Annotated in this window: 56 protein-coding genes (1 of these 56 running past the window's edge); 34 read left to right on the plus strand and 22 right to left on the minus strand. The window is 70.6% G+C overall.

Annotated elements, in window-relative coordinates; translation table 11 throughout:
* Window positions 1–250: 250 nt before the first annotated feature.
* Entirely contained in the window at window positions 251–652 is a 402-nt protein-coding gene (locus KBB57_RS12520; RefSeq protein WP_290750595.1) for a hypothetical protein, read from the minus strand.
* A gap of 92 nt (window positions 653–744) precedes the next feature.
* Window positions 745–1,500 (minus strand): LuxR family transcriptional regulator, encoded by a 756-nt coding sequence (locus tag KBB57_RS12525; protein ID WP_290750598.1) that lies wholly within the window; start codon window positions 1,498–1,500, stop codon window positions 745–747.
* 147 nt (window positions 1,501–1,647) lie between these two features.
* On the opposite strand from KBB57_RS12525, the gene moaA reads away from it, so the two are divergent.
* Window positions 1,648–2,679 (plus strand): GTP 3',8-cyclase MoaA, encoded by a 1,032-nt coding sequence (gene moaA, locus KBB57_RS12530; RefSeq protein WP_290750601.1) that lies wholly within the window; start codon window positions 1,648–1,650, stop codon window positions 2,677–2,679.
* A gap of 250 nt (window positions 2,680–2,929) precedes the next feature.
* Here the strand turns inward: moaA and KBB57_RS12535 are convergent, their stop codons facing one another.
* Entirely contained in the window at window positions 2,930–3,346 is a 417-nt protein-coding gene (locus tag KBB57_RS12535) for a hypothetical protein (RefSeq protein WP_290750604.1), read from the minus strand.
* Window positions 3,346–4,062, minus strand: a complete 717-nt coding sequence (locus tag KBB57_RS12540) for a hypothetical protein (RefSeq protein ID WP_290750607.1) — start codon at window positions 4,060–4,062, stop codon at window positions 3,346–3,348. The genes KBB57_RS12535 and KBB57_RS12540 overlap by 1 nt, the downstream gene beginning before the upstream one ends.
* A gap of 451 nt (window positions 4,063–4,513) precedes the next feature.
* Between KBB57_RS12540 and KBB57_RS12545 the strand changes: the two genes are divergently transcribed.
* Window positions 4,514–4,936, plus strand: a complete 423-nt coding sequence (locus tag KBB57_RS12545) for an OsmC family protein (RefSeq protein ID WP_290750610.1) — start codon at window positions 4,514–4,516, stop codon at window positions 4,934–4,936.
* Window positions 4,937–4,945: 9 nt separating this feature from the next.
* A complete protein-coding gene (ligA, locus tag KBB57_RS12550) occupies window positions 4,946–7,060 on the plus strand; it encodes an NAD-dependent DNA ligase LigA (RefSeq protein WP_290750613.1) in 2,115 nt (704 codons plus the stop codon).
* A 210-nt stretch (window positions 7,061–7,270) separates the two neighbouring features.
* Here ligA and KBB57_RS12555 read toward each other — a convergent pair whose 3' ends face one another.
* Both KBB57_RS12555 and KBB57_RS12560 read right to left on the minus strand, forming a co-directional pair.
* Entirely contained in the window at window positions 7,271–8,218 is a 948-nt protein-coding gene (locus KBB57_RS12555) for a hypothetical protein (protein WP_290750616.1), read from the minus strand.
* A gap of 109 nt (window positions 8,219–8,327) precedes the next feature.
* Window positions 8,328–8,879, minus strand: a complete 552-nt coding sequence (locus KBB57_RS12560) for a methylated-DNA--[protein]-cysteine S-methyltransferase (protein ID WP_290750619.1) — start codon at window positions 8,877–8,879, stop codon at window positions 8,328–8,330.
* An 80-nt stretch (window positions 8,880–8,959) separates the two neighbouring features.
* Between KBB57_RS12560 and KBB57_RS12565 the strand changes: the two genes are divergently transcribed.
* From KBB57_RS12565 to KBB57_RS20130, 5 genes are all read left to right on the plus strand, one after another.
* The gene (locus KBB57_RS12565; protein WP_290750623.1) at window positions 8,960–9,526 is read left to right on the plus strand and encodes a helix-turn-helix domain-containing protein; all 567 of its coding nucleotides are present in this window, start codon (window positions 8,960–8,962) and stop codon (window positions 9,524–9,526) included.
* A 281-nt stretch (window positions 9,527–9,807) separates the two neighbouring features.
* Window positions 9,808–10,329 (plus strand): GNAT family N-acetyltransferase, encoded by a 522-nt coding sequence (locus KBB57_RS12570; protein WP_290750626.1) that lies wholly within the window; start codon window positions 9,808–9,810, stop codon window positions 10,327–10,329.
* 132 nt (window positions 10,330–10,461) lie between these two features.
* Entirely contained in the window at window positions 10,462–11,856 is a 1,395-nt protein-coding gene (gene trmFO, locus KBB57_RS12575) for a methylenetetrahydrofolate--tRNA-(uracil(54)-C(5))-methyltransferase (FADH(2)-oxidizing) TrmFO (protein WP_290750629.1), read from the plus strand.
* A 66-nt stretch (window positions 11,857–11,922) separates the two neighbouring features.
* Complete coding sequence (locus KBB57_RS12580) at window positions 11,923–13,020, plus strand: DUF262 domain-containing protein (protein WP_290750632.1); 1,098 nt, start codon at window positions 11,923–11,925, stop codon at window positions 13,018–13,020.
* Window positions 13,017–13,673 (plus strand): MAE_28990/MAE_18760 family HEPN-like nuclease, encoded by a 657-nt coding sequence (locus KBB57_RS20130; RefSeq protein ID WP_367272692.1) that lies wholly within the window; start codon window positions 13,017–13,019, stop codon window positions 13,671–13,673. The genes KBB57_RS12580 and KBB57_RS20130 overlap by 4 nt, the downstream gene beginning before the upstream one ends.
* Window positions 13,674–13,754: 81 nt before the next feature.
* Here the strand turns inward: KBB57_RS20130 and KBB57_RS12585 are convergent, their stop codons facing one another.
* Entirely contained in the window at window positions 13,755–14,120 is a 366-nt protein-coding gene (locus KBB57_RS12585; protein WP_290750635.1) for a BrnA antitoxin family protein, read from the minus strand.
* A 189-nt stretch (window positions 14,121–14,309) separates the two neighbouring features.
* Here KBB57_RS12585 and KBB57_RS12590 point away from each other — a divergent pair, with 189 nt between their 5' ends.
* Window positions 14,310–14,510, plus strand: a complete 201-nt coding sequence (locus tag KBB57_RS12590) for a hypothetical protein (protein ID WP_290750637.1) — start codon at window positions 14,310–14,312, stop codon at window positions 14,508–14,510.
* Window positions 14,511–14,525: 15 nt separating this feature from the next.
* Complete coding sequence (gluQRS, locus tag KBB57_RS12595; protein ID WP_290750741.1) at window positions 14,526–15,326, plus strand: tRNA glutamyl-Q(34) synthetase GluQRS; 801 nt, start codon at window positions 14,526–14,528, stop codon at window positions 15,324–15,326.
* On the opposite strand, the gene hisI is transcribed toward gluQRS, so the two are convergent.
* Window positions 15,321–15,692 (minus strand): phosphoribosyl-AMP cyclohydrolase, encoded by a 372-nt coding sequence (hisI, locus tag KBB57_RS12600; RefSeq protein ID WP_290750640.1) that lies wholly within the window; start codon window positions 15,690–15,692, stop codon window positions 15,321–15,323. The genes gluQRS and hisI overlap by 6 nt on opposite strands.
* Before the next feature lie 70 nt (window positions 15,693–15,762).
* Here hisI and KBB57_RS12605 point away from each other — a divergent pair, with 70 nt between their 5' ends.
* A complete protein-coding gene (locus KBB57_RS12605) occupies window positions 15,763–16,221 on the plus strand; it encodes an iron-sulfur cluster assembly scaffold protein (RefSeq protein ID WP_290750642.1) in 459 nt (152 codons plus the stop codon).
* Window positions 16,222–16,223: 2 nt separating this feature from the next.
* Here KBB57_RS12605 and KBB57_RS12610 read toward each other — a convergent pair whose 3' ends face one another.
* Window positions 16,224–17,162 (minus strand): cation diffusion facilitator family transporter, encoded by a 939-nt coding sequence (locus KBB57_RS12610; RefSeq protein WP_290750644.1) that lies wholly within the window; start codon window positions 17,160–17,162, stop codon window positions 16,224–16,226.
* Between the two features lie 148 nt (window positions 17,163–17,310).
* On the opposite strand from KBB57_RS12610, the gene rlmJ reads away from it, so the two are divergent.
* Window positions 17,311–18,033 (plus strand): 23S rRNA (adenine(2030)-N(6))-methyltransferase RlmJ, encoded by a 723-nt coding sequence (rlmJ, locus tag KBB57_RS12615; RefSeq protein WP_367272693.1) that lies wholly within the window; start codon window positions 17,311–17,313, stop codon window positions 18,031–18,033.
* 14 nt (window positions 18,034–18,047) lie between these two features.
* Window positions 18,048–18,305 (plus strand): hypothetical protein, encoded by a 258-nt coding sequence (locus KBB57_RS12620; protein ID WP_290750648.1) that lies wholly within the window; start codon window positions 18,048–18,050, stop codon window positions 18,303–18,305.
* Window positions 18,306–18,412: 107 nt separating this feature from the next.
* Here KBB57_RS12620 and mnmA read toward each other — a convergent pair whose 3' ends face one another.
* A complete protein-coding gene (gene mnmA, locus KBB57_RS12625) occupies window positions 18,413–19,540 on the minus strand; it encodes a tRNA 2-thiouridine(34) synthase MnmA (RefSeq protein WP_290750650.1) in 1,128 nt (375 codons plus the stop codon).
* Between the two features lie 129 nt (window positions 19,541–19,669).
* On the opposite strand from mnmA, the gene KBB57_RS12630 reads away from it, so the two are divergent.
* From KBB57_RS12630 to KBB57_RS12650, 5 genes are all read left to right on the plus strand, one after another.
* Window positions 19,670–19,948 carry a DUF1153 domain-containing protein gene (locus KBB57_RS12630; protein ID WP_290750651.1) on the plus strand — a complete coding sequence of 93 codons (279 nt, stop codon included), beginning with the start codon at window positions 19,670–19,672 and terminating at the stop codon, window positions 19,946–19,948.
* A gap of 101 nt (window positions 19,949–20,049) precedes the next feature.
* Window positions 20,050–20,763, plus strand: a complete 714-nt coding sequence (gene ctrA, locus KBB57_RS12635) for a response regulator transcription factor CtrA (RefSeq protein ID WP_290750652.1) — start codon at window positions 20,050–20,052, stop codon at window positions 20,761–20,763.
* A gap of 186 nt (window positions 20,764–20,949) precedes the next feature.
* The gene (locus tag KBB57_RS12640; protein ID WP_290750654.1) at window positions 20,950–21,915 is read left to right on the plus strand and encodes a tripartite tricarboxylate transporter substrate-binding protein; all 966 of its coding nucleotides are present in this window, start codon (window positions 20,950–20,952) and stop codon (window positions 21,913–21,915) included.
* 4 nt (window positions 21,916–21,919) lie between these two features.
* Window positions 21,920–22,378 carry a tripartite tricarboxylate transporter TctB family protein gene (locus KBB57_RS12645; RefSeq protein ID WP_290750656.1) on the plus strand — a complete coding sequence of 153 codons (459 nt, stop codon included), beginning with the start codon at window positions 21,920–21,922 and terminating at the stop codon, window positions 22,376–22,378.
* On the plus strand, window positions 22,378–23,883 hold the full coding sequence (locus KBB57_RS12650) for a tripartite tricarboxylate transporter permease (protein ID WP_290750657.1): 1,506 nt from the start codon (window positions 22,378–22,380) through the stop codon (window positions 23,881–23,883). Before KBB57_RS12645 ends, KBB57_RS12650 begins: the two co-directional genes overlap by 1 nt.
* 71 nt (window positions 23,884–23,954) lie before the next feature.
* Here the strand turns inward: KBB57_RS12650 and KBB57_RS12655 are convergent, their stop codons facing one another.
* The 4 genes from KBB57_RS12655 to KBB57_RS12670 form a co-directional block, all read right to left on the minus strand.
* Window positions 23,955–24,665, minus strand: a complete 711-nt coding sequence (locus KBB57_RS12655) for a hypothetical protein (RefSeq protein ID WP_290750658.1) — start codon at window positions 24,663–24,665, stop codon at window positions 23,955–23,957.
* Window positions 24,666–24,907: 242 nt separating this feature from the next.
* Entirely contained in the window at window positions 24,908–25,675 is a 768-nt protein-coding gene (locus KBB57_RS12660) for a hypothetical protein (RefSeq protein ID WP_290750660.1), read from the minus strand.
* A gap of 73 nt (window positions 25,676–25,748) precedes the next feature.
* Window positions 25,749–27,245, minus strand: a complete 1,497-nt coding sequence (locus KBB57_RS12665; RefSeq protein ID WP_290750662.1) for a GMC oxidoreductase — start codon at window positions 27,243–27,245, stop codon at window positions 25,749–25,751.
* Window positions 27,235–27,444: a hypothetical protein gene (locus KBB57_RS12670; RefSeq protein WP_290750663.1), complete on the minus strand. Its 210-nt coding sequence runs from the start codon at window positions 27,442–27,444 to the stop codon at window positions 27,235–27,237. The genes KBB57_RS12665 and KBB57_RS12670 overlap by 11 nt, the downstream gene beginning before the upstream one ends.
* A 374-nt stretch (window positions 27,445–27,818) precedes the next feature.
* On the opposite strand from KBB57_RS12670, the gene KBB57_RS12675 reads away from it, so the two are divergent.
* Complete coding sequence (locus KBB57_RS12675) at window positions 27,819–28,130, plus strand: SnoaL-like domain-containing protein (RefSeq protein WP_290750665.1); 312 nt, start codon at window positions 27,819–27,821, stop codon at window positions 28,128–28,130.
* Window positions 28,131–28,155: 25 nt separating this feature from the next.
* Here KBB57_RS12675 and KBB57_RS12680 read toward each other — a convergent pair whose 3' ends face one another.
* A complete protein-coding gene (locus KBB57_RS12680; RefSeq protein WP_290750667.1) occupies window positions 28,156–29,472 on the minus strand; it encodes a CCA tRNA nucleotidyltransferase in 1,317 nt (438 codons plus the stop codon).
* The gene (locus KBB57_RS12685) at window positions 29,469–30,074 is read right to left on the minus strand and encodes a CoA pyrophosphatase (RefSeq protein ID WP_290750670.1); all 606 of its coding nucleotides are present in this window, start codon (window positions 30,072–30,074) and stop codon (window positions 29,469–29,471) included. Before KBB57_RS12685 ends, KBB57_RS12680 begins: the two co-directional genes overlap by 4 nt.
* Window positions 30,075–30,190: 116 nt before the next feature.
* Between KBB57_RS12685 and KBB57_RS12690 the strand changes: the two genes are divergently transcribed.
* The 5 genes from KBB57_RS12690 (at window position 30,191) to KBB57_RS12710 (ending at window position 35,553) form a co-directional block, all read left to right on the plus strand.
* Entirely contained in the window at window positions 30,191–30,415 is a 225-nt protein-coding gene (locus KBB57_RS12690) for a monovalent cation/H+ antiporter complex subunit F (protein WP_290750673.1), read from the plus strand.
* Window positions 30,412–30,756: a monovalent cation/H(+) antiporter subunit G gene (gene mnhG, locus KBB57_RS12695; protein WP_290750676.1), complete on the plus strand. Its 345-nt coding sequence runs from the start codon at window positions 30,412–30,414 to the stop codon at window positions 30,754–30,756. Before KBB57_RS12690 ends, mnhG begins: the two co-directional genes overlap by 4 nt.
* Before the next feature lie 74 nt (window positions 30,757–30,830).
* A complete protein-coding gene (locus KBB57_RS12700) occupies window positions 30,831–32,306 on the plus strand; it encodes an NAD-dependent succinate-semialdehyde dehydrogenase (RefSeq protein WP_290750678.1) in 1,476 nt (491 codons plus the stop codon).
* 128 nt (window positions 32,307–32,434) lie between these two features.
* Window positions 32,435–33,580, plus strand: coding sequence for a YcaO-like family protein (locus KBB57_RS12705; RefSeq protein WP_290750680.1), 1,146 nt, complete (start codon window positions 32,435–32,437; stop codon window positions 33,578–33,580).
* Complete coding sequence (locus KBB57_RS12710; RefSeq protein WP_290750683.1) at window positions 33,580–35,553, plus strand: BTAD domain-containing putative transcriptional regulator; 1,974 nt, start codon at window positions 33,580–33,582, stop codon at window positions 35,551–35,553. Before KBB57_RS12705 ends, KBB57_RS12710 begins: the two co-directional genes overlap by 1 nt.
* Before the next feature lie 116 nt (window positions 35,554–35,669).
* Here the strand turns inward: KBB57_RS12710 and KBB57_RS12715 are convergent, their stop codons facing one another.
* From KBB57_RS12715 to hisC, 3 genes are all read right to left on the minus strand, one after another.
* Complete coding sequence (locus KBB57_RS12715; RefSeq protein ID WP_290750686.1) at window positions 35,670–37,628, minus strand: hypothetical protein; 1,959 nt, start codon at window positions 37,626–37,628, stop codon at window positions 35,670–35,672.
* Between the two features lie 170 nt (window positions 37,629–37,798).
* Window positions 37,799–38,716: a prephenate/arogenate dehydrogenase family protein gene (locus tag KBB57_RS12720; RefSeq protein WP_290750688.1), complete on the minus strand. Its 918-nt coding sequence runs from the start codon at window positions 38,714–38,716 to the stop codon at window positions 37,799–37,801.
* Window positions 38,716–39,813: a histidinol-phosphate transaminase gene (gene hisC, locus KBB57_RS12725; RefSeq protein ID WP_290750691.1), complete on the minus strand. Its 1,098-nt coding sequence runs from the start codon at window positions 39,811–39,813 to the stop codon at window positions 38,716–38,718. The genes KBB57_RS12720 and hisC overlap by 1 nt, the downstream gene beginning before the upstream one ends.
* A gap of 115 nt (window positions 39,814–39,928) precedes the next feature.
* On the opposite strand from hisC, the gene KBB57_RS12730 reads away from it, so the two are divergent.
* The 7 genes from KBB57_RS12730 (at window position 39,929) to betC (ending at window position 47,304) form a co-directional block, all read left to right on the plus strand.
* The gene (locus tag KBB57_RS12730) at window positions 39,929–40,705 is read left to right on the plus strand and encodes a D-alanyl-D-alanine carboxypeptidase family protein (RefSeq protein ID WP_290750694.1); all 777 of its coding nucleotides are present in this window, start codon (window positions 39,929–39,931) and stop codon (window positions 40,703–40,705) included.
* Window positions 40,706–40,811: 106 nt separating this feature from the next.
* On the plus strand, window positions 40,812–41,417 hold the full coding sequence (locus tag KBB57_RS12735; RefSeq protein WP_290750696.1) for a hypothetical protein: 606 nt from the start codon (window positions 40,812–40,814) through the stop codon (window positions 41,415–41,417).
* A gap of 79 nt (window positions 41,418–41,496) precedes the next feature.
* Window positions 41,497–42,615: a hypothetical protein gene (locus KBB57_RS12740; RefSeq protein ID WP_290750698.1), complete on the plus strand. Its 1,119-nt coding sequence runs from the start codon at window positions 41,497–41,499 to the stop codon at window positions 42,613–42,615.
* Window positions 42,616–42,695: 80 nt separating this feature from the next.
* The gene (locus KBB57_RS12745) at window positions 42,696–43,133 is read left to right on the plus strand and encodes an Rrf2 family transcriptional regulator (RefSeq protein ID WP_290750701.1); all 438 of its coding nucleotides are present in this window, start codon (window positions 42,696–42,698) and stop codon (window positions 43,131–43,133) included.
* A 16-nt stretch (window positions 43,134–43,149) separates the two neighbouring features.
* On the plus strand, window positions 43,150–44,514 hold the full coding sequence (locus KBB57_RS12750; protein ID WP_290750704.1) for an FAD/NAD(P)-binding protein: 1,365 nt from the start codon (window positions 43,150–43,152) through the stop codon (window positions 44,512–44,514).
* Between the two features lie 322 nt (window positions 44,515–44,836).
* On the plus strand, window positions 44,837–45,778 hold the full coding sequence (choX, locus tag KBB57_RS12755) for a choline ABC transporter substrate-binding protein (protein WP_290750706.1): 942 nt from the start codon (window positions 44,837–44,839) through the stop codon (window positions 45,776–45,778).
* Window positions 45,779–45,786: 8 nt separating this feature from the next.
* Window positions 45,787–47,304: a choline-sulfatase gene (betC, locus tag KBB57_RS12760; protein WP_290750709.1), complete on the plus strand. Its 1,518-nt coding sequence runs from the start codon at window positions 45,787–45,789 to the stop codon at window positions 47,302–47,304.
* Between the two features lie 242 nt (window positions 47,305–47,546).
* Here betC and ilvN read toward each other — a convergent pair whose 3' ends face one another.
* The 3 genes from ilvN to KBB57_RS12775 all read right to left on the minus strand — a co-directional run bounded on the left by ilvN (window position 47,547) and on the right by KBB57_RS12775 (window position 50,353).
* Window positions 47,547–48,107, minus strand: coding sequence for an acetolactate synthase small subunit (ilvN, locus tag KBB57_RS12765; protein ID WP_290750711.1), 561 nt, complete (start codon window positions 48,105–48,107; stop codon window positions 47,547–47,549).
* A gap of 78 nt (window positions 48,108–48,185) precedes the next feature.
* The gene (locus KBB57_RS12770; protein WP_290750713.1) at window positions 48,186–48,602 is read right to left on the minus strand and encodes an OsmC family protein; all 417 of its coding nucleotides are present in this window, start codon (window positions 48,600–48,602) and stop codon (window positions 48,186–48,188) included.
* Window positions 48,602–50,353 (minus strand): acetolactate synthase 3 large subunit, encoded by a 1,752-nt coding sequence (locus tag KBB57_RS12775; RefSeq protein ID WP_290750716.1) that lies wholly within the window; start codon window positions 50,351–50,353, stop codon window positions 48,602–48,604. Before KBB57_RS12775 ends, KBB57_RS12770 begins: the two co-directional genes overlap by 1 nt.
* Before the next feature lie 328 nt (window positions 50,354–50,681).
* Between KBB57_RS12775 and KBB57_RS12780 the strand changes: the two genes are divergently transcribed.
* The 3 genes from KBB57_RS12780 to KBB57_RS12790 all read left to right on the plus strand — a co-directional run.
* Entirely contained in the window at window positions 50,682–51,977 is a 1,296-nt protein-coding gene (locus tag KBB57_RS12780) for a hemolysin family protein (protein ID WP_290750719.1), read from the plus strand.
* Between the two features lie 120 nt (window positions 51,978–52,097).
* Window positions 52,098–53,480, plus strand: coding sequence for a Trk system potassium transporter TrkA (gene trkA / locus KBB57_RS12785; protein WP_290750722.1), 1,383 nt, complete (start codon window positions 52,098–52,100; stop codon window positions 53,478–53,480).
* 9 nt (window positions 53,481–53,489) lie between these two features.
* Window positions 53,490–54,623 carry the 5' portion of a TrkH family potassium uptake protein gene (locus tag KBB57_RS12790; protein ID WP_290750724.1) on the plus strand. The gene runs 366 nt beyond the window's last position, so the window shows 1,134 of its 1,500 coding nt (coding positions 1–1,134); the start codon lies at window positions 53,490–53,492; its stop codon lies beyond the right edge, outside the window.

A 54,623-nucleotide genomic window follows, 5' to 3' on the forward strand; every position in this document is an offset into this window, starting at 1 on the left:
GCTCCAGCCGTCGGCGCGGCGAAAGCCTTGCTTTCGCTTGTCGCGCCGCAGCATCGCGGGCAGAGCCCGCTTCGGTCGGGGGGAGCGACGCGGCCTCGGGCGGCGACCGGCTCCTGTCGTGCAGTGTGCCGAACGGTTGACGGGCTTGGGATTGTCTTTCGATTACAGTCCGTCGATCACAGTCGCGCGGGCGACCGTGGGGTCGGCGCAGCCTGGGCGCGTCCCGACCGCTGGGGCGGCCGCGCGCGCCTCAGACCCCCGGCGCCGCCCGCGGCGTTCGCCCGATCCGGCCGAGGTCGGCCTCGATCGACAACACCAGCCGATCGCGCGGCGAGGACATGTCGCACTCCGACGCCCCCGCCGCGAGCGCCCGCCAGATCTCCAGCTTCGCCCGCACGTCCTCGAGGTTCCGCGCCCGGACCCCGATCGCCTTCTCCGTCACCGCCGCCTCGAGCGCCATCAGCGTCTCGACCTCGGCCGCGGCCTCGCAGGCCTGCGACCAGCTCGGCTCCAGCTCCGTCGCCTTCTCGGCGAGGAGCGCGTCGATCATGCGCAGGTAGGCGCGCAGCAGCGTCAGGTCCTCGGGAAGGGCGGCCGCGCCCTGGCGCATCGCGCGCAGCAGCCTGTCGTCGATCTTGGTTATCGTCTCCATCCCTGCCTGCCCCGCTTTCAGGAGGGTCGGTTAACCGTTTGCATCGGTTTTGCGCAATCCCTTCCGCGGACTAACGCGATCACGTGACAGCGTCATGCGTCGAGCCGAATCAGGCCGAAGCCGAGGCCGCGCAGCGCCGCCGACAGGCGATCGACCACGCCGAGCTTCAGGTAGATGCGCCGCAGGTGGGCGTCGACCGTGTGGCTCGATATCCCGAGGATCTCGCCGATCGAGGCGTTCGACTTGCCGCGCGCCACCCAGGCCAGCACCTCCGCCTCGCGGTCCGACAGGCTCGGCGGCCGGCCGAGCTGCGGCACGATCAGGTCGCAGTAGCGCAGGTGCATCGCCTGCCCGGCCCAGCGCAGCGCGCCGATGTCCTCGGCCGGCAGGCGCCGCACGGGCAGCTCGGCCGCGAAGAGCCCGTTCCGCCCGTTCGGCCCGTAGACCGAGAAGGCGACCCCGTGCGTCACCCCGGCGGCGCGATAGCGCGCGAGATGGCTGCGCTCGCGCTCCGTCAGCTCGGGCTGCCGCTCCAACTCGTCGAGATAGACCGGCTGCACGCAGTTGAGCGCATTGGTCGCCAGCACCGCGACCCCCGCCTGCCGCGCCGCCAGGTATTGCGCGAGCAGCGCCTCGCCGAACCCGTCGTTCTCGACCCGCAGGCAGCCCGCGTCGGTCGCGCCGGGCGGCGGCAGGTGGTGGTAGCCGATCCGGCGCACCCCGCGGCTGCGCGCGAAGGCCACCGTCGCCGCCCAGACATCCTCGATGCGTTCGAGCCGCTCTATCTCGGTCTCGAACGTGATCGGGTCGGTCCGGACGATCCCGGTCAGCGCGGGCGACTCAGCCATGGATCGGATCATAACACCACTGCGAGCATTTCAACTGCCAAGCTCTCGAATTTGGCGAGAAGTGCGAATCCATTGTGCAAACGTGACGGGCCACGGCTTGAACCGGCCCCCCGGCGGCCGTAACTTGCAGGAAAGGAGAGGAGCCCCGTGCCAGCGACGCCAGCGCCAGCGACGACCGCGCCGCGCCTGATCGACCCGTTCGCCCGGGCGATCAGCTACCTGCGCGTCTCCGTCACCGACCGCTGCGACTTCCGCTGCGTCTACTGCATGTCCGAGCACATGGAGTTCCTGCCGAAGGCCGAGCTCCTGAGCCTCGAGGAGCTCGATCGCCTCTGCTCCGCCTTCGTCGGGCTCGGCGTCCAGAAGCTGCGCATCACCGGCGGCGAGCCGCTGGTGCGCAAGAACGTCATGGCCTTCTTCCGCGCCATGTCCCGCCACCTCGCCTCCGGGAAGCTCCGCGAGCTGACCCTGACGACGAACGGCAGCCAGCTCGCCCGCTTCGCGTCCGAGCTCGCCGATTGCGGGGTGCGCCGCGTCAACGTCTCGCTCGACACCCTCGACGAGGCGAAGTTCGCCCGCGTCACCCGCTGGGGCCGCCTGCCGCAGGTCCTCGCCGGCATCGACGCGGCCGAGCGGGCGGGGCTCGCGGTCAAGATCAACGTCGTCGCCCTCAAGGGCGTCAACGACGACGAGCTGCACGACATCGTCGCCTGGTGCGGCGCCCGCGGCTTCGACCTCACCTTCATCGAGGTCATGCCGATGGGCGACCTCGGCAAGGAGGACCGGCTCGACCAGTACTGGCCGCTGCGCGACCTCCGCGCCGAGCTGGCCGCGCGCTGGACGCTCCGCGACACCGCCGAGCGCACCGGCGGCCCGGCCCGCTACGTCCGCGTCGAGGAGACCGGCCAGCGCATCGGCTTCATCACGCCGCTCACCCACAATTTCTGCGAGAGCTGCAACCGCGTCCGCCTCACCTGCACCGGCCAGCTCTTCATGTGCCTCGGCCAGGAGGACGAGGCCGACCTCCGCGCGCCGCTGCGCGCCAACGCCGACGACGCCGCGCTGGAGGCCGCCATCCGCGCCGCCATCGCCCGCAAGCCCCGGGGCCACGACTTCGACTATTCCCGCCGCACCGTCTCCGGCCAGATGACCCGCCACATGAGCCACACCGGCGGGTAGTCAGTCTGCATCGCGCCCGCGGCCTCGATGAGGGCGCGGATTATCAGTCCCTTGCGGCTCGGGAGATTATCCATGCGGCGACATCGCCAGACCTGAGCATCGCAACTACCACCTGCGCGACAAACGCCCTCAAACGGCGTCCCGGTTGATCGACCCTTTGGCTGTGTTGGTCTTCGCCTAGCTCTCGTCGATAGAATCAGTCGGTCGAGGTTGAGCTGTTTTATGTGACAGGCCTCACATCGCCCCATAATTACACAGATTTTATTGCTTGGATCATTGCAATCGTCTTCGTAATTGCTTCCGATACTGGTGCGGCCGTCAACCCAAGCGCCTTGATTGCATCAAGAACTCCAGCAGCTGATACGTTCAGCCATTTTTTCTGCTTGACCGCGTCTGAGGCGGTTGAAGCGAACGCCTCAGTCGCAACTGAAAGCTGTCGCGCCAGCCCATCGTTCGGGGCCATCGCTGCGATCCTGCGCGCCTCCGTGCGAGCACGTTCAAGTCCTCGAAGAATCTCCGATCTATCTCGCTCGACGAGCTCTATCTGTCGAAGTGACATCTCTGAACCATCGCCCACCTCGATCTCAAATTCGGAACGGTGAGCAAGGCTCGCTGACAATAACAACCGGGCCTCTCCGCTTGTTTTTCCGATTTTTAACTTAGCCATTATTTGCTCCTTGGCGTGTGTTTAAGGGAGTTGAATCGATTATGATCTGACTTATTGTTGCGTGAATTCCCAAAGATATATTCATTATATTCTGTAAGCTTGCGCTCGTATCTTGCCAAATCATCTGGTGTCGGATCTAGTTCTAAGATGTTGATGCTCAACTCGGCGTTCCCAGCCACTCCATCAAACGTTACATTGGAAATGCCATCAATGAAGTAAATCACCTTCTGTATCGTATTCACCAATGGCGCGCCGGCTTTGGGAATATTAAAAGAAAAATCTGCCTTGATGAAATTATTCGAATTTAATACTATATCTGATTTACCACGATTAGATCCACTAAAACTTCCAGTGGTCAAGCTTATATTCCCAGATAAAATCCATATATTTGAATTTAAATCTCCACTAAACTCTTTAGTGACAAAATTTGCTCGGAATACTGGACCGGCATGCAGGAGTGCGTTGGGTGCATCGATTTTTTCGTACTTGAGGATGTAGGAGCCTCCCGTAACTGAGAGAACTAGAGGGTTTTCTCCGAGATCACTAGAATAGAATGTCGCTTGCTTATAATGTGGAGGATCTGGACGTATTGGATCTGATAAATGAGACATAAACGCCAATAAAATTATGATTGCAAAAATCATTATAGTGCTTAGGCAGCCGATCTCTTCATTTTCTTTTGGCCCAGAGATCTTGTGTTCGCCGCGCCCAGTCACTCTTTAAATCCAATACTTAAATTAGTACCTTGTAGAGCGTCAAGAGGTAACGCAGATTTTATATTTATACCATCCTACCCTAGACAATTCTAGTCGAGATTTCTCGACCAGCAGCGCAGACTAACGCGTCGCTGGTGTAGGCCAGATCGCGGCATGCAAAGCTCCGGCCCGCCTCGGGTCGCCATGGACTCATGTCTAGATTAACCAGCGGCGTGGCACAGTTCCGCGCGATAAATCACTAATCTATAGACTATATAAAGATTTATTAATTGGGCAAATTCATAGTAAGCGACATTTTTTGCGGATGCCTTTCGGGGTCGTGTGAAGGCCGGGATCCGGCCAGTCACAGCCCCGCCTCCCGCCTTGCACGCCCCGGCCCAGCCGCTAGATCTTGCCCCGCGACGAATCCGGGCGCGGCCGCCGGCCCCGCCCAGCCACAGGGAGGAACGACATGAAGCGCACCGGCTCCGCCGTCTGGACGGGCGGCCTCAAGGACGGCAAGGGCACGGTCTCGACCGAGTCCGGCGTGCTGGCGGACGTCCCCTACAGCTTCGCCAAGCGGTTCGGCGAGGAGAAGGGCACCAACCCTGAGGAGCTGCTCGGCGCCGCCCACGCCGCCTGCTTCTCCATGGCGCTCTCCGCCGTCCTCGGCGAGGCCGGCATGACCGCCGAGGAGCTCTCCACCTCCGCCGCCGTCACCGTCGTCCCCGCCGACGGCGGCTTCGAGATCACCAGGGTCGACCTCACGCTCCGCGCGAGGATCCCCGGCGCGAGCGACGAGGCCTTCCAGAAGGCCGCCGCCGGCGCCAAGGCCGGATGCCCGGTCTCCAAGCTCTTCAAGGCCGAGATCACCCTCGACGCCAAGCTCGTCTGAGCCCAGGCGATGGACGGCCGTCCGGTCGCCGACCTGACGCCGGAGGAGGCGCGCGCCGAGCTCGCGCGCCTCGCCGAGGCCCTCGCCGCCGCCGACCGCGCCTACCACCAGGCCGACGCCCCCACGATCTCCGACGCCGACTACGACGCGCTCAAGCGCCGCAACGCCGAGATCGAGCTCGCCTGGCCCGGGCTGAAGCGCCCCGACAGCCCCTCCGGGCAGGTCGGCGCCGCGCCGTCCGAGACCTTCGCCAAGGTCCGCCACGCTGTCCGGATGCTCAGCCTCGAGAACGCCTTCGCCGAGGCCGAGATCGCCGATTTCGTCGACCGCGTCCGCCGCTTCCTCGGGCTGCCCGACGACGCGCCCCTCGCCTTCACCGCCGAGCCGAAGATCGACGGCCTCTCCCTCTCGCTCCGCTACGAGAAGGGCCGCCTCAAGCAGGCCGCCACCCGCGGCGACGGCGAGACCGGCGAGAACGTCACCGCCAACGCCCGCGTCGTCCCCGACATCCCCGCCGACCTCGCCGCCGGCGCCCCCGACGTGCTGGAGGTCCGCGGCGAGGTCTACATGAGCCACCCCGACTTCGCCGCCCTCAACGCCCGCCAGCTCGCCGCCGGCGCCCGCACCTTCGCCAACCCCCGCAACGCCGCCGCCGGCTCCCTCCGCCAGCTCGACCCGGCCATCACCGCTAGCCGCCCGCTCCGCTTCTTCGCCTACGCCTGGGGCGAGACCTCCGCGCCGCTCGCCGACACCCAGTTCGGCGCGCTCGCCCGCCTTGCGGTGCTCGGCTTCCCCACCAACCCGCTCACCGCCCGCTGCGACGGGCTCGACGCCATGCTCGAAGCCTACCGCGCCATCGAGGCCCAGCGCGCCACGCTCGGCTACGACATCGACGGCGTCGTCTACAAGGTCGACCGCCTCGACCTGCAAGCCCGCCTCGGCTTCCGCTCGACCACGCCCCGCTGGGCGATCGCCCACAAGTTCTCCGCCCAGCGCGCCACCACCCGTCTCGAGGCGATCGACGTGCAGGTCGGCCGCACCGGCGCCCTGTCTCCGGTCGCCCGCCTCCTTCCGGTCACCGTCGGCGGCGTCGTCGTGCAGAACGCCACCCTCCACAACGAGGACTACATCTCGGGGCGCGACTCGCGCGGCGCGCCGATCCGCGACGGCCGCGACATCCGCGTCGGCGACTGGGTGCAGGTCTACCGCGCCGGCGACGTCATCCCCAAGATCGAGGACATCGACCTCAGCCACCCCCGCGGCCCGGAGCCCTACGTCTTCCCCAAGACCTGCCCGGTCTGCGGCTCCGACGTGGTCCGCGAGCCGGGCGAGGCCGCCTCCTACTGCACCGGCGCGCTGATCTGCCCGGCCCAGCAGGTCGAGAAGCTCAAGCACTTCGTCTCCCGCGGCGCCTTCGACATCGAGGGCCTCGGGTCGAAGGCCGTCGAGGCCCTCCACGCCGACGGCTGGATCTCCGAGCCGGCCGACATCTTCACCCTGGCCGCCCGCCACGGCCCCGGCTGCGCCACCCAGATGCGGAACCGCGACGGCTGGGGCGAGAAATCCGCAGAGAACCTGTTCGCCGCGATCGACGAGCGCCGCCACATCCCGCTCGACCGGCTGATCTTCGCCCTCGGCATCCGCCACGTCGGCGAGACCGCCGCCCGCCTCCTCGCCCGCCGCTACGGCTCCTGGTCGCGCTTCGCCGCGGCGATGGCGGCGGCGCACGAGCACGAGGGCCCGGCCTGGGAGGAGCTGAACGACATCGACGGCGTCGGCCCCGTGCTCGCCGCGAGCGTCGTCGACTTCTTCCACGAGCCCGCGAACCGCGCCGCCCTCGACCGCCTCGTCTCCCGGCTCGACATCGGCGACGTCGCCGCCCCCTCGACCGAGGGCTCGCCCCTCGTGGGCAAGACCGTGGTCTTCACCGGCACGCTGGAGCGCATGACCCGCGCCGAGGCCAAGGCCCGCGCCGAAGCCCTCGGCGCCAAGGTCGCCGGCTCCGTCTCCGCCCGCACCGACTACGTCGTCGCCGGCCCGGGCGCGGGGTCGAAGGAGAAGAAGGCGCGGGAGCTGGGGCTGGCGGTTCTGACGGAGGACGAGTGGCTGGAGTTGGTGGGGTGAGCAAGCCGCAAGCGCCACCGGTTTGAAGCTGACAGAAAAACGCGGTTGACGCATGCTTCACTGTGAAAATCTAGAGCGTTTTTAAGCTTGCAGCGGACCCACCAATTAAGCCTATCAACCGGTGCAAACTAGAGATCCAAAGTATAGAAGGTTGCTGTGGCCAGTGATTAGGCAATGATGAGTAGAAGGCGGCCGCCACGGGTTGCAGAATTAGCGCTCGTTCCGCACACAAAAATAAAGGGCGACGTATGGGGGCATGGTGTTGTGGGCCGCCGTTTTACCATCGCCCTTGCCTCCTTGCGCAGAAATGCTCCCTTTGGGCGTATAAGCTCCGTTGTCTGCCACTTGGCTGCCGCCGCCGGCCACCGGGTTTGTCATTTGACCGCCCCAACCGCCCCTGGGAACGCTATTCCCCTTGAAGGTGTGTGTGTGCCTCGGCATTTCTTCCGGGAGAAGGACGTGGGATTCTTCTCCGCCAACTTCGCGCCACGCTCGGGCGGATAACCCGGGACCCTCTCCTACGCCGACTACAAAGCGGCCCGCCCCCTGCTGGAAGGGGCTCCAGCCGGCCGGGCATCCACTCTCGCGATCAAAGGCGACGACTAGGCCGAACAGATCTTTGAAAGCAATCTGGCCAATAACTTGCTGAAAATTCTCGTTTCCTGCAAGTGAATCGGCAATGGAATTGGTTTGTGTAAAGGCTTTCTGAACCTCTTCGGCTGCAGCGATAGTTGTTCTGAGCTTTCCAAGTTCTTGCTCAGCTTCGAGCGCTCTCTGCCCCGCCTCATAGGCGCGGCTACTTAGTGAATTTGAGGCTTCCTCTGCGCGACCACTGAACTCGTGAAGGTTCAGCAGGGTCATTTGAGATTTATCTGCAAGATCAGTTATCTGTGTCTCCAAGCTGTCGATCCTTGCCGTTAGCTCATTGACTTTTGCCTCTGCCCGTCTTTCCGCTGCAGTTACAGTTGTTCTTTCTAGTAAAGTCCACAGCGCGGCACCAAAAACCCCCGTAGCAACAGCGACGGGCAGACCTATCCATCTACACATCTGCTTGATTTGATCAAAATTAAGAAGCTTTGAGCTATCCTTTAGAATCTGAATTTCCTTCTCAATTTGCTCTATTCGATAGCTTTCGACAGACGTCGCGGGGTCGATCATGTTACCGTCCTTGCGCGTAAAGTGAGTTTGCCGCGCTACAATATTTTTGCGAAGTCAAGTTGGCAAGATTACTTGGAAGAATAAGTTCTCCTATTCTCCAATCGGTTCGCTACCCGAACAACCCCGGGAGATCCGGCGTCCCGCCCGGGTGCACGCCCTCCAGCGCCAGTAGCCGCCGCTTCGTCTCCGCGCCCCCCGGCGCGGAGAAGCCGCCGAGCCGGCCCTCCGCCGCCAGCACCCGATGGCAGGGCACCACGATCGGCCACGGGTTGCGCCCCATCGCCGCCCCGACCTCCCGCGCCGCGCCCGGCGCGCCGACCGCCGCGGCCAGCGCGCCATAGGTGGTCGTCTCGCCCCGCGCCACGCGGCGCAGCGCCGCGTAGACCTGCCGCTCGAACGGCTCCACGCCGGCCTCGTCGAGGCTCAGCCCGTCGAAATCCGCCGGCGCGCCGGCGACATGCGCGACGATTCCCGCGATGGCCGCGGCGGCGTCCGGCGGCGGCGGGGCAGGGCGGGCGCCCATCCGCTCCAGCCGCCGCTCCGCGCCTCCGGGCAGCAGCACCCGCCGCAGCCCCGCGCCGGTCCACGCGACCGCGCAGCGCCCCAACGCCGTGTCGAACGCCTGCCCGCCGATCGCCACGCTGACATCCGCAATGGTCATGCCCGGAATCTACCGCCGTCCCGCCGCCCGGTCGACGGCCTTCTTGACGTGAATCCCATATCAGAGAAATAATCCCCGATATGGACGACCTCAGCGGCCCCGACGCGGCCCTCGACCGCCAGCTCGCCGAGCGCCTGCGCGCGCTCCGCACGGCGCGCGGCTGGTCCCTCGACGCGCTCGCCCGCCGCTCCGGCGTCAGCCGCGCCACGCTCTCGCGGCTGGAGAACGCCGACACCAGCCCCACCGCCGCCGTCCTCGGCCGCCTTGGCGCCGCCCACGGCCTGACCCTCTCCGCGCTGATGCGTCTCGTCGAGGACGGCTTCGCGCCCCTCGTCCGCCCTCCCGATCAGCCGGTGTTCCGCGACCCCGCCGCCGGCTTCACCCGCCGCGCCGTCTCGCCCCCCGCCCGCGACCTCGCCGGCGAGGCGCTCGACGTCACCCTCGCCCCCGGCGCCCGCATCGTCTACGACGCCCCGCCGCGCCCCGGGCTCGAGCACCACCTCTACCTCCTCGACGGCGCCCTCGACGTCACCATCGAAGGCCGCCGCCACAGCCTCGCCCCCGGCGACTGCCTCCGCTACCGCCTCCACGGCCCCTCCGCCTTCGCCAGCCCCGCGGGCGCCCGCTACGTCCTCTTCCTCGTCTGACGCCCCGATGACCGCCGCCCCCCACCTACGCCTGCGGCTTTCCGGACAACGGCGCCCGCCACGCCCCCTCTGTCCGAACGCCCCGGAGATCGCCGCCGACGGCCTCACCCCCCACGACTTCCCCCGCCGCGTCCCCTGCCGCGCCGCACGCGGCGGCGCCCCCTACCTCCGCTTCCTCGCCGGAACGCCCCGATGATCGCCTTCAGCCGCCTCGACCTTCACGACCTCCCCGCCGGGTCTCCGCCTCCTGCGTCCTCCTCCCCGCCTGAAAGCTCCCCGCAATGATCGCCATCCGCCGCCTGGACGCCGACGGCCTCGCCCGGCGCCTGCCCGAGTTCGCCGCCATCCTCCACGCCTGCGTCGCCCAGGGCGCCAGCGTCGGCTTCGTCCTGCCCTTCACCCCCGCCGACGCCGCCGCCTTCTGGCGCGAGGCCGTCCTCCCCCCGCTCGCCGCCAACCGCCGCGTCCTCCTCGCCGCGAGCCTCGACGGCCGCCTCGCCGGCACGGCCCAGCTCCTCCACGACACCCCCCCGAACCAGCCCCACCGCGCCGAGGTCGCCAAGCTCCTCGTCCACCCCGACGCCCGCCGCCGGGGCGTCGCCCGCGCGCTGATGGCCGCCCTCGAGGCCGAGGCCCACGCCCTCGGCCGCTCCCTCCTCACCCTCGACACCCGCACCGGCGACGCCGCCGAGCCGCTCTACGCGTCCCTCGGCTACCGCACCGCCGGCGTCCTCCCCGGCTGGTGCCGCGACGCCGCCACCGACCGCCTCGACGCCACCACCTTCATGTACAAGCCCCTCTGATCGCCCCCCCCTGGAATCCAGCCCCTGAAATACAAGGCAATAACAATAGGATAACCCTGCTATCACGCGTGTTACCCGTTCCGCGCCGCCGCCGCTTCCCTTCCGCCGGGCTTTCCCCTACCTCTGCCGCCCATGACCAGACCCGACCCGATCCACGTCATAGGCGGCGGCCTAGCCGGCTCCGAGGCCGCCTTCCAGGCCGCCGAGATGGGCGTCCCCGTCATCCTCCACGAGATGCGGCCGCACCAGCCCACCTTCGCCCACAAGACCGACGCGCTCGCCGAGCTCGTCTGCTCCAACTCCTTCCGCTCCGACGACGACGAGCAGAACGCCGTCGGCCTCCTCCACTGGGAGATGCGCGCCGCCGGCGGCCTCGTCATCGCCACGGCCGATGCCTGCCGCCTCCCCGCCGGCAGCGCGCTGGCCATCGACCGCGAGCCCTTCGCCGCCGCCATCACCGCCCGCCTCGAAGCTCACCCCCTCGTCACCATCGAGCGCGGCGAGGTCACGGGCCTCCCCCCCGAGGACTGGACCAGCGTCATCGTCGCCACCGGCCCGCTGACCTCGCCCGCCCTCGCCGCCGCCATCCGCGACCTGACCGACGCCGACGCCCTCGCCTTCTTCGACGCCATCGCCCCCATCGTCCACTTCGAGACGATCGACCTCTCCCGCGCCTGGTTCCAGTCGCGCTACGACAAGGGCGACACCGAGGCCGAGCGCCGCGCCTACCTCAACTGCCCGATGACCCGCCCGCAGTACGAGGCCTTCATCGACGCCCTCCTCGCCGCCGAGAAGACCGAGTTCAAGGACTGGGAGCGCGACACCCCCTATTTCGAGGGCTGCCTCCCCATCGAGGTCATGGCCGAGCGCGGCCGCGACACCCTCCGCTTCGGCCCGCTGAAGCCCGTCGGCCTCACCAACCCCCACGCCCCCGAGAGGCCCTACGCGGTGGTCCAGCTCCGCCGCGACAACGCGCTCGGCACCCTTTACAACCTCGTCGGCTTCCAGACCAAGATGAAGCACGCCGCGCAGGTCGAGGTCTTCCGCACCATCCCCGGCCTCGAATCCGCATCCTTCGCCCGCCTGGGCGGCATCCACCGCAACACCTTCCTGAACTCCCCCCGCCTCCTCGACGGCTCGATGCGCCTCGGCGCCGCCCCCCGCCTCCGCTTCGCCGGCCAGATCACCGGCGTCGAGGGCTACGTCGAGAGCGCCGCCATGGGCCTCCTCGCCGGCCGCCTCGCCGCCGCCGAACGCCTCGGGCTCGCGCTGACGCCCCCGCCCCCGACGACGGCGATGGGCGCCCTCGTCAACCACATCACCGGCGGCGCCGAGGCGTCGGTGTTCCAGCCGATGAACGTCAACTTCGGGCTGTTTCCGCCGCTGGAGGACGCCCGGGGAGGACGGCGGGGGCGGCGGGAGCGGTACAAGGGCTATACGGACCAGGCGAAGGCGGACTTTGCGGGGTGGTTAGGGACGGGGCTACGTCACGGCGTAACTCCCCTTGAAGAATCTAAAGTATTCTGAGAATGCAGGTCCGAAGCACCATTTGGACGAACATCACCCTCATGTCTCGCGCCGCAGGTAAAAATAATGTCCATCATTGATGAGGTAAGCTTGGCTCGTCAAGATATTAGAACTGACGATTACTCTATGTCTATTGGCGAATGGATATCTCTTTACGAGAGTAAGGAGCTTGATATCCACCCAGAATTTCAGAGATTTTTTAGGTGGACAGAGCAGCAAAAAAGCAATCTGATTGAGTCGATTCTTCTTGGAATACCTCTTCCACCAATATTTGTTAGTCAGAGAAGAGATGGGGTTTGGGACGTAATTGACGGACTCCAGCGCCTTTCAACGCTGTTCCAATTTGTTGGAATCCTGACAGATGAACAAGAGCGTCCGGTTGAGCCGCTTTCACTGAAGAAAACGACGTACCTGCCGTCGCTTGAAGGAAAAAAATGGGAATCTGACGTCGCCGAAGTGACTATTCCAGACGAGCTAAAAAGGTCAATTAAGCGATCAAAAATAAACGTGAGTATCATTCTCAAAGAGAGTAATGAAAATACGAAGTATGATTTATTTCAGCGCTTGAACACTGGCGGCTCTCAGCTGAGCCCTCAAGAGGTACGAAACTGTATCTTGGTTATGGTGGATCCTGATTTCTATCGTTGGGTGCATGATCTTTCTAGGAAACAAGCGTTTCAAGAGAGTATTGCACTCAGCGATAAGCCTCTTGCCGAGGCATATGACCTAGAGCAAGTTCTTCGCTTTCTAATTTTATCTGAAGCCACTGAAGAAGAGTTGGCAGCGGTTGGCGATCTTGGAGTATATTTGAATACAAAGATGGTTGACATGGCCAAGGATCCTGCCTTTGACCGAGACGGTTGGGCGCGGAGGTTTGGCTCTACATTTGATTTGTTGAATGATAAGATAGGTGATAACGCTTTTAAGAGATACAGTGTGGGAAAGGGACGCCACGAGGGTGGCTTTCTTGTGTCTCAATTTGAAGCAGTTGCCTGTGGTGTAGCGTGGAATTTGGAGCGCGCGAGCTTGCGCGAAGACATAGCAGATGCAGTCGCCGGCATCTGGAGCGACAGGGAATTCACTGACTGGACCGGCTCAGGCGTTACTGCCGCGAGGAGATTGCGGCGCATCGTTCCTTTTGCGCGCCGTCATTTTGCCGCATGAAGATTCGGACGGTTGACCAATTTCTCGACCGAGTAAGCGCCGACCGAGTTTGGCGGATCAGAGAGATAGCATCTCTGCGTTCGCAATGCTACTCGCACGGCCTTTCGCAACATGTGGCAATGGCTCTTCGGCGCTCCTTCGTACCAATTGCGTACGCGCACTGGGAAGGATTTGTGAAGAAAGCCGCGAACTACTACCTAGAGTTCGTTGCTATGCAGGGGCTTAGATTAAAAGATCTAAACTCATCTTTTATGTCTATATATCTGTGGAGAGAATGCTCAACATCTCTATCGCGCGGCAAGCATAACTCCTTAGTAGATGTTTGCAATGCTCTAATGGATCGGGAGTTGCACCAAGTGCGGCTTCATTATAAAAATGTAATTTCGACGAATTCCAACTTAGACTCGAGGACTCTTTCGGATATTTGCTTGACTCTGGGCGTATCGTTTCGTGTATTTGAAACTAAGACGATGTTTATCGACGCAAAGCTGGTTGGGCAAAGAAATAACATTGCCCATGGGGAGAATCAGGAAATTACGAAGGAGTCTTTAGAGGAGATCAAAGACGAGGTTGTTCTGCTAATAGATCTCTTTAGAAATGAGATTGAGAACGCGGCTGTTTCAGGATCTTTTTTGCGCGTATTACCTGTATAAATTATTTTAACTGCGCGAATGTCCAATAGAATTTTTCACTGATTTAGATATTACGCTTTCTTTGAGTAGCTGTTACCCCTCTCAATCCTCCTTCTTCTTCGGCGCCGCCTTCCCCCAGATCTCGTTCCCGCGCCGGTCCCTGTCGCCCTGGCCCAGCACCTCCTTCGAGATCAGCGCGAACATGTAGGTCCGCAGCACCGCGTTGATGCGGCGGTGATAGCCCTCGCCGAGGTCGTGGAACCACTTCGCCACGTCCGCATCGAGCGCCACCGTCACCTTCTTGCGGCGCGGGCGGGTCGGGGCCACCCGCTCCAGCTTGTCCCAGTCCGCCGGGATCAGCGCCTGGCGCAGGCGGCTGTCCGCCACGTCGACCTTAAGGTCGTCGAGCGCCATCATCATCTTCAGATAGGCCTGCTCCTGGGCGATCGTGCGCAGCCGGTCCTCCAAGGGACGCCTCCTGTCAGCAATGTCTCGGGAAGCCGCCACCTTGCCCCGGATCCGTCAACAATCGCCTAAAAACCGGCAAGCCGGATTCCAGCCCGATTCCAGCCGCCTTCCAGCCGACCCAACCGATTGACGGCGAAGGCCGATTTCCCCCCGCTTGCGGCGAGCGCCCGTCGCGCCTACCTGAGGCCCATGAACTACGTCCTCGCGCTCCTGCTGCCGCCTCTCTCGATCCTGATCGCGGGTCGCCCCTTCGTGGCGATCGCCACGTTTCTCCTGTGGATTCCGGCGGTTATCTTCTCCGGCGGCCTGACGCATCCGATGTTCGTGCTGCTCGCGTGGATCCTGATATACCAGTCCGCCGAGGACCGCCGCTCCTCCCGCCGGCCCTGACGTCGCGGCCCCGCCCTGCGCACCCGCTTCGCCCCGTCCCCCACCGGCCGCCTCCACCTCGGCCACGCCTTCTCCGCCCTCGTCGCCGCCGGCACGGGAGCGGAATTTATCCTGCGCATAGAAGATCTTGACGCCACCCGCTGCCGCCCCGCCTACGAGGCCGGCATCCTAGACGACCTCGCCTGGCTAGGCCTCACCTGGCCCCATCCCCCCCTCCGCCAATCCACCCGCGCCCCCGCCTACGCCGCCGCCCTCGCCCGCCTCCGCGCCCTCCGCCTCCTCTACGCCTGCCGCTGCACCCGCCGCGACATCGCGCTCTCCGCCCCGCAGGAGGGCGCGGAAGGTCCAGTATATCCAGGCACTTGCCGGGGCCTCTTCCTCCCCGAGGACGGCGCCGCCCTCCGCCTCGACCTCCGCGCCGCCCTCGCCCTGGCCGGCCCCCTCGCCTGGCAGGAGATCGGCCCCTGGCACGCCGGCCTCCGCCCGATCGACCCGGAGCAGCTTGCCGCCGAGCTCGGCGACCCGGTGCTCGCACGAAAAGATCTGGGGACTTCCTACCACTTGGCGGTCGTCGTTGACGACGCGGCGCAAGGGATAACCCACGTCGTCCGCGGCGAGGACCTCCGCCCCGTCACCCCCCTCCACCGCCTCCTCCAGGCCCTCCTCGACCTCCCGGCGCCCCTCTGGCTCCACCACCGCCTGATCCGCGACGAGACCGGCCGCCGCCTCGCCAAGCGCGACGACGCCCGCGCCCTCGCCACGCTGCGGGCGGAGGGCGTAACCCCGGCGGAGGTGCGGGCGATGGTCGGGCTATAGCTCCGGCTCGGCGACGACGACCTCGACGCCGTCGCGCAAGGCCGTGAAAAAACAGGAGCGGCGGTTGGTGTGGCACGCCGGGCCGGTCTGCTCGACGATCAGCAGGAGCGCGTCGCGATCGCAATCGACGCGCAGCTCGACCAGCCGCTGGACATGCCCCGAGGTCTCGCCCTTGCGCCAGAGCGCGCCGCGGGAGCGCGACCAGTAGCTCACGCGCCCGGTCCGCAGCGTCTCGCGCAGGCTCGCGGCGTTCATCCAGGCGAGCATCAGCACCTCGCCGTCGGTCGACTGGGCGACGGCCGGCACGAGGCCGGCGGCGTTCCAGGCGAGCGTGGCCGGGTCGAAGGGCGCGGGGTCGGCGGCCATGGGGTCCCTTTGCGGCGGGCGGGTTCGGGGCTATCTATGTGGCGGGAAACGCCTTGTACAGGAAGGCCGGATGAGCGGTGAGACCGATCTGATCAAGCTCTACTCCCAGCGCATCCTGGCGCTGGCGGCCGACATCCCGCATGCGGCGCGGCTGGAGAGCCCGCAGGTGAGCGCGAAGCGGCGCTCGCCGCTCTGCGGCTCGACGGTGACGGTGGACCTGACGCTGGAGGACGGGCGGATCGCGGCGTTCGGGCAGGACGTCAAGGCCTGCGCGCTCGGGCAGGCGGCGGCGTCGGTGGTCGGGGCCAACGCGATCGGGCGGACGCGCGACGAGATCGCCACGGCGCGGGACCAGCTCGCGGCGATGCTGAAGGCCCGGGGGCCGGTCCCCGACGCGCCGTTCGACGGGCTCGAGGTGCTGCTGCCGGCGCGGGACTACAAGAACCGGCACGCCTCGATCCTGCTGGCGCTGGAGGCGACGCTCGCGGCCTTCGACGAGGCCCTGGAGGCGACGCGGGCGCAGGCCTGACCTTAGTCGGCCAGCGGCTCGGGGTGGCCGATGGCGAGGGTCTCGCGGCAGGCATGGCGGGCGCATTCGAGCTCGAGCGTCGCGTGGACGATGCCGTAGCGGTCGCGGAGCATCGCCTTGGCGGTCGCCTTGATCGCGTCGGCCTCCTCCCACCGGCCGGCCTCGACCACCACGTGGGCCTCGAGCGCGGCGGCGTGCTCCTGCATCTGCCAGAGGTGGAGGTGGTGGGCCTCGCGGACGCCCTCGACGTCGGCGAGCGCGAGCGCCACCCCGGCGGCGTCGAGCTCGGGCGGGCTGCCGAGCATCAGGATGCGGATCACCCCGCCGATCTCGGCGAAGGCCATCCAGAGGATGTAGCCGGCGATGGCTAGCGTCACGATCGGGTCGGCGAGGCGCCAGTCCCAGAGCAGGATCAGCGTGCCGGCGAGGATGACCGCGACGGAGCCGAGGGCGTCGGCGAGGTTGTGGAGGAAGGCGGCGCGGATGTTGACGCTGGTCTTCGCCATCGTCCAGGTCAGCAGCGCGGTCGCGAGGTCGACGACGAGGGCGACGGCGGCGATGACGACGACGAGCCAGCCGTCGACGCCCTGCGGGTCGAGGAGCCGGCCGAACGCCTCGACGGCGAGGTAGAGGCCGATCACGATCAGCGTGGTGTAGTTGATGAGCGCCGCCACCACCTCGGCGCGGCCGTAGCCGAAGGTCATCGCTGGGTCGGCCGGGCGGCGGGCGATTTTGCGCGCCGCGAAGGCGATGACGAGCGAGATCGCGTCGGAGAAGTTGTGGAGCGCGTCGGCGATCAGCGCGAGGCTGCCGGCGAGGACGCCGCCGACGACCTGCGCCACGGTCAGGCCGAGGTTGATCGCCACGGCGACGGCGACGCGGCGGTCGCCGGCGGCGGGGTCGACGTGGTGGTGGTGGCCGTGGTGATGACCGTGGCTCAATCCGGGCGCTCCCGTCGTTGCGAGGGCGGACCTTAGCCGCACGGGCCGGCGGCGGAAAGCGGCCCCGCTGGCAAATGCGATGGGCTTCGGATATCGGGATCCGATGCTCTCGTACCAACACGCCTATCATGCGGGAGGGCCGGCCGACGTGCACAAGCACGCGGCCCTGGCGGCGATGCTGGCCTGGCTGACCCGCAAGGAGCGCGGGATCAGCTACGCGGAGACCCATGCCGGGCGGGGGCTCTACGACCTCGACGCGCCGGAGGCCGTGAAGACCGGCGAGGCGAGGGCGGGGATAGAGCGGGCGGAGGTCGATCCGGCTAGCCCCTACGGGCAGGCGCTGGCGATGACGCGGGCGGAGTTCGGGGCGCGGGTCTATCCGGGCTCGCCGGTGCTCGCCTGGGCGCTGCTGCGGCCGCAGGACCGGATGACGCTGATGGAGCTGCACCCGGCGGAATACGCGGCGCTGCGCGAGGCGATGGCGGGGTCGGGGGCGGCGATCCATCACCGCGACGGCTTCGAGCGGCTGCTGGCGATGGCCCCGCTGTCGCCGCGGCGGGGGCTGGTGCTGGTCGATCCCTCCTACGAGGTGAAGACGGAATACGCCGCGGCGGCGGCCTTCGTGCGGCGGATGGCGGCGAGATGGCCGGAGGCGGCGGTCGTCGTGTGGTATCCGGTGCTGCCGGCGGGGCGGCATGCGGAGCTGCTGGCGGGGCTCGCGCCGGTGCGGCCGCTGATCGACGAGGTCGCCTTCCGCCATCCGCCGGAGCGGGGGATGACCGGGTCCGGCCTCGCGGTGGCGAACGCCTGGCCGGGGCTGCGCGAGGCGCTGGAGGCGGGCAGGGCGGCGAGCGCGGGCATCTTTGCGTGAGGGGAGGGAACGGCATGGCGCGGCGGGAGGCGGAGGTCGATCCGCGGGGGCTGATCCGCGAGGCCTACCGGATGGAGATCGGCGCGGCGGAGTGCCGCTCGATCCTGCTCGACTGGGCGCTCGGGCTGCCGAGCGCCGGGCCGGCGGAGATCGCGCTGCTGCTCGATCTCTACGGGGGCGAGAACCCCGATCATCCGATGACGGAGGTGCTGCGCGAGGGGCTCACCCCGCCGGGCGCGCCGCGGCGGCGGGGCGGACGGACGGGGCGCTGAGGCGGTCCGGGGAAGTGTCCCACAATGGGCAGGGGTATGTCATTGAATTAAAATAGAATACGAAAGTTGGTAATTTTATTGCGCGACGGCGCGCGGTATAGTCGCCCTCAGGCGCGGGTGATCCAGCCGCCGCCGAGGACGCGGTCGCCGTCATAGAAGACGCAGGCCTGGCCGGGGGCGACGCCCTCCTCGGGGGCGTAGAGCTCGACCGTGGCGCGGCCATCCGCACCGGGGAGGAGGCGGGCGGGCTTCGGGGCGCGGGTCGAGCGGACGCGGGCCTCGATCTCCCAGCCCTCGGGCGGCGCGGCCTCGAAGGGATCGTCGCCGAGCCAGTTGACCTCGGCGACCGGGAAGGCGCGGCGGGCGAGCGCCGCGCGCGGGCCGACGACGACGCGCCGGGCCTCGGGATCGAGGCGGACGACGTAGAGCGGCTCGCCGCTCGCCACGCCGAGGCCGCGCCGCTGGCCGACGGTGAAGCGGATCACGCCATCGTGTCGGCCGAGGACGCGGCCGTCGAGATGGACGACCTCGCCGGGCTCGGCCGCGCCGGGCCGGAGGCGCTCGACGACGTCGGCGTAGGAGCCGGTCGGGACGAAACAGATATCCTGGCTGTCGGGCTTGGCCGCGACCGGCAGGCCGAACCGCTCGGCTTCCGAGCGGACCTGCGCCTTCGAGTGAAAATTTCCTAAAGGGAACCGCAAATAATCCAGCTGCTGGCGCGTTGTGGTGAACAGGAAGTAACTTTGGTCGCGGGTAGGGTCCGCGGCGCGGCGCAGGGTGGCGCCTCGAGGGGTGGGTGTGCGTTGAACGTAATGTCCGGTCGCCAGGCAGTCGGCGTCCAGGTCGAGCGCGGTCTCCAGGAGATCGCGGAACTTGATGCGCTCGTTGCAGCGGATGCAGGGAACGGGGGTCGCGCCGGCGAGATAGGCGTCGGCGAACTCCTCCACCACGGCCGCGCGGAAGCGGCTCTCGTAGTCGAGAACGTAGTGCGGGATGCCGATCGTCTCGGCCACCGCCCGCGCGTCGTGAATATCGCGCCCGGCGCAGCAGGCGCCGCGGCGGGCGGTCGCGGCCCCGTGGTCGTACAGCTGAAGCGTGACGCCGATCACCTCGAAGCCCTCATGCGCGAGGCGCGCGGCCACGACCGAGCTGTCGACGCCGCCGGACATCGCGACGACGACGCGGGTGTCGGCCGGCGCCCTGGCGAAGCCGAGGCTGTTGACGGGCGTGTCCATGCGGGCGGTCCTTCGATCGAGGCGGGTTATAGTAAAACTGCTGGTAATGACAAGTCCGGGTTTCACCGGCGTTTAATGAGTGCCCCGGTAAGTAATCGGACGGGTGTAACGAGTGTTAGGGAACGAGGCATGTATATCCGGAGAGAGAAGGGCCCGGTCTTCGTCACGCTGTCGGACGGCACGAAGCTGACGCGGTCCGACCTGCCGCCGATCAATACGAAGCGGTGGGTGGCGCGGCGCAAGGCGACGGTCGTCGCCGCGGTGGACAACGGCCTGATCGGGGCGCGCGAGGCCTGCGAGATGTACCGGCTCTCCGACGAGGAGCTGGAGATCTGGCGCGCGGCGGTGCGCCGCCACGGCGCCGCCGCCTTGCGGGTCACCGCCATTCAGAAGTATAGACAACTTTAAGGAGAGCGGCTAGGGTCCGACTCCCGTAATCTGTCATTAACCCTGCGGCGGTTAAGGATAGCCAGTGTCAGAGCGAGCCGCTGCAAGGACGGAGCTGTAGAATGCGCATCCTGCTGGTCGAGGACGACCCGACGACATCGAAGAGCATCGAAATGATGCTGCAGAACGCGAACCTCAACGTGTACGCGACCGATCTGGGCGAAGAGGGCGTCGACCTGGCGAAGCTCTACGACTACGATCTGATCCTTCTCGACCTGAACCTGCCGGACATGACGGGGCACGAGGTGCTGCGCCAGCTCCGGATCGCCAAGGTCGAGACGCCGATCCTGATCCTGTCGGGGACGGACGACACCGAGTCGAAGCTCAAGGGCTTCGGCTTCGGCGCCGACGACTACATGACGAAGCCGTTCCACCGGCAGGAGTTGATCGCGCGCATCCATGCGATCGTGCGCCGCTCCAAGGGGCACGCCCAGTCGATCATCACCACCGGCAAGTTCTCGGTCAACCTCGACGCCAAGACGGTCGAGGTCGACGGGCGCTCTGTGCATCTGACCGGCAAGGAGTACCAGATGCTGGAGCTCCTGTCGCTGCGCAAGGGCACCACGCTGACCAAGGAGATGTTCCTCAACCATCTCTACGGCGGCATGGACGAGCCGGAGCTGAAGATCATCGACGTCTTCATCTGCAAGCTGCGCAAGAAGCTCAGCGAGGCGACGGGCGGCGAGAACTACATCGAGACGGTCTGGGGCCGCGGCTACGTGCTGCGTGACCCGCAGAGCGCCGAGGCCAAGCGCAAGCTCGCCGTCGGGGCCTGAGCCCCGCTCCTTCCTTGCCGTGGTAGCCCGCCCGGGCCGATTTCGCCGGGCCATGCGAAACCGGACATGCCGGCCCGAGGGCCCGGCGGTCCGGTTTTCGCGTTTTCAACGGCATCCCGAGCCTTGATCGCTGCGGCGCTTTCCCTGAAGGTTTCCCTGCCAAAAGAAAATGTCAGGGAGGCACTCATGCGCATTCTGGCGACGGCTGCGGCCGTCTCGATCATCGCCGGCGCGGCCTGGGCGCAGGATTATCCGAGCGAGCCGGTCACGGTGGTCGTGCCCTTCTCGGCCGGCGGGCCGACCGACACGGTGACCCGGCTGGTCGCCGAGCCGATGTCGAAGTCGCTCGCCCAGCAGATCGTGGTGCAAAACGTCGGCGGGGCAGGGGGCACGCTCGGCGCGACGCAGGTCGCCAAGGCCAAGCCGGACGGCTACACGCTGCTCCTGCACCATATCGGCATGTCGACGGCCCCGTCGCTCTACGAGAACCTCGCCTTCGACCCGGTGAAGGACTTCGCGCCGATCGGCATGGTGACCTCGGTGCCGATGACGATCGTCGCGCGCAAGGACTTCGAGCCCGACACGTTGCAGGAGCTGATCGACTACGTGAAGGCGAACGCCGACACGGTGACCTATGCGAACGCGGGCATCGGCGCGGCCAGCCATCTCTGCGGGATGCTGCTGATGTCGGCGATCGACGCCGAGGTGGTGACGGTGCCCTACCAGGGCACGGGGCCGGCGATGACGGACCTGATCGGCGGGCAGGTCGACTTCATGTGCGACCAGACGACGAACACCACCGGCCAGATCAAGGCGGGCGAGGTGAAGGTCTATGCGGTGACCTCGCCGGAGCGGCTGGCCAGCCTGCCCGACGTGCCGACCGCCGGCGAGGCGGGGCTGTCGGGGTTCGAGCTCGGCATCTGGCACGGGCTCTACGCCCCCGCCGGCACGCCGCAGGAGGCCCTCGACAAGCTCGAGACCGCGCTGCAGGCGGCGGTGGCCGACCCGGCGGTGGCCGAGCGCTTCGGCGAGCTCGGGACCGCGCCCGCGACGGCCGAGGAGGCCACGCCCGAGGCGCTCGCGGCCAAGCTCACCGAGCAGATCGCGCTCTGGAAGCCGCTGATCGAGGCCGCCGGCGCCAAGGCGAACTGATGCGATGGAGCGCGCCGGGATCAAGGACATCCTGTCGGGGCTGATCTTCGTCGCCTTCGGCCTGGCCTTCGGCTACGCGGCCTCGACCTACGAGCTCGGCAGCGCGTTCCGCATGGGCCCGGGGTATTTCCCGCTGGTCCTCGCGGCGGCGCTGACGGCGCTCGGGGCGGCGGTCGTCGTCAAGGGCTGGACCGCCGCGGCGGCGGACAGCCCGATCGGCGTGACGCCGTGGAAGGGCATGGTCCTCGTCCTCGGCGCGCTCGTCTTCTTCGGCGCGACGATCCGCGGGCTCGGGCTGGTTCCGGCGATCTTCGGGGCGGGGCTGCTCAGCGCGCTGGCGAGCCGGCACAACGGGCTGGCGGCGGCGCTCGCCATCGCCGCCTGCCTGACGGCGGCCTGCGTGGCGATCTTCCACTTCGGGCTCGGGGTCTCGGTGCCGCTCGTGGGGTCGTGGGTGCGCTGATGGAACTCCTCGCCAACCTCGGGCTCGGGATCGAGACGGCGCTGTCGCCGGTCAACGTGCTCTACTGTTTCGTCGGCGTGCTGCTCGGCACGCTCGTCGGCGTGCTGCCGGGGATCGGGCCGACGGCGACGATCGCCATGCTGCTGCCGATCACCTTCTCCTTCGCGCCGGTGACCGCACTGATCATGCTCGCCGGGATCTACTACGGCGCGCAGTACGGCGGCTCGACGACGGCGATCCTGATCAACCTCCCCGGCGAGAGCTCCTCGGCGGTGACGGCGATCGACGGCTACCAGATGGCGCGCAAGGGCCAGGCGGGGCCGGCGCTCGCCACGGCGGCGCTGGGGTCGTTCTTCGCCGGCACGGTCGCGACCTTCATCCTCGCGCTCGCCGCGCCGCCGCTGGCGCGGGCGGCGCTGAACTTCGGGGCGCCGGAGTATTTCTCGCTGATCGTGCTCGGCCTCATCGCCTCGATCGCGCTGGCGCATGGCTCGATCCTGAAGGCGCTCGCCATGATCGTGCTCGGGCTGCTGCTCGGCATGGTCGGGCAGGACATCTACACCGGGACGCCGCGCTTCACCTTCGGGTTCTTCGAGCTCTACTCGGGGCTGAATTTCGTCTCGGTGGCGGTCGGCATCTTCGGCGTCGCCGAGATCCTGCGCAACCTCGAGGACGAGCAGACCCGCGAGGTGATGGTGAAGCGGGTCTCGAACCTGTGGCTGACGCGGCAGCAGTTCCGCCGCATCGCCGCGCCGGTGGTGCGGGGGACGGCGCTCGGGTCGGTCCTCGGCGTGCTGCCGGGGGGCGGGCATGTGCTGTCGTCCTTCGCCTCGTACTCGATGGAGAAGAAGCTCTCCCGGAACCCGCAGGAGTTCGGCAAGGGCGCGATCGAGGGCGTCGCCGGGCCGGAGAGCGCCAACAACGCCGCGGCGCAGACGAGCTTCATCCCGATGCTGACGCTCGGCATCCCGGCGCATCCGGTGATGGCGCTGATGATCGGCGCCTTCATCATCCAGGGGATCACGCCGGGGCCGAACGTCATCAAGGACGAGCCGGCGCTGTTCTGGGGCATCATCGTGTCGATGTGGGTCGGCAACCTGATGCTGGTGCTGCTGAACCTGCCGCTGATCGGGCTCTGGGTGAAGCTCCTGACCGTGCCCTATCGGGTGCTGTTCCCGGCGATCATCGTCTTCGCCTCGCTCGGCTGCTACGCGATCGCCGGCAACAACTTCGACGTCTATGCGATCGCGGTCTTCGGGGTGATCGGCTACGCGCTGGTCAAGCTCGGCTGCGAGCCGGCGCCGCTGCTCCTCGGCTTCGTGCTCGGGCCGCTCCTCGAGGAGCACCTGCGGCGGGCGATGATCATCAGCCGCGGCGATCCGATGATCTTCGTCGAGCGGCCGATCTCGGCGACGCTGCTGGGGCTCGCGGTCGTCGCCATCGTGATCTCGGTGCTCCCCTCGGTCAGGAAGAAGCGCGACGAGGTCTTCGTCGAGGAGGATTGATCCCGAATCGCCCGGGCCGGACCGTTCGTCCGCCGGGAACGGGAACGCGGCTCGGCCCCGGCGACCTGGCGTCAGGCCGCCGTGGCGGCGCGGCGGCGGGCGGCCCAGCCGAGCGCGCCGAGGCCGGAGACGAGGAGCAACGCGGCGGGAGGCAGGGGCACGGCGGAGATCCGCGCCGTCTCGAGGTCGACGGCGGCGAAGGAGCCCGGCTGCACGCAGTAGTCCGGCAGGCACTTGGCGAAGTCGAAGGCGAAGCTGGCGCCGTCGTTGACGAGGTGCGTCAGCGCCAGCGGCGCGGAAAGGTTGAGTCCGAAGGGCTGCCCGGGAAGCGCCTCGAACACCGTCTCGATGCGTCCCCCGGCCATGGCGTTGGCGCTGACCCGCCGCTCGGACTTGTTTCCGCCGAAGTAGGAGGTGACCAGGCTCTCGGCCGGCACGCTCTCCGTGACGCCGTGGATCTTGACGCTCGCCCGCAGGATCGGGTGGGTCCAGCCGTTGCCGAAGCCTCCCAGCGCATAGACGGACTTGCCTTCCGGATCGTCGTTGCGCTGGATCTCCACGCCGGGCTGGCGGACGTCGTAGTCGAACACCATGACGACCCGCCGATCCTTCAATCCGCGCCCCGCGGGCAGGCCGAACCTGCCGCTGTCGTTGACGCTCGCGTAGCTGTCGGAGACGCGGCCGGTGAGCTTCAGCTTCATGAACGCCGCCTCGGCCGGAGCGGCTGCGGCGATGGCCGCGCAGGCGGCGATGCACGATAGAATCGTTCCGGTCACCCGCATCGGAGCTTCTCCCCACCACACCGTTCGGCACGACCATAGCGCACGAACGCGTGAAAAGCGACGCGAGTCTCAGCGGCGCGTCATCCTCGCGGGAGCGCCGCGGCGGGGCGTTAGCCGGATGATCTTGCAGGTCGGGTCGGGGGCGGCCGCCGGCCGGGAAACCGCTGGAGTCGGCGGTCCGGCGGTTGGCGAGCGCCCGTGGACCTTGCCGGCCCCGTCGACGACATCGTGCGACGGGGCCTTCACTGGGCCGCGTCCCGGCCCCCGCGAAGGGGCCGGGCGGGCGTCAGGCGGCGGGCCGTCGCCGGGCCGAGCCAGGCGAGGCCGCCGAGGCCCGTCCCGAGGAGCAGGATCGCCGGCGGCAGCGGCACCACCGCCGCGACCTGCAGGGAGTCGAGATCGACGAAGCCGCGGGCGAAGCGGCCGTCCGGCGCGCAGTGGCTGATCCGGCACTCGCGCTGGAACAGGAAATAGCCCTCGGGGGGCATCCCCGCGAGCTCGGTCAGCGGGATCTCGGCCTCTAGGTCCGCGGGGTAGCGGATCGACGCGGCGAAGGGGTCCGATCCCGCGACGATCTGCCGCACGTCGTCGCGCGCGCTATTGTAGTATCGCGTCGAGAAGACCCGGAGCTTCTCCGAGCCGACCGCCGTCCCGAGATAGTCCACCGGCAAACGCTCGGTGACGCCGTTGATCCTGACCTGCGCCCGGACGATCGGCGACGGATTACCCGGGAAGTAGTCGCCGGTCCCGCCGGAGACCTCGGTCCTCACCGTTCCATCGGGCTTGACATAGGTGCGCGACGAGGTTCCGGCGAGGTTGTAGGTGAAGGTGAAGACGGCGCGCAGGCCGTCCAGCGAGTAGAGGCCGGTGCGGCCGAACTCGCCGGTGCGGTTCCGGCTGTCGGTTATGACGCCGGCATAGACCGCCCTCAGCGACGCGGCCCCGGCCGGTATGGCGGCGACCACCGTGCAGGCGACGACCGCCGCCAGGATGACGCGTGTTCTCATCATGATTCCCCCCACACCTTCGGGAGGGAGAGGGTAGCTCACGCGGGGGCGAGTATCGACCTTTTACCTGCGGCTCTCATCCCAAGGTCGCATCCAGGTGGTCGCCGAGGCGGAGCGTCAGCTGGATGATCGTGTAGGTCGGATTGGCGTGGCCGCCGGTCGGGAAGACGCTGGAGCCGGCGATCCAGAGGTTGGCCATCCCGTGGACCTTGCAGTCGCGGTCGACGACGCCATGCCGGGGATCGTCGGCCATGCGGGTGGTGCCCATGTGGTGCTTGCCGCCGACCTCGTCGTCGGCGATGCCCGGCCAGTCGAAGGGTTCGCGCAGCACCCAGTCGCGGATGCGGATGCGGCCGATGTCGTGCTCGGCCAGCATCTCGCCGAAGGCCAGGAGGGCCACGTGCTGGGTGCGCTTGTCGAGCTCGCCCAGCCGCCAGTCGAGGGCGGCGCGGCGCAGGCCGAAGCGGTCGGTCCCGGGGACGAGCAGCACGCGGCTGTCGGGGTTGAGCGCCTGCTCGTGGGCGAAGCGCAGGAGGCCGTCGAAGGCGACGCGCCCGTCGCCGCCGGGGGCGCAGCCGGGCGAGACGTCGGCGATCCGCTCGGCGAGGCGCAGCATGAACGGGTCGGTGCAGGCCGGGTCGCCGGCGATGGTGCCGAACTGGCGGAAGAACGGCTCGTCCATGCGCTCGATGCGCATCCCGAAGTTCAGGACCTCGTTCTCGGCCATGAAGGCCTCGGTGGGCGAGTAGAAGCTGAGCTTCGGCAGGTCGAAGGGCGAGCGGAAGATCGCCTCGGCCAGCACGAAATGCGGGTGCTCGCAGAAGTAGCGGCCGACGAGGCCGCTCCGGTTGCCGATGCCGCCCGGCGCCTGGCGGTCGAAGTTGAGCAGGAGCCGCGGGTTCTCGATGCCGCCGCAGGCGAGGACGTAGGCGCGCGCCGTGACGCGGAAGCCAGGGTCGTCCGCCGCCCAGCCGCGGAAGCGGGCGCCGGCGATCTCCGTCCCGTCCGGGGTCAGCTCGAGGTCGACGAGGTTGGCGTTGAGGCCGAGGGTGATGCGCTCCGAGGCGTCGAGCTCGGGGGAATACTTGTCGCGGAAGTTGGTGGGCGGCAGGCTGAAGCGGAAGAACACCTGGCGGAAGCCGTCGACCGCCTCGGCGTCGGTGCGGTCGGGCTCGGCGTGCGGGATGTCGAGGATGCCGTCGGCCTCGTCCGCGTAGGGGTCGAGCGCGGCCTTGTCGATCGGCCAGCCGCTCATCGGGTTCCACGACTTCGCCGCGAAGTCGGCGTCGTCGAGCGGCCGGCACCAGCCGCCCCAGTGGCCGGAGCTGCCGCCGAGGAAGCGCAGGCGCGGCACATCGAGCGGCCAGTAGTCGCGGCCGACGGGCTCGCCCTCGTAGATCTCCTGGCTCTCGGCGGTGATGTCCTCGCCGCCGCCCTCCATCAGCGCGACGTCGTGGCCGAGGACGGCGAGGCGGCGGGCGAGCGTGATGCCGGCGGGGCCGGCGCCGATCACGCAGACGTCGAAGCCGCGGGCGAAGGCGGCCCGGCCGGGGCCGTCGGCGTCAACGCGCAAGGCGGGCGATCTCGGCGAGGTCGCGGTCGGTGACGACCCAGCCGTCGACGATGCGGACAGCGGGACGGACGGCGGGACGGATGGCGGGACGGATGGCGGGGCGGATGGCGGGCGCGGCCGCGGCCGGCGCGGCGAGCGTGCGCGGCGTGGGCAGGAGGAGGGTGGCGAGGGCCGCGAGCAGGCGGCGGCGGTCGAGCATGGCGGATCCCTGGGCCTTGGGGCTGCCCCGGATTGAAGCGCCGCGGGCCAGGGTGTCAAGGCGCCGGGCCGCGGCGGCGGGCCGCCGGGGGGGGGGACGGACGGGCTGGGCGGCGCGCCAGCTTCGGCGAGACGGGGGTGTCGGATCGACGGAATCTTCCCAACCGCTTTGGTGATCTCCGCGGGCCAGGCGACCGCGAGGGGCGCCTCCTGCTGCCGCGCGACGCGCGGCTGTGGCTGCGATGAGGGTTTGCGCGAATCGCCGGGGGGCGGTATGTCGTGAACATTGAGAGAACATCGGAGGATGCGATGGGTGCCGAGGCGTTGAAGGCTACGGCTGGGAAGCTCGTGGCCAATTGCCGCGAGGGCCGGGAGATGGCGGGGCTGGACGAGCTCTACGACGAGGGCGCGGTCTCGGTCGAGGCGATGGACATGAACGGCCCCGGCACGGCGACGTCGCGCGGGCTCGCGGCGATCAAGGCCAAGCACGAGTGGTGGAACGGGGCCTTCGAGGTGACCGGGGGGAAGGTCGAGGGTCCGTATCTGCACGGCGCGGACCGGTTTGCGGTGATCTTCGCGATGGAGACGCGGAACCGCGAGACCGGCGAGACCGGCGCCATGCAGGAGGTCGCCGTCTACACGGTGAACGAGGCGGGCAGGATCGTCCGGGAGGAATTCTTCTACTGACCCCCGCCGGCTGGCCGCGGGGCGCTCAGGCGCCGGCGAGGGCGGCGGCGCGGACGGCTTCGGGGGAGAGGCGGAGATCGGCTGCGAGCCAGGCGGCCTCGGCGCGGCGGAGCGCGGCGCCGAGGGGCGGGCCGGAAAGCGGCAGCTCGGCGGCGCGGAGGGGGAGCCTCGCCGCGGCCCCGCGGGCGAGCTCGGCCTCGAGGCCGGCGGCCGGCGCGACGCCCTCGCGGGCGGCGCGGATCAGCGCGGCGTCGCGGGCGGCGTCGGGGCCGAAGCGGAAGGCGGCCGCGGCCGGGGCGAGCGGGGATTCTCCGGCCTCGACGACGGCGGCGAGCCCGCTTGCGTCGCTGCGGGAAAGGCGGAGGCGGTCGGGCCAGTCGGGGCCCGGGCCGAGCGCGGCGAGGCGGCGGCGCCAGGCCGGCGGCCAGCCGCCGGCGGCCTCGACATGGGCGAGCGGGCCGATGGCGCGGGGATCGGCCCCGGGCAGCACGCGGGCGAGGACGCCGCTCGCCGCCATGGCGGCGAGGGCGGCGGCGGGGTCCGGCGCCGCGAGGAGGCGGGCGATCTCGGCGCCGACGCGCTCGCGCGAGAGGCGGTCGACCCCCTCGGCGCCGGCGGCGCAGGCGGCGAGCCCCTCGGCGTCGATCCCGCCCCCGGGCGCGCCGAACCACGCGTGGAAGCGGAAGAAGCGCAGGATGCGCAGGTGGTCCTCGGCGATGCGCGCGTCCGGGTCGCCGACGAAGCGGACGCGGCCGGCGCGGAGGTCGGGCAGGCCGCCGAGCGGATCGACCACGGCGCCGTCCGGGCGGGCGTAGAGGGCGTTCATGGTGAAGTCGCGCCGGCCCGCGTCCTCGACGACGTCGTCGGAGAAGGCGACGACGGCGCGGCGGCCGTCCGTGGCGACATCGCGGCGGAAGGTGGTGACCTCGACCGGCGCGCCGCCGTGGACGAGGGTGACGGTGCCGTGCTCGATCCCGGTCGGCGCGGCGCGCAGGCCCGCGGCCTCGGCGAGCGCGATCACCTCGACCGGGCGAGCGTCGGTGGCGACGTCGATGTCGGCGGGGGCGCGGCCGAGGAGGGCGTCGCGGACGCAGCCGCCGACGAAGAGCGCCTGCCTGCCGGCGCCCTCGAGCAGGGCGCAGACGGCGCGGGGTCCGGGCGCGCGCAGCCACGGCGCGTCGATGCGGGCCGGCGCGTCCCGTGCCGGCCCGGAGTCGGCCGTGTCGGCTGGCGCGGGATCCGGGCCGGTCTGGCCGGCGACCGGGCGGGCCGACGCGGGGTCGGCCTCGGCCGAGGGGGCGGGCGAGCGGCGTCGCTCGGGATCCGGATCGGGGTCGGTCATGGGGCGAGGCGGTCGGCGAGGGATTTCAGCATCCGCGCGGTCGCCCCCCAGATGTAGTGGGGGCCGTAGGGGATGGCGTAGTACTGCCGCCAGCGGCCGTGCCAGCGCCGGCCGTGGACCTGGAGGTTGGAGGGCGCGAGCAGGAAGTCGAGCGGCACCTCGAAGATCTCGTCGACCTCGGCGCGGTCGAGGCGGGGGATGAAGGCGGCGGTGACGAGGCCGACGAAGGGCGTCACGCGGAAGCTCGTCACCGTGTCATGCGGGGCGAGGGCGCCGAGGATGCGCACCGCCGCGCGGGGGAGGCCGATCTCCTCCTCGGCCTCGCGCAGCGCGGCCGAGACGGCGTCGGGGTCGCCCGGGTCCTGCTTGCCGCCCGGAAACGCGACCTGGCCCGGGTGATGGGCGAGGCGGGCGGCGCGGCGCGTGAGGATGACGGCGAGCCGCGGCCCGCGCTCGACCAGCGCCACGAGGACCGAGGCGGGGCGCAGCGTCGTCACGCCGGGCGGGCGCATCTCCGGATCGAGGTCGAAGTCGGACGAGCCTCCCTCCGGCGCGGCGAGCGCCAGGGCGATGCTCTCCGCGTCGAGACGGCTCCGGTCCATGGCCGAGACATGACCCGGCGGCGATGGGGGCGCAAGGGGCGCGGCCCGCGCCGAGCGCGCGGCTGCAACCGGGCGGCCGGGCCGTAAGGTGGCGCGGCGAAACGGGAAGCGGCGCCGTGGCGGAGGCGGAGGCAGGCGGCGGGCCGGGACTCGCCGCGGCGCAGGCGATGATCGCCCTCGACCTGGTCTCAGTGGTGATGGTGGTCTTCCTCGTGCTGTTCCGGCTGGTCAGCGGCGTCGGCGCCTGCATCTACGCCGCGATCGGACTCGCGCCGATCGCCTTCCTCGCGACCGTCGCCTTCGCGAGCTACATCGAGCGCAGCCGGGGGGACGGCGGATGATCGAGTGGCTGGCCGCCGCGCTCATGGTCGCAGGCGGGGGCTTCTGCCTCGTCGCCGGCATCGGCCTGCTGCGGCTCCGCGACGTCTACGCCCGGATGCACGCCGCCACCAAGGCGGGCGCCCTCGGCCTCGGGCTCGTCCGCCTCGCCGCCGCGCTCCTCGCCGACACCTGGGCGGGCGTGGTCGTGCCGCTCGTCGTCCTCCTTTTCATGCTCGCCTCGGCGCCGGTGGGCGCGCACCTCATCGGCCGCGCCGCCTTCCGCACCGGCGCCCCCGTCGCCCCGGGAACGCAGGAGGACCCCGGCGCCGCGGCGTTCCGCACGCCCCCGGCGCCTGAATAACGGGCGCCCCCGGGGTTGCGACCGGGGTGGCTTTGTGATGGGTTCCGGCATCCCCGACCTGCGGAGTCGCACCCATGCTCGACACCACCGATCTCAAGTCCATGCTCGCGGATCCGGACCTGCTGCGCGAGCAGGCCTATGTCGCCGGCGAATGGGTCGGCGCCGACGCCGGGGGCAGCTTCCCGGTGACCAACCCCGCCCGCGGCGACGCCATCGCCAGCGTCCCCGACATGGGCGAGGCCGAGGCCGCCCGCGCCATCGAGGCGGCCTATGTCGCGCAGAAGCCCTGGGCGGCGCGGACCGGCAAGGACCGCGCCGCGGTGCTGCGCAAGTGGTTCGACCTGATGGTGGCGAACGCCGACGACCTCGCCGCGATCCTCACCGCCGAGATGGGCAAGCCGCTGGCCGAGGCGCGGGGCGAGATCCTCTACGGCGCCTCCTTCGTCGAGTGGTTCGCCGAGGAGGCGAAGCGCGTCTACGGCGAGACCATCCCCGGCCACCAGCCCGACAAGCGCCTCATCGTGCTGAAGCAGCCGATCGGCGTCGCCGCCTCGATCACGCCGTGGAACTTCCCCAACGCCATGATCGCCCGCAAGGTCGCCCCCGCGCTCGCCGCCGGCTGCGGCTTCGTGGCCAAGCCCGCCGGCGAGACCCCGCTCTCGGCGCTCGCCATGGCGGTGCTCGCCGAGCGCGCCGGCGTGCCGAAGGGCCTCTTCAGCGTCGTCACCTCCAAGTGGTCATCGAGGATCGGCAAGGTGTTCTGCGAGCACCCGAAGGTGCGCAAGCTCACCTTCACCGGCTCGACCGAGGTCGGGCGCATCCTGCTCGCCCAGGCGGCGGGGCAGGTGCTGAAATGCTCGATGGAGCTCGGCGGCAACGCGCCGTTCATCGTCTTCGACGACGCCGACCTCGACGCCGCGGCCGAGGGCGCGATCATCTCGAAATACCGCAACAACGGCCAGACCTGCGTCTGCGCCAACCGCATCTACGTCCAGTCCGGCGTCTACGACGCCTTCGCCGCGAAGCTCGCCGAGCGGGTGTCGAAGCTCAAGGTCGGCGACGGCTTCGAGCCCGGGGTGATCGAGGGGCCGCTGATCAACGCCGCCGCGCTGGAGAAGGTCGAGAGCCACGTCAAGGACGCCGTCTCCAAGGGCGCCAAGGTCGTCATCGGCGGCGGCCGCCATGCCCTCGGCGGCAACTTCTTCGAGCCCACGGTGCTGACCGGCGTGACCACCGACATGATCGTGACCCGCGAGGAGACCTTCGGCCCGGTCGCGCCGCTCTTCCGCTTCGAGGACGAGGCGGATGTGATCGAGCAGGCCAACGACACCATCTTCGGCCTCGCGAGCTACTTCTACGCCCGCGACCTCGGCCGGGTCTGGCGCGTCGCCGAGGCGCTGGAATACGGCATGGTCGGGGTGAACAGCGGCCTGATCTCGACCGAGGTGGCCCCGTTCGGCGGCGTGAAGCAGTCGGGCCTCGGCCGCGAGGGCTCGCGCCACGGAATCGAGGACTACCTGGAGATGAAGTACGTCTGCCTGTCGATCTGACAGGTTGTCGTTCTGCCCGTCGCCCGGGCGATCGCGCCGCCGCTGGCGCGACGCCGGGCTATTGCGGCTGTGAATTGCGCCGAGAAAGGTTTAAGAGGGGGCGACTGACGAACGCGTAGGGTGGCGGCATGAGTCTCGAGGTCGCGGCTACGACGGCCGTATCCGAGAGCGTGGCGCGGCTGCTCACGGCGCTGGGTCGCGACGGGGATCCTCTCGCCCCGGCGCTTCTTCGGCTCGACTGGGCGGCGGCGCTGCCGAACGCCGCTGCGCCGGGTTTCGTCTATCTCGCGGGCGCCTGCGGCGGCCTCGCCGTCGGCGGCGGCGGGCGCGACCTCGCCGAGGCCGCGGGCAAGCTCGCCGGCGAGGCGAGCGAGACGCTGGCCGGGATGAGCGCGGGCGGAGCGGCCGCCGCGCCGCCGGAGCTTTCCGTCGATCCACGTTTGCGAGCCGTCTGGGGCGAGGGGCCGGCCGTCCTCGGCTCTGGCCTCGCGCACGGGCGCCCGGTCGCGTTGCCGGCCGCGGCTGTGTTCCGCGACCTGCCGCTCGCGGCCGAGGCCCCGCCGCGCAGCCTCGGCGCAGGCGCGGGGCCGACCCCGGAGGCGGCCCGGCTCTCGGGCCTCCTGGAGCTGGTCGAGCGCGACGCCGCGGCTTCCTGGTGGAGCGGCGCCGTGCGGCCGCGGGCGGTCGGCGCGGAGGATCTGGCCGGGGCGGCGACGATGATGGCGGCGCTGCGGGCGGGCGCGCCGGGACCGGCGCGGCCGACGAGCTTCCTGCTGCTGCCCTCGCCGACCGGCCTGCCGGTGGCGGCGGCGCTGTCGCGCGACGGGACGGGCGAGGGCGGGCTCGTCGTCGGACTGAAGGCGGCGCTCGGGCTCGAGGCGGCGCTGGCCGGCGCCGCGCTGGAGCTGCTGCAGATGGAGATCGGGCTCGAGATCGTGCGGCTCCGCGCGAAGGCCGGCCGGGCCGCGCCGGAGGACGCGGCGACCCTGCGCCGCGCCGCCCTCGACGTCGACGCCACGCCCGCCTTCGCGCCGCTGCCGCCGCTCGCGGCCGCCGGGCCGCGCGTGGACGATCTTGCGGGCCTTGTCGCGCATCTCGCCCGGCTCGGGATCGAGCCGCTGGCGATCGACCTCGCCGGCCCGGATGCGCGGGCGGGCGGGCTCGCGGTCGCCAAGGTCTTCGCGCCCGGATTGCAGCCGATGCCCGGCCCGATGCGCGAACCGGGTCCGGCGCCGCTTCCCGGCGCGCCGGGCGCCGCGGCGGAGCTGTTCTGATGGACGCGACCGTCACCTCCAACGCGCTGCTGACCACCGTCGGGCCGGCGCGGCTGACGATCTCCGGCGTGGAGATCCCGCTCTCCGGGCGCAAGGCGCTGGCGATCATGGTCTATCTCGCGCTCCAGCCGGCGCGCTCGGAGAGCCGCGAGCGGATCGCCACGCTGCTCTGGAGCGATTCCGGCGCCGACCACGCCCGCGCGGCGCTGCGCCAGACCCTGCGCCGGCTCAAGGCCGACCTCGGCCCGGCGGAGGATCTGCTCGACGCCGACCGCAGCATGATCCGGCTGACCGCGCCGGTGCGGGTCGACGTCGTCGATGCGGCCGAGGCGGCGTCGCGGGGCGAGCCGCCGACGCTCCTCTCCCGCGACGACGCCGACCTCTCCCGGCTCTTCGCCGATTTCGAGGACCTCGACCCCGATTTCGACCTCTGGGTCGCCGTGCAGCGCGAGCGGCTGACCTCGCAGCTCGTCAACCGGCTGGAGGCGGCGATGAACGCGGCCGAGGGCCCCGACGCCCGGCTCGCGCTCGCCGAGGCGCTGACCCGCGCCGAGCCGACGCACGAGGGCGCCTGCCGCGCCGCCATGCAGGCGCATCTCGCGCGCGGCGACACCGTGCAGGCGATGCGCGTCTACGAGCGCCTCTGGAAGACGCTCGACGAGGAGCTCGACGTCGAGCCCTCGGAAAAGACCCAGGCGCTCTACGTCGCGATCAAGCAGGGCACGCTCCACCCCGTCGCCGTCGCAGCGGAGCCGGCGCCGGAGCCGGAGCCGGAGATCCTCGCGCCGATCGCCATCGTGGTCGAGGTCTCGCCGCCCGGCGACCTGCCGGCGTCCTGGCGCTACATCGCCGACACCTTCCGCCACGAGATGATCGGGGCGCTGTCGCGCTTCCGGGACTGGATGGTGATCGACGGGCCGCGGAACGGCTCCTCGCCGCCCACCTATCGCGCCTACGACCTGCGCATCGCCATGCACCACAGCCACGACCTGCTGGTGGTGGCGCTCACCCTCAACGACCAGCGGAGCGGCCGCTGCGTCTGGGCGGAGCGCGAGACAGCTGCTCTCGACGACCTGGTGCGCCTGCAACGCACGGCGCTGCGCAACCTCGCGGTGGCGCTCAACGTCCACCTGTCGACGCCGCGGCTCCAGACCGCGCGCGAGATCGAGAGCCCGATGGGGCGCAAGTACGAGCTCTGGCTGCTCGCGCAGGCGCTGACCAACGAGTGGCGGATGGGCTCGCGCCAGAAGGCGGACGGCATCCTGCGCGAGCTGATCGCCACGATGCCGGACTTCGCCCCCGCGCTGGTGACGCTCGCCATCAACATCAACGTCCGCCCGCTGATCTATCCCGGCGCCCGCAACGAGCGCGCCCGGCTCGAGGAATCGCTCGACCTCACCGCGCGGGCGCTGGCGATCGACCCGCTCGACAGCCGGGCGCATCTCTGCCGCTACTGGTCCTACGCCATGCTCGGCAAGCACGCCGCCGGCGTGTCGCACCTGTCGCTCGCGCTCGACCTGAACGAGAACGACCCCTGGACGATCATCTCCGCCGCCGCCGGCTTCGCCTTCGCCGGCGAGCGCGAGCGCGCCGCCGATCTCGTCGAGCAGGCGCGCGCCTTCGGGATGCGCCACTCCCGCGCGGCGCATGGCTACATCGCCACGGCGCTCCATCTCTGCGGCGAGCACGCCGCCTGCGTCGAGGCCGTCGAGGTGGCGGGAGACTCGATGATCGACCTCCCCGCCTGGGCGGCCGCGAGCCTGATCGACCTCGGCGACGAGGAGGGCGCGGGCGAGGCCATGGAGTCCTTCCTCTCGCTCGCCGCCTCGAACTGGGTGGGCAAGGAGCCCCCGACGGAGCGCGCGGCCATCGACTGGTTCATCGATGTCTTCCCGATCCGCAGCCCCGACATGGCCGCGAGCCTCCGCGGCAAGCTCGAGCGCGCCGCCGCCGCCGCCCGCCGCCGCCGCTGACCGGCCCGCCTGCAAAACCCCGCGCCCCCACGCGAAAAAAGCGGCGGCCGGAGCCGCCGCAGTCTGGTCAGGGAGGAAGCAAACCGGACGCGTCGGTTTGCGGCGGAGCCCGGCGCCTACTGGCAGCGGGCAATGGTGTAGTCGCCCATCCGGGCGAGGAAGATGTCGAGCGACGTCATCTCCGGCCCGAAATTGCGGTGGTAGATGTCGTCGTAGAACTTCGGCAGCTTGTAGGGCGGGGCCGGCATCGTCGTGCCGAGCTCGAGCTGGCGCTGGGTCTCCGCCATCAGCTCCTTCTCCGGCAGGCGCAGCACCAGCACGTCCGGCCGGCCCTCGACGAACATCACGTCCGTGAAGTTCGTCGGCACCTTGGCGATGCCGTCGAGCTGGTCGCGCAGCTCGCGGATGTCGCGGGGCCGGCAATCCTTGTTCTGGGTCCAGTCGGCGACGAGCTTGCCGAGCTCGATGTAGTCCGCGACCTCGAAGAGGCCGCTCGTCTGGGCGGGGGTCTGATCGTCGAGCATCTTGGTCTCCGATGGCTTGCGCTTGGAGGAGGCGGGGACGGACCGGGAGGGCTCGGCGGCGTGCAGCCGGGCCCCGTCGGGGAAGCGGTAGTGGCGTTGCAGGAAGCGCACGAGCTCGGTCATGCGCTCGGGGACGAGGCCGTGGAACGTCGCGTCGCGGGCGAGCGACAGGTCCTCGGCGGAGGCGGGCGCGGGCAGCGCCGCGCCCAGCGTCTCGGCGAGCAGGATCGACCCGACGGCGCCGAGATGCGCGCCCTCGCAGTCCTCGACCGCCTCGAGCATCAGGAAGAGCGTCAGCGGCGGATCCTCCGCCAGCGCCGTGCGCGTGCGGCCGGGGATCGCCACGTCCTCGAGCCAGTGCGCGAGCCGCTTGCGCCAGGCGCCCTCGCGATGGGCGAAGCAGCCCTTGAGGAGCCCCGGCTCCGCCGCGTCGATGCGCTCGACGAGGGTGCGCAGGCTCGGCATGGCGCCCTCGAGGCCGCTCGCCGCGCGGGTGCAGGCGAGGAGGTCGCGCAGCACGAGGCCGTCCGAGGGGGTCGGATGCTCCAGCCGCACCCCGCCGCCGAGGGCGAAGGGCCGGGCGATGTGCGGCCCGATGGCGCGCGCGTGCTGCACCCGCCCGTCGCCGAAGTCGAAGAACCGCCCGAAATCGAGCAGCCAGTCCTCGGTCAGCGGCATGTCCGCCGGCCGGCCGGAGCTGTTGTGCCGGATGAGCCCGCGCAGCCCCTCGAACTGCCGCTGGTCGTTGAGCGCATAGGTCTCGCGGACGAGGCCGTGGCCGATGCGCGCGACGCCGGTCATGAAGGCCCGCGGCAGGCGGGCGAGGCCGGCGCCGGACAGCAGCCGCGGCTCGGCGGCGACATAGCGCCCGCGCAGCCGCGGCGAGATCCAGCCGCCGATGACGTCGTTGACGAGCACGCTCCGGTAGACGTGCCGGGTGACCCGCTGCGCGGTCTCGAAGGCCGGCTCGGGCCGGATGCCCCGCTCGGTGAGCCCGCCGGCGACGGCGTTGTGCAGGAGCGCCCACAGCGTCTGGACCTGTCCGAGGATCAGGTTCGAGTCCGAGAAGGCGTTCGGCACCAGCACCTCGCTCCGCGCCTCGATGCCGTTCGCGTCGAGATGCGGGCACGAGGCGCGCGGCAGGTCGCGGGCGGCGCCCCAGGCCGGCGAGTTCCACGCCGGGCGGGCGCGGCCGATGCGCAGCAGGTGGCGCGGCTCGCCCGGGCCCTGCGGCACCTGGTAGGCGAAGGGGTCGTGGCGCGGGCCGTCGCCGTAGATCAGCGCGAGGTCGAGCTGCGGCCGGCCGTCGACGTCCTCGCGGCCGCGAAGATCGAGGTCGTGCGCGGCGAACTGGGTCAGGTAGGTGACGCCCGAGGGGATCGCGGAGAAGAGGCCGGGGCGGCGCGTCCGGCCGATCTTGGCCGCGACCGCGAGCAGCGCGTCACGGCCTTCGCCGTGCTCGGGATCGGCGAGGGCGGCGAAGGCCTCGCCTTCCCTTGCGTCGTCCACGATGGCCCTCATGGTCTGGCTTGCCTCGGTCGCGTCGTGCATGGCTTCCTCGCGTCTGCTGCGGTTCCCGCGTTTCGTTAACGAAGGTAAACCACCCCCCGCGTTACGCGAGCGTGACACATTCGTCTGGCGTGCAGACGCGAAGAATCGGCGCGCGCCGGCGCGCCGCAGCCAGGGCGATGTCTCGCGAGGACGGGGGCGCCGGGAGGCGGCTACTCGCCGGCGGGCGTGACGCCGCGGCCGAAGTCGGGGGCGGTGGTGTCCTGGCCCGCCTCGATGATGCCGCGGCGGATGGCGCGGGTGCGGGCGAAGTAGTCGCGCAGATGCGGTCCGTCGCCGAGCCGGATCGCCCGCTGCAGCGCGAAGAGCTCCTCGGTGAAGCGGCCGAGGATCTCGAGCGTCGCCTCCTTGTTCGACAGGAACACGTCGCGCCACATCGTCGGGTCCGAGGCGGCGATGCGGGTGAAGTCGCGAAAGCCCGCCGCCGAGTAGTTGATCACCTCCGACGCGGTCACCCGGCTGAGGTCGTCGGCCACGCCCACCACGGTGAAGGCGATCAGGTGCGGAACATGGCTCGTCACCGCGAGGACGAGGTCGTGGTGGTCGGCCTCCATCACGTCGACGCGGGCGCCGAGCGCGCGCCAGAACTCGCTCAGCTGCTCGACGGCGGCCGGGTCGGCCTCGGGCGGCGGCGTCAGCAGGCACCAGCGGTTGTCGAAGAGCGAGGCGAAGCCCGCCGCCGGGCCGGAATGCTCGGTGCCGGCGATCGGGTGCGCCGGGATGAAGTGCACGTCGGCCGGCAGGTGCGGGCCGACGCTCTCGATCACCGAGCGCTTGACCGAGCCGACGTCCGAGACCGTCGCGCCGCGCTTGAGGTTGATCGCCATCTCCTGCGCCACCTCGCCCATGGCGCCGACGGGCGTGCAGAGGATGACGAGGTCGGCGTCCTTCACCGCCTCGCCGACCGTCGCGAACACCTCGGCGATCCCGAGCTCCTGCGCCTCGCGCCGCGTCGGGGCCGAGCGGGCGTAGCCGGTGATGCGCGCCTCCATCCCGGCGCGGCGCATGGCGTGGCTGATCGAGGAGGCGATCAGCCCGAGGCCGATCAGCGCGACGTGACGATAGGCCATCAGACGGTGGCTCCGAGATGCGCATCGACGGCGGCGACGACACGGGCGCAGGCCTCCGCGTCTCCGACGGTGATGCGGAGGGCTTCGGGCAGGTTGAAGCTCGCCGCGCGGCGCACGATCAGCCCCGCGGCGCGCAGCGTGCGGTCGCAGGCGGCGGCGTCGGCGGCGTCGCGAAAGCGGGCGAGCACGAAGTTGGCCGCCGAGGGATCGGACGGCACGCCCCGCATCGCCAGCGCGTCGGCGAGCCAGGCGCGGTTGCGGGTGTTCTCGGCGCGGCACCAGGCGACATATGCCTGGTCCTCGACCGCCGCCTCGGCCGTGCGCAGCGCCGGGGTCGAGAGGTTGAACGGCCCGCGCATCCGGTTCAGCACGTCGATCACGTGCTCCGGCGCGAAGGCCCAGCCGATGCGCAGGCCCCCGAGCCCGTAGATCTTCGAGAAGGTCCGCGTCATCACCACGTTGTCGCGCGCGGCGACGAGCCGGGCATGGCCGTCGAAGCCGGGAACGTATTCCGCATAGGCCCCGTCGAGCACCAGCAGCGCCTGCGGCGGCAGCCCCCCGGCCAGCCGCGCCACCTCCGCCTCGGGCGTCAGCGCCCCGGTCGGGTTGTTCGGGCTCGCGAGGAACACCAGCCGGGTGCGCGGCCCGCAGGCGGCGAGGATGGCGTCGACGTCCGTCCGCCGCTCGCGCTCCGCCACCTCGACCGGCGTCGCCCCCGCGGCGCGCGCGCTGATGCGGTACATGCCGAAGGCGTGGTCGGTGAACACGACCTCGTCGCCCGCGCTGCAATAGGCCTGCGCGAGAAGCGCGATGATCTCGTCCGACCCGGCCCCGCAGACAAGGCGCTCCGGGTCGAGCCCATGCGCCCGCCCGATCGCCCCCCGGAGCCGGGCATGGCTCGATTCCGGGTAGACGTGCAGCTTGTCGGCGCTGTCGCGGAACGCGGCGAGCGCCGCCTGTCCCGGCCCGAACGGATTCTCGTTCGAGCTGAGCTTCAGCGGCGCGGCCGCGCCGGGCAGGGTCGCCTCGCCGGCCTGGTAGGCCGCGATGTCGAGGACGCCCTCGCGGGGGCGGATCATGTCGTGGGGCGCGCGCATCGGCGGTCTTCTAGCGGCGCCGGCGGCGCGGTTCCAGACCCATCGCGGCCGGGCGACCGCGCCGCGGCGATTCGTGCTAGGATGCGCGCGCATTTTGATCACGGAGCCTTCGATTATGGACATCGCCCGCAGCTATCTCGGCAGAACCTTCACGATCGATGACGACGACGCCCGCCTGCGCCAGAACGGCGACCTCATGGCGTTCATCCCCGTCGCCGGCGGATTCCAGAAGATCCCCCGCGGCGCCAAGGTGCGCATCGCCGAGGTGCGCCGCGTCGAGACCGGCTCCAAGGCCGGCATCGTCTTCGGCCTCGCCCTCGGCGAGGACGGCGCGCGAATCGGCTGGACCTCGACCCGCAACCTCGCCGGCCGCTTCGTCAACGTGACCATCGGCCCGCTGCCCCCGAACCCCAACGCCAACCAGTTCGGCCCGAACGCCGCCTGGTCCGGAGGCAGCTTCGTCGGCCAGGTCGACCTCGCCGAGATCGTCGACGCCACCCACGAGATCGAGCGCGTGGCGATGAACACCCTTGCGCCCTACTTCGCCCTCTGCGACGCCGCCGACGACGACGGGATAGTGGTCCGCATCAACAGCGGCTTCCGCTCCTATGGCGAGCAGAAGGCGCTGCACGACGGCTTCGTGCGCAAGCTCCCCGGCTTCAACCTCGCCGCCAAGCCCGGCTTCTCCAAGCACCAGAACGGCCTCGCCTTCGACATCGACGTGCCCGGCGGCGACGGCAACCCGACCTACGAATGGCTGAAGCGCCGCGCCACCGGCTTCGGGTTCGTCCGTACCGTCAGCGGCGAGCCCTGGCACTGGGAGCACGACCCCGCACGCGCCGAGGCCGCGCGCCGGGCGGGGACGTTCAAGACGCCGAACGTCCAGCGCTGACAACGCCGGCGCGGGTCAACGATTCGTTGACCCCTACGTGATCACGTGGTTGCAGGTAGGCGGATCTCCGCCTACATGCCCGCCCGTCGTCACCCGGAGCCCTGCCATGATCCCCCGCCTGACCGCCATCGCGGCCGCCCTTCTCGCCTCGCTCGTCGCCGCCGGCGCCTCCGCCGCGACGCTGCGCGAGGCCGACATGTCGGGCGGCGCCTTCAGCGGCTCGTGGAAGTCGCCGACTGCGGTCGGCCGCGACGTCGACGTCATCGAGGGCGTCGGCGAGGGCAACCGCTACGACATCTTCGCGCTGTCGCTGCCGACCGGCGCGCAGAAGCTCACGTTCGACTTCACCGCGCCGGCGAAGTACGATTGGTCCTACTCGGCCGGCGGCCAGATCCTGACCTCGGAGAAACCCTTCCAGTGGGACTGGGACGGCAAGTATGCGAGCGGCGTGCAGGTCGACTACTACAAGCCGGCCCAGTCGGTGACGCTCGACCTTGCCGACAGCTTCGGCGGCACGCTCTACCTCGCGCTCGCCTTCACCCACGGCAAGGACCTCGCCTACCACGTCTCGCTGCCCGGCAACGCCGCGCCGGTCCCCTCGACCCCGGCCCCCGCGCCGGTGCCGCTGCCCGCGGGCTTCCTGCTGATCGGCTCGGCCGCCGCGGCGCTCGCCGGCGTCCGCTTCGCCCGCCGGGGCGCCAAGGCGGCGTGACCTCCGCCGCCGGGGGTCCCCGCCCGGTCGCCGGCCGCCGCCCCGACCGCCCCGACCGCCGCGCCGCCGCGGAGGCCGCATGACCGCCGGGCGCGACGACCACGCCCCCGCCGCCCGCGGCGATCGCCTGACCTGGGAGATCGTCGAGGCCCTGCCCCCCGAGGGCGGCCCCGCCGCCGACATCGTCTACCGCCGCCGCGAGCTGCGCCCCCGCGCGCAGCGCCGCGTCGTCCCGCGCGACGCCGCCGACGCCTTCGTCGCCGCGAGCCTCGCCGCGCTCGCCCGCACCGCGCCGCCGCGCGCCTGGGAGGCCTGGTGCCGCCGCCTCGCCGCCAGCCCGATCCGCCGCCCCCGCGAGGACGTAGCCCACCTCCGCGCCGGCCTCGCCGCCGCCGGCCTCGCCGCGCCGGCCGACCCCCGCGCCGTCGTCGACCGCCTGCGCGCCGGCTACTTCCGTCAGCAGATGCTGACCGCCGCCGAGCTCGCCGGCCGGCTCGACCCGGCGATCGACTTCCCCGCCGACGACCTCGCCCGGCTCCGCGCCGCGATCGACCGGGGCAGGGGGGCGATCCTCTGGGTCGACGACACCTTCTCCGGCCCGCTCCTCTCCAAGCGCGCGCTGGCCGCCGCCGGCCTGCCGCCCGCCCATGTCAGCTCGCACCTCCACGGCGTCTCGCTCTCCCGCTTCGGCGTCGCCGTGCTCAACCCCGGCGTCATCCGCGCCGAGAACCGCCACCTCGCCGAGCGCCTGGTCTTCGAGGGCGGCGAGACGGCGGACGTCATGCGCCGCGTCCTGCGAACCCTGCGCGCCGGCGGCGTCGTCACCATGACCAACGGCCTCTTCTCCGGCGGCGGCTTCATCGAGACGCCGTTCGGCCCCGACGGCTGGGTCAGCCTCTCCACCGGCGCCCCCGGCCTCGCGCTCCGCCACGGCGCCGCGCTCTTCCCCCTCGCCGCGATCGAGGTCGAGCCGTTCCGCCGGTACCGGATCGCCCTCGGCCCCGAGGCCGCTCCCGCGGAACGCGGCACGGGCAACGCCGCCGTGGCCGCCCTCGCCCGCGGCGTCGCCGCCGGCCTGCGCGAGCGGGTCCGCGCCTTTCCCGAGCAATATCCCGGCATCCTCGGCGGGCGATTCTCCGCCACCCGCTTCCCGAAAGAGCGCGGATTAACGATAAAGCCTGTCGACATTGTAGAGTAGCGCGCTACCATCGCTTCCGGTCCCCACGGGAGCGCGAAGGATGCCATGCCCACGACAGCCCGCCCCCGCCGCGCGCCGCCATGCTGACGCGGCACGGCAAGCTCGGCCTGCGGGCGCTGCTCAGCCTCGCCACGCTCGACGCCGGCCGCTGGGCGACGGCGGCGGAGCTGGCGGCGGACCTCGCCGCCCCCCGCGGCGCCCTCGATGCGGTGCTGCGCGACCTCCGCAGCGGCGGCTTCGTCGCGACCCGAACGGCGCGGGGCGGCGGCTACCGCCTGCTGCGCCCCGCCGGGGAGGTCATGGTCGGCCACGCGCTCCGCGTGGTGAACGGCCCGCTCGCCCCGATCGCCTGCGCCAGCCGCAGCGCCCATGCCCCCTGCAACGACTGCCCGGACGAGGCGACCTGCGCCATCCGAGCGCTGATGCTCGACGTCCGCAACGCCATCGCCGGGGTGCTCGACGCCACAAGCCTCGCCGACCTCGCGCCCGCGCCGGAACCGGCGGAGGCGCGGGGATGACAGCGGAGGCCCGGCCATGACCTGCCGCCACGTCATCGTCGTCGGCGGCGGCGCGGCCGGCGCCCTCGCCGCCCTGCACCTGCTGCGCGTCCGCGCCGACGGCTTCTGGGTCACCATGGTCGATCCCGCCGGGCGGCTCGGCCGCGGCGTCGCCTACGGCACGGACTCGCCCTCGCACCTCCTCAACGCCCGCGCCCGCTCGATGAGCGCCTTCGAGGACCAGCCCGGCCACTTCACCGACTGGCTCGCCGCCGCCGGCCTCGGCCACGACCCCGACCGCTACGCCGAGCGCCGGCTCTACGGGCGCTACCTCGAGGAGGCGCTCCGGCCCTACGCCGCCGGCGGCGGCGACGGGCGGCTCGCCCATATCCGCGGCGTCGCCCGCGAGATCGTCGAGACCGGCCACGGCGTGCGGGTCGAGCTCGCCGACGGCGCGGCGATCCTCGGGCAGGCCGCGATCCTCGCCGTCGGCCACGGCCTGCGCCCCGAGCTGCCACGGCCCGCGACGGCGCCGGCGGAGGGCGACGTCCTCATCCTCGGGACCGGCCTCGGCATGGTCGACGCCGCGCTCGACCTCCTCGACGCCGGCCATCCCGGCCCGATCGTGGCGCTGTCGCGCCGCGGCCTCGCGCCGCAGCCGCACGGGCCGCGCGTGGCGATGCGGCTCGAGCCGGCCGACATCCCGCTCGGCACCCATCTCACCTGGCTGATGCGCTGGCTCCGCGCCGAGACCCGGGCGCTGGCGCTGACCGGGGCCGCCTGGGGCGACGTCGTCGACGCGCTGCGCCCGCACGTGCCGGCGATCTGGGCGAGCCTGCCCCTCGACGCCCGCCGCCGCTTCCTCCGCCACGCCCGTCCGTGGTGGGACGCCCATCGCCACCGCATGGCGCCCGAGGTGGCGCGCCGCATCGCCGCGGCCCGCGCCGAGGGCCGCCTGCGCGTCCTCGCCGGCCGCGTCGTCGAACGCCGCGACGGGCCGGACGGCGCCGCGGTCACCTGGCGCGCCCGCGGCTCGGGCGAGCTGCACAGCCGCCGCTTCGCCGCGGTGATCGACTGCACCGGCCCGCGCTCCGGCCCGGTCGCGGCCGATCCCCTCGTCGCCTCCCTCGTCGCCGCCGGCGCGGCGCGGCCCGACCCGCTCGGCCTCGGCCTCGAGGTCACCCCCGACCTCGCGCCGCTCCGCCCGTCCCGCGCCAGCCCCTCGGGCCGCCTCCTCGCCGTCGGTCCGCTCACCGCACCGCTGGCCTGGGAGACCTACGCCATCCCAGAGATCCGCGCCCAATGCGCCCGCGCCGCCCGTCTCCTCGCCGAGGCCATCGACCCCGGCATCGCGCTCCCCGCCGGCCGCGTGGAGGTCCGCCGCTGGTCAGCCCTCGACTAGCCCCGCCGCGCCCGGGCCGCCACCCCCAAGGCGGCCCGCGTGATCTAGCATAATGTAATGAAATCAATTATATAACCAGTGCCCACGCGTGGAAACGGGCAAGAGGCCCTGTCCCGCAGGAACGCCGGACGGGGGCCGCGCGCCGGCGCGGCCAGCCCCGCCATGCGCCGGCGCCGGTCGTGGCGCGGCTGGCGTCGGAATCGCAGTTTACCGCGCCCCGGAGATCGCCGAGATTGGCCGGCGTCGCGCCGCGACGGCCGCTCGCCCCCGGAGGCGGGCGGGGCGTCCCGGGCGAGGCGCAAACCGCCACAGGAGACGACCCATGCCCCGCGCGCTGTCCTCCGCCCTCGCCCTCGCCGTCGCCCTCGCGGCAGGGGGCGCCTTCGCCGCCGACCCGGAATCCTGCCGCACCGTGCGGCTGTCGGACCCAGGCTGGACGGACATCACCTCGACGAACGCCATCGCCGCCACCGTGCTCGACGCCCTCGGCTACCAGGCCGACATCGCCACCCTCTCGGTGCCGATCGGCTACGAGGGCATGAAGAAGGGCGACATCGACGTCTTCCTCGGCAACTGGATGCCGGCGCAGACGAAATTCCGCGAGGACCTCGACGCCTCCAAGGCCGCCGAGGTGCTGAACCGCAACCTCGAGGGCGCGAAGTTCACCCTCGCCGTCCCCGCCTACGTCGCCGAGGGCGGCGTGAAGGACTTCGCCGACCTCGCCGCCCACGCCGACGCCTTCGACCACAAGATCTACGGCATCGAGAGCGGCGCCCCGGCCAACACCAACATCGCCAACATGATCAAGGCCAACGACTTCGGCCTCGGCGACTGGAGCGTGGTGGAATCGGGCGAGCAGGCGATGCTCGCCCAGGTCACTCGCGCCGAGCGCGGCGAGGACTGGATCGTCTTCCTCGCCTGGGCGCCGCATCCGATGAACGTCGCCCACGACCTCGTCTACCTCTCCGGCGGCGACGCCTATTTCGGCCCGAACTACGGCGGCGCGGAGGTATTCACCCTGGCGCGCACCGGCTGGGCCGAGGAATGCCCCAACGCCGCGACCTTCTTCCGCCAGCTCACCTTCGACATCGACGCCGAGAACGCCATGATGGGCCGCATCCTCGACGACGGCGAGGACCCGGGCGACGCGGCGGCGGCGTGGCTGAAGGAGAACCCCGGCGTGCTCGACGGCTGGCTCGCCGGCGTCACCACCCTCGGCGGCGAGCCCGGCCTGCCGGCGGTCAAGGCGGCGCTCGGGCTCTGAGCGCCGGCATGGGGCGGCCGAACGTCCTGATCCTGATGGTCGACCAGCTCGCCGGGACGCTGTTCCCGGACGGGCCGGCCGACTTCCTGCACGCTCCGAACCTCAGGGCGCTGGCGGCGCGCTCGACGCGCTTCGCCAACGCCTACTGCCCGAGCCCGCTCTGCGCCCCGGCGCGCGCCTCGATCATGTCGGGGCGGCTTCCGAGCCAGACCGGGGTCTACGACAACGCCGCCGAGTTCCCCTCCGACATCCCCACCTTAACCCACGTCCTGCGCCGCGCCGGCTACCGCACCATCCTGTCGGGCAAGATGCACTTCGTCGGCCCCGACCAGCTCCACGGCTTCGAGGAGCGGCTGACGACCGACATCTACCCGGCCGACTTCGGCTGGACCCCGGACTGGCGCGACCCGGAGACGCGCATCGACTGGTGGTGGCACAACCTCGGCTCGGTGACGGGCGCCGGCGTCGCCGAGATCACCAACCAGCTCGAGTACGACGACGACGTCGCCTACCAGGCGGTCGCCCGCATCCGCGACCTCGCGCGCCGCGCCGACGACCGTCCCTGGTGCCTGACCGCGAGCTTCACCCATCCCCACGACCCCTACGTGGCGCGGCGGAAATACTGGGACCTCTACGCCGACTGCCCGGCGCTCGACCCGGAGATCGCCCCGATCCCCTACGCCGAGCAGGACCCGCACTCGCAGCGGCTGATGCGCGCCTTCGACCACGCCGCCTTCGAGATCACGCCCGGGCACGTCCGGGCGGCGCGCCGCGGCTACTTCGCCTCGATCTCCTACGTCGACGAGAAGATCGGCGAGATCCTCGCCACGCTGGAGAGCTGCGGCTTCGCCGAGGACACCATCGTCGTCTTCCTCTCCGACCACGGCGACATGCTCGGCGAGCGCGGCCTGTGGTTCAAGATGAGCTTCCGCGAAGGCTCCGCCCGCGTCCCCTTCACCATCGCCGCCCCCGGGCTGAACGTGGAGCTGCACGCGCAGGCCGTCTCCACCCTCGACCTGATGCCGACGCTGGCGGCGCTCACCGGCGCGGATCTCGGCGAGGCGGCGGCCGGTCTCGACGGCATGAGCCTCGTCGACGTGGTGAACTGGCATCGCCCGCGCGGCACCGTGCAGATGGAATACGCCGCCGAAGGCTCGACCGGGCCGATGGTCTGCGTGCGCATCGGCCGCTGGAAGCTCGTCGTCTCGCCCGGCGAGCCGCCGCAGTTCTTCGACCTTGCCGACGACCCGGAGGAGCTCGAGAACGTCGCCGCCGACCCCGGACGCCGCCCGATCGTCGACGGCCTCCTGCGCGCCGTAGCCGAGCTCTGGGACCTCGGCCGCTTCGACGCCGAGGTCCGCGACAGCCAGGCCCGGCGGCGGGTGATCTACGAAGCCCTGCGCGTCGGCGCCTACACGCCCTGGGACCACCAGCCCTTCCGCCCCGCCGCGGAGCGCTACATGCGCAACCACATGGACCTCAACGTCGTCGAGTCCCGCCAGCGCTACCCCCGCGAGGACGGCTGAGCCGCCCGATCGCCGGGGCAGGGGCGCCGCCCGCGCCGCACTCCCCCTTCAGGCATTCATACTGGCTTGAAATCTATCGGGCAGGCGCCTCCCCGCCAAAGGGCGGGGAGGAAACAAAGACTCGCGGCCGCTTGCGGCCGCTCGGCAGGGCGGCCGCAAAGGCGGCCGACCGCCAGCGCCGGCCGAGCGGGGGGCGCCTTGCGCGCCTCCCCGAGGCCGGCGCTTCCCCCCGCCGCCGCCGGTCAGACGCCGCGGGTGATGGCCGCGACGCCGGTGCGGGCGATGTCGACGAGGCCGAGCGGGCGCATCAGCGACACGAAGGTGTCTACCTTGTCCGGCGCCCCGGTGATCTCGAAGACGAAGCTCTCGAGCGTGGTGTCGACGATGCGGGCGCGGAACACCTCCGCCATGCGCATCGCCTCGACCCGCTTGTCGCCGGCGCCGGCGACCTTGATCAGCGCCAGCTCGCGCTGCACCGAGGGACCCTCGACCGTCAGGTCATGCACCTCATGCACCGGCACCAGCCGGCCGAGCTGCGCCTTGATCTGCTCGATCACCGCCGGCGTGCCGGTGGTGACCACGGTGATGCGCGAGAGATGGCCCTCGTGGTCGGTCTCGGCCACGGTCAGGCTGTCGATGTTGTAGCCGCGCCCGGAGAACAGGCCGATGACCCGCGCCAGCACGCCGGCCTCGTTGTCGACGAGGACCGCGAGCGTATGGGTCTCCTGATGATCGCCGAGCGGGTTGCGCAGGTCGTAGGCGCTGTGGCGGGAGGCGTTCTTGCGGATGTGCAGGGCGTTCATGCGCGGCTCCTGGGGCGGATCCTCGGTCGCAACCGCCGAGGCCATGTCATTGAAAGGTATCGGCGCGGCGGAAAGGGTCTACCCGAGCTCCCCCGGCGCGGCGGCGCGCACCGTCACCGGAAACCCCGGCCGCACCGAGTTCGTGACCGTGCAGTCGCGCGCGGCCGCCTCGACCAGCGCGGCCGGGTCGCCGCCGTCGGCGAGCGCGCAGGCCACCACGATCTCGGCCGAGCGCGCCAGGAGCGGCGTCCCGTCGATGTCGAGATTCACCCGGATCGCGACGTTCCCGAGCCCGACGCCCCGGAGATGGGCGACGTAGCGCAGGTCGTTGGCGAGGCAGCCGCCGAGGGCGAGCGCCAGCAGCTCGCCCCCGTTGAAGCCGAGCCCCTGGCCGCCGGCCTTGCCCTCCGGCCGGTCGACGACGAGCGTGTGGCCGCGGGCGCGGCCGATGGCGGCCTCGGTCCCGGGGATGGTGGAGAGCTCGACGACGGGCATCAGACCAGCACCGCGCCGGCGTCGCCGATGGCGCCCTCGGTGGCGTCCTCGCCGAGCAGCATCTCGTTGTGCGCCTTGCCGGAGGGGATCATCGGGAAGCAGTTCTCGTGCTTCTCGACGAGGCAGTCGAAGATCACCGGGCCGGGATGCTCGATCATCTCCAGGATCGCGTCGTCGAGGTCGGCGGGGTCCTTGCAGAGGATGCCCTTCGCCCCGAACGCCTCGGCGAGCTTCACGAAGTCGGGCAGGGCCTCGGACCACGACGACGAGTAGCGCTCGCCGTGCAGCAGCTCCTGCCACTGGCGGACCATGCCGAGGCGCTCGTTGTTGAGGATGAACTGCTTGACCGGCAGGCGGAACTGCACCGCCGTGCCCATCTCCTGCATGTTCATCAGCCACGAGGCCTCGCCGGCGACGTTGATGACGAGCGCGTCCGGGTGGGCGATCTGCGCGCCGATCGAGGCGGGGAAGCCGTAGCCCATCGTCCCGAGGCCGCCGGAGGTCATCCAGCGGTTCGGATCGTCGAAGGTCAGGTATTGCGCCGCCCACATCTGGTGCTGGCCGACCTCGGTGGTCACGTAGCGGTCGCGGCCGCGGGTCAGCGCCTCGAGCCGCTCCAGCGCGTATTGCGGCTTGATGACCTTGTCGGAGTTCCGGTAGGCGAGGCAGCGCCTGCCCTTCCAGAGCTCGATCTGCTTCCACCACTTGGCGACCGCCTCGGACCGCGTCCGCGCGCCGCGCGCCTGCCAGAGCGCGAGGATGTCGGCCATGACCGAGCCGACGTCGCCGACGATCGGCACGTCGACATGGACGTTCTTGTTGATCGAGGACGGGTCGATGTCGGCGTGGATCTTGAAGGAATGCGGCGAGAAGGCATCGAGCCGGCCGGTGATGCGGTCGTCGAAGCGGGCGCCGAGGCAGACCATGACGTCGCAGTCGTGCATCGCCCAGTTGGCCTCGAAGGTGCCGTGCATCCCGAGCATCCCGACCCAGGCCTTGCCGGAGCCCGGATAGGCGCCGAGGCCCATCAGCGTCGAGGTGATCGGGAAGCCGGTCGCCTCGACGAGCGCGCGCAGGGTGCGGCACGCCTCGGGACCGGCGTTGATCACGCCGCCGCCGGTATAGAGGATCGGCCGCTCGGCGCGCTCGATCGCCTCGACCGCGGCGAGGATCGCCTCCGGGTCCGCCTTGGTGCGCGGCGCGTAGCGCGGGCGCGCGGCCTCCGGCGAGACATAGGCGGCGGTGGCGAACTGGACGTCCTTGGGGATGTCGACGAGGACCGGGCCGGGCCGGCCGTGCGTGGCGACGTGGAACGCGGTGTGGATGGTCTCGGCCAGCCGCGCCGTGTCCTTCACCAGCCAGTTGTGCTTGGTGCAGGGCCGGGTGATGCCGACGGTGTCCGCCTCCTGGAAGGCGTCGTTGCCGATCATGAAGGTCGGGACCTGCCCGGTCAGCACGACCATCGGGATCGAATCCATCAGCGCGTCGGTCATGCCGGTGACGGCGTTGGTCGCGCCGGGCCCAGAGGTGACGAGGACGACGCCGGGGCGTCCCGTGGAGCGGGCGTAGCCTTCCGCGGCGTGGGTGGCCGCCTGCTCGTGCCGGACGAGGATGTGGCGGATGTCGTTCTGCTGGAAGATCTCGTCATAGATCGGCAGCACCGCGCCGCCCGGATAGCCGAAGACGGTGTCCACGCCCTGGTCCTTCAGGGCCTGGATGACGATCTGGGCGCCAGTCATCTGTCGGTGCATCGGTCTTCTCTCTCCGGTCTTCGGTCGTCTCGGGCGTGGTCGGGGCTTGAGGCGAGGGATAAAAAAAGCCCCCGGCGAAGGGGGCGCGGCGCGACTGCCGGCGGGACCTCAGGGCCTCCGCCGCTCGCGCCTCGCCTCGATTACCAGCGCCCGAGTCATCGGCTTTCCTTACGGAGCCGCGTGCGGCGCGTCAACCCGGGATTCTGAAGAAAGTTGCGGGAGCCCGTGCTCCGCTGCAACATTCTTTCCGGCGACGGGTCGACGCAAAGCCGGCTGACGCCGGGCCGCGCGTCGGATATGGGGGAGGGGTCGCCCCTGCGGAGCCGAGATGCCCTACGCCGACGTCGCCGTCATCCTGGTCCTGATCCTGCTCAACGGCTTCTTCGCCATGAGCGAGCTCGCGATCGTCTCGTCCCGCCGGCCGCGGTTGCAGCAGATGGAGAAGCGCGGCTCGCGCGGCGCGACCTACGCGCTGGCGCTCGGCGAGGATCCGACGAGCTTCCTCTCCACCGTGCAGGTCGGCATCACCCTGATCGGCATCTTCGCCGGCGCCTATTCCGGCGAGGCCCTCGGCGAGCCGCTGGCCGCGGTCCTGCGCGAGATCCCGGCCTTCGCCGGGGTGGCGCGGACCATGGCGCTGGTGATCGTCGTCGTCGGCACCACCTACGCCTCGCTCATCATCGGCGAGCTGGTCCCGAAGCGGCTGGCGCTGCAGAACCCCGAGGCGGTGGCGGTGCGGGTGGCGCTGCCGATGACGATGCTCGCCAGGGCCGGCACGCCGATCGTCTGGTTCCTGCGCGTCTCCACCGACACCGTGCTCCGCCTCCTCGGCGTGTCGCGCCCGCCCTCGTCGGACGTCAGCGAGGAGGAGGTGAAGGCGATGATCGCCGAGGGCGCCGAGACCGGCGTCTTCCACCAGGCCGAGCGGCGGATGCTGGAGCGGGTGCTGCGCTTCGCCGACCAGCCGGCCCGGGCGATCATGGCGCCCCGGCACGACCTCGTCTTCCTCGACGCCGACGCGCCGATCGAGGACGCGGTGGAGAGGATCAGCGTCGCCAAGCATTCGCGCTATCCGCTCTGCGAGGGCGGCAACATCGACGAGGTGATCGGCGTCGTCCACGTCAAGGACGTGCTGGCGCTGGCCCAGGCCGGCGGGGGCGACCTGCGCGGCGTGCGCGAGGACCCGCTCTTCGTCTCGCCGAACCTGCCGGCGCTGGAGCTCGTCGAGCGCTTCCGCGAGAGCCGCGTCCACATGGCGCTGGTGGTGGACGAGTACGGCGACCTAGAGGGCGTGGTGACGCCGCTCGACGTGCTCCACGCCATCGCCGGCCGGCTGCCCGAGGCGGGCCACGACGCCGGCCCGGGCGCGTTCCAGCGCGAGGACGGCTCCTGGCTGATGGACGGCGACATGAACCTCGGCGAGGCGGCGGCGATCCTCGGGCTCGACGAGCTGGAGGCCGAGGGCTACGCGACGCTCGCCGGCCTCGCCCTCGACCGGCTGGGCGAGCTGCCCGAGCCCGGCGCCGTCTTCGACGCCGAGGGCTGGCGCTTCGAGGTGGTGGACCTCGACGGCCGCCGCATCGACAAGCTGATCGCGACGAAACTGCCGGCGCGCGAGGCGTGATGCCCAGGCGCCCCCGCGCGGCACGATGCTCCTGCGCCCCCGCGCGGCGATTGTTGCCGGCCGCGCGCGGATGCTAAGGAATCGCCGCAGCCCGTCGGCGGCTGGTCGCAGGATGCGCCCATGAAGATCATCATCTGCGGCGCGGGTCAGGTCGGCGGGCAGATCGCGCGGCATCTCGCCCGCGAGGAGGGCGCGAACCGCGTCACCATCATCGACACCGACCCGGCCGTGGTGCGCCGCATCACCGAGGCCTTCGACGTCGGCGGCGTCGCCGGCTTCGCCTCGCACCCGGAGGTGCTCGAGCAGGCGGGGGCGCGCGACGCCGACATGGTGATCGCCGCGACCCAGTCCGACGAGGTCAACATGGTGATCTGCGAGATCGCCCACTCGATCTTCGAGGTGCCGCGCAAGATCGCCCGCCTGCGCAGCCAGGCCTACCTGACCGCGATCTACTCCGACCTCTACCGCACCGACGCGCTGCCGATCGACGTGGTGATCTCGCCCGAATACGCCGTCGCCGACGCGGTGGTGCAGCGGCTGACCGCGCCCGCCGCCTTCGACATCGGCGGCTTCCTCGACGGCGGCGCGCAGCTGATCGGCGTGTCGCTCGACCAGGCCTGCGCGGTGCTCAACACGCCGCTCCGCCAGCTCTCCGAGCTCTTCTCGACCCTGCGCGTCGTCGTGGTCGGCGTCCGCCGCGGCGAGCGGCTGTTCGTGCCGGACCCGAACGACCAGCTCTTCGGCGGCGACCAGATCTACGTCATCGCCGCGACCCCCGACGTCGCCCGCGTGATGGAGGTGTTCGGCAAGGCCCATATCGAGGTCGCCCGCGCCATCGTGCTGGGCGGCGGCAACATCGGCCTCAACGTCGCGCAGAAGCTCGAGGCCGACCCGCGCCGCATCCGCCTCAAGGTCATCGAGCGCAACCGCGCCCGCGCCGAGGCGGTCGCCGACGCGCTCCGCCGCACCGTGGTCCTGAACGGCGACGGCCTCGACATCGACCTCCTCGCCGAGGCGCAGGTCGAGCACGTCGACGCGCTGCTCGCGCTCACCGACGACGACAAGACCAACATCCTCGCCTGCGTCCGCGCCAAGACCGAGGGCGCGAAGATGGTCGTCGCGCTCGTCAACGACCCCTCGCTCATCAGCCTGATCGCGCCCATGGGCATCGACGCCTACGTCAACCCGCGCGCCACCACCGTCTCGTCGATCCTGCGCTACGTCCGCCACGGCCGGGTGCGCTCGGTCTACTCGATCGGCGACGCCGAGGCCGAGGTGATCGAGGCGCAGGTGCTCTCCACCTCCGCCATCGCCGGCAAGCTGGTGCGCGAGGCCGACATCCCCGACCACGCCCGCATCGGGCTGATCCGCAAGGGCGACAAGGTCATCGCGCCCCGCGGCGACACCCGCCTCGGCGACGGCGACGTGCTGACGATCTTCGCCATGCGCGACGCGATCATCGAGGTGGAGCGCCTGTTCCAGGTGGGCCTGGACTTCTTCTAGGCCATGCGGATGCTGCGCCAGTTCCCGGCGATCGTCATCCTGGCGCTGATCGCCGCGGCGATGATGGCGGTGCCGGCGCTCCACGCCGCCCGCGGCGGCCACTGGCTGGTGGCCCGCGTCTTCTTCTACAACGGCCTCTTCCTCGCGCTGATCGCCGTGCTGGTCGGGCTCGCCACCGCGAACCGGCAGCCGCGCAACGCCGCGCGCTACCACCTCGCCACGCTGCTCGTGGCCTACGTCGTGCTGCCGCTGGCGCTTGGCGCGCCGCTCGCCCACCTGATCCCCGGGCTCGGCTACGGGCGGGCCTATTTCGAGATGCTGTCGGCGCTCACCACCACCGGCTCGACGCTGGTCAACGCGCCGCGGCTCCTGCCGGAATCGGTGCATCTCTGGCGGGCGCTGGTCGGCTGGGCGGGCGGCCTCCTCGTCCTCGTCTCCGCCGCCGCCATCCTCGCGCCGCTGAACCTCGGCGGCTTCGAGGTGCGCGACTTCGACGACACCCGCGTCGTCGGCCGCCGCGCCGGCGACGTCGGCGAGGCGACGGCGCGCATCCTGCGCAACGCCGGCCGCATCGCCCCGGTCTACGCCGTCTTCACGGGGACGCTGGCGCTCCTGCTGATCGTCGCCGGCGACCGGCCCTTCGTCGCGGTCTGCCACGCCATGGCGACCCTCTCGACGAGCGGCATCTCCCCGGTCGGCGGCCTCTCCGGCGCCTCGTCGGGCGGGCTCGGCGAGGCGGCGATCGCCGTCTTCCTCCTCGCCGCGGTCTCGCACCGCTTCCTGAGCTTCCGCCCCCGCCTCGGCCGGCATCTCGGGCTCGATGACCCGGAGGTGCGGCTGATGCTGATCTCCGTCCTCGGGGTGACCTTGCTCCTCTTCCTGCGCAGCTTCATCGGCGCGAGCGAGATCGACCGCCAGGACAACCTCGCCGCCGCGGCCCGCGCGGTCTGGGGCGGCCTCTTCACCGTGCTCTCCTACTTGACCACCACCGGCTTCGAGAGCGTCGACTGGCGCACCATGCAGCTCTGGTCCGACCTGCCGACCCCGGGCGCCATCCTCCTCGGCGTCGCGGTGATGGGCGGCGGCGTCGCCACCACGGCCGGCGGCGTGAAGCTCCTGCGGCTCTACGCGCTCTACCGCCAC

It is taken from the genome of Amaricoccus sp., assembly GCF_017993425.1.
Taxonomy (GTDB): Bacteria; Pseudomonadota; Alphaproteobacteria; order Rhodobacterales; family Rhodobacteraceae; genus Amaricoccus.

Bases quoted from the DNA above. Each gene is read 5' to 3' on its own strand.
- KBB57_RS12675 (WP_290750665.1), top strand. From the start codon at position 27,819: ATGGCGGGGCTGGACGAGCTCTACGACGAGGGCGCGGTCTCGGTCGAG.
- KBB57_RS12645 (WP_290750656.1), top strand. From the start codon at position 21,920: ATGGAGCGCGCCGGGATCAAGGACATCCTGTCGGGGCTGATCTTCGTC.
- KBB57_RS12770 (WP_290750713.1), bottom strand. From the start codon at position 48,602: ATGCCCGTCGTCGAGCTCTCCACCATCCCCGGGACCGAGGCCGCCATC.
- choX (WP_290750706.1), top strand. From the start codon at position 44,837: ATGCCCCGCGCGCTGTCCTCCGCCCTCGCCCTCGCCGTCGCCCTCGCG.
- KBB57_RS12620 (WP_290750648.1), top strand. From the start codon at position 18,048: ATGGCGCGGCGGGAGGCGGAGGTCGATCCGCGGGGGCTGATCCGCGAG.
- KBB57_RS12745 (WP_290750701.1), top strand. From the start codon at position 42,696: ATGCTGACGCGGCACGGCAAGCTCGGCCTGCGGGCGCTGCTCAGCCTC.
- KBB57_RS12700 (WP_290750678.1), top strand. From the start codon at position 30,831: ATGCTCGACACCACCGATCTCAAGTCCATGCTCGCGGATCCGGACCTG.
- KBB57_RS12570 (WP_290750626.1), top strand. From the start codon at position 9,808: ATGATCGCCATCCGCCGCCTGGACGCCGACGGCCTCGCCCGGCGCCTG.
- KBB57_RS12730 (WP_290750694.1), top strand. From the start codon at position 39,929: ATGGACATCGCCCGCAGCTATCTCGGCAGAACCTTCACGATCGATGAC.
- KBB57_RS20130 (WP_367272692.1), top strand. From the start codon at position 13,017: ATGAAGATTCGGACGGTTGACCAATTTCTCGACCGAGTAAGCGCCGAC.
- mnmA (WP_290750650.1), bottom strand. From the start codon at position 19,540: ATGGACACGCCCGTCAACAGCCTCGGCTTCGCCAGGGCGCCGGCCGAC.
- ilvN (WP_290750711.1), bottom strand. From the start codon at position 48,107: ATGAACGCCCTGCACATCCGCAAGAACGCCTCCCGCCACAGCGCCTAC.
- ctrA (WP_290750652.1), top strand. From the start codon at position 20,050: ATGCGCATCCTGCTGGTCGAGGACGACCCGACGACATCGAAGAGCATC.
- KBB57_RS12740 (WP_290750698.1), top strand. From the start codon at position 41,497: ATGACCGCCGGGCGCGACGACCACGCCCCCGCCGCCCGCGGCGATCGC.
- KBB57_RS12650 (WP_290750657.1), top strand. From the start codon at position 22,378: ATGGAACTCCTCGCCAACCTCGGGCTCGGGATCGAGACGGCGCTGTCG.
- KBB57_RS12630 (WP_290750651.1), top strand. From the start codon at position 19,670: ATGTATATCCGGAGAGAGAAGGGCCCGGTCTTCGTCACGCTGTCGGAC.
- KBB57_RS12685 (WP_290750670.1), bottom strand. From the start codon at position 30,074: ATGGACCGGAGCCGTCTCGACGCGGAGAGCATCGCCCTGGCGCTCGCC.
- KBB57_RS12710 (WP_290750683.1), top strand. From the start codon at position 33,580: ATGGACGCGACCGTCACCTCCAACGCGCTGCTGACCACCGTCGGGCCG.
- KBB57_RS12580 (WP_290750632.1), top strand. From the start codon at position 11,923: ATGTCCATCATTGATGAGGTAAGCTTGGCTCGTCAAGATATTAGAACT.
- KBB57_RS12590 (WP_290750637.1), top strand. From the start codon at position 14,310: ATGAACTACGTCCTCGCGCTCCTGCTGCCGCCTCTCTCGATCCTGATC.
- KBB57_RS12605 (WP_290750642.1), top strand. From the start codon at position 15,763: ATGAGCGGTGAGACCGATCTGATCAAGCTCTACTCCCAGCGCATCCTG.
- KBB57_RS12555 (WP_290750616.1), bottom strand. From the start codon at position 8,218: ATGATCGACCCCGCGACGTCTGTCGAAAGCTATCGAATAGAGCAAATT.
- KBB57_RS12780 (WP_290750719.1), top strand. From the start codon at position 50,682: ATGCCCTACGCCGACGTCGCCGTCATCCTGGTCCTGATCCTGCTCAAC.
- trmFO (WP_290750629.1), top strand. From the start codon at position 10,462: ATGACCAGACCCGACCCGATCCACGTCATAGGCGGCGGCCTAGCCGGC.
- trkA (WP_290750722.1), top strand. From the start codon at position 52,098: ATGAAGATCATCATCTGCGGCGCGGGTCAGGTCGGCGGGCAGATCGCG.
- KBB57_RS12705 (WP_290750680.1), top strand. From the start codon at position 32,435: ATGAGTCTCGAGGTCGCGGCTACGACGGCCGTATCCGAGAGCGTGGCG.
- ligA (WP_290750613.1), top strand. From the start codon at position 4,946: ATGGACGGCCGTCCGGTCGCCGACCTGACGCCGGAGGAGGCGCGCGCC.
- KBB57_RS12680 (WP_290750667.1), bottom strand. From the start codon at position 29,472: ATGACCGACCCCGATCCGGATCCCGAGCGACGCCGCTCGCCCGCCCCC.
- KBB57_RS12545 (WP_290750610.1), top strand. From the start codon at position 4,514: ATGAAGCGCACCGGCTCCGCCGTCTGGACGGGCGGCCTCAAGGACGGC.
- KBB57_RS12565 (WP_290750623.1), top strand. From the start codon at position 8,960: ATGGACGACCTCAGCGGCCCCGACGCGGCCCTCGACCGCCAGCTCGCC.
- KBB57_RS12520 (WP_290750595.1), bottom strand. From the start codon at position 652: ATGGAGACGATAACCAAGATCGACGACAGGCTGCTGCGCGCGATGCGC.
- hisI (WP_290750640.1), bottom strand. From the start codon at position 15,692: ATGGCCGCCGACCCCGCGCCCTTCGACCCGGCCACGCTCGCCTGGAAC.
- KBB57_RS12560 (WP_290750619.1), bottom strand. From the start codon at position 8,879: ATGACCATTGCGGATGTCAGCGTGGCGATCGGCGGGCAGGCGTTCGAC.
- KBB57_RS12660 (WP_290750660.1), bottom strand. From the start codon at position 25,675: ATGATGAGAACACGCGTCATCCTGGCGGCGGTCGTCGCCTGCACGGTG.
- KBB57_RS12715 (WP_290750686.1), bottom strand. From the start codon at position 37,628: ATGCACGACGCGACCGAGGCAAGCCAGACCATGAGGGCCATCGTGGAC.
- KBB57_RS12535 (WP_290750604.1), bottom strand. From the start codon at position 3,346: ATGGCTAAGTTAAAAATCGGAAAAACAAGCGGAGAGGCCCGGTTGTTA.
- KBB57_RS12775 (WP_290750716.1), bottom strand. From the start codon at position 50,353: ATGCACCGACAGATGACTGGCGCCCAGATCGTCATCCAGGCCCTGAAG.
- KBB57_RS12750 (WP_290750704.1), top strand. From the start codon at position 43,150: ATGACCTGCCGCCACGTCATCGTCGTCGGCGGCGGCGCGGCCGGCGCC.
- KBB57_RS12655 (WP_290750658.1), bottom strand. From the start codon at position 24,665: ATGCGGGTGACCGGAACGATTCTATCGTGCATCGCCGCCTGCGCGGCC.
- KBB57_RS12670 (WP_290750663.1), bottom strand. From the start codon at position 27,444: ATGCTCGACCGCCGCCGCCTGCTCGCGGCCCTCGCCACCCTCCTCCTG.
- KBB57_RS12735 (WP_290750696.1), top strand. From the start codon at position 40,812: ATGATCCCCCGCCTGACCGCCATCGCGGCCGCCCTTCTCGCCTCGCTC.
- KBB57_RS12525 (WP_290750598.1), bottom strand. From the start codon at position 1,500: ATGGCTGAGTCGCCCGCGCTGACCGGGATCGTCCGGACCGACCCGATC.
- KBB57_RS12720 (WP_290750688.1), bottom strand. From the start codon at position 38,716: ATGGCCTATCGTCACGTCGCGCTGATCGGCCTCGGGCTGATCGCCTCC.
- betC (WP_290750709.1), top strand. From the start codon at position 45,787: ATGGGGCGGCCGAACGTCCTGATCCTGATGGTCGACCAGCTCGCCGGG.
- mnhG (WP_290750676.1), top strand. From the start codon at position 30,412: ATGATCGAGTGGCTGGCCGCCGCGCTCATGGTCGCAGGCGGGGGCTTC.
- hisC (WP_290750691.1), bottom strand. From the start codon at position 39,813: ATGCGCGCGCCCCACGACATGATCCGCCCCCGCGAGGGCGTCCTCGAC.
- KBB57_RS12640 (WP_290750654.1), top strand. From the start codon at position 20,950: ATGCGCATTCTGGCGACGGCTGCGGCCGTCTCGATCATCGCCGGCGCG.